The sequence below is a fragment of the Burkholderia sp. 28_3 genome (assembly GCF_003253915.1).
Lineage (GTDB): Bacteria > Pseudomonadota > Gammaproteobacteria > Burkholderiales > Burkholderiaceae > Burkholderia > Burkholderia cenocepacia.
In genome coordinates, this window is record NZ_QKZF01000002.1 from 619,471 (window position 1) to 675,256 (window position 55,786).

General features: G+C 63.4%; 50 protein-coding genes, 2 tRNA genes and 1 pseudogene (1 of these 53 cut by a window edge). 41 read left to right on the plus strand and 12 right to left on the minus strand.

What is annotated here, in order from left to right; translation table 11 throughout:
- The 18 genes from fabD to nagZ form a co-directional block, all read left to right on the plus strand.
- A protein-coding gene (fabD, locus tag DFS13_RS07670) for an ACP S-malonyltransferase (RefSeq protein WP_058902116.1) crosses the window boundary here: on the plus strand, positions 1-770 show its 3' portion. 163 nt of this gene lie to the left of the window's left edge; the window shows 770 of its 933 coding nt (coding positions 164-933); the start codon falls outside the window, past its left edge; it ends in the stop codon at positions 768-770.
- Between the two features lie 36 nt (positions 771-806).
- Positions 807-1,556 carry a 3-oxoacyl-ACP reductase FabG gene (gene fabG, locus DFS13_RS07675; RefSeq protein WP_006476504.1) on the plus strand — a complete coding sequence of 250 codons (750 nt, stop codon included), beginning with the start codon at positions 807-809 and terminating at the stop codon, positions 1,554-1,556.
- 144 nt (positions 1,557-1,700) lie between these two features.
- Positions 1,701-1,940, plus strand: coding sequence for an acyl carrier protein (acpP, locus tag DFS13_RS07680; protein WP_111441537.1), 240 nt, complete (start codon positions 1,701-1,703; stop codon positions 1,938-1,940).
- 164 nt (positions 1,941-2,104) lie between these two features.
- Complete coding sequence (fabF, locus tag DFS13_RS07685; protein WP_111441538.1) at positions 2,105-3,337, plus strand: beta-ketoacyl-ACP synthase II; 1,233 nt, start codon at positions 2,105-2,107, stop codon at positions 3,335-3,337.
- Positions 3,338-3,348: 11 nt separating this feature from the next.
- Entirely contained in the window at positions 3,349-3,813 is a 465-nt protein-coding gene (locus DFS13_RS07690) for a hypothetical protein (RefSeq protein ID WP_077189686.1), read from the plus strand.
- Between the two features lie 91 nt (positions 3,814-3,904).
- Positions 3,905-4,504, plus strand: a complete 600-nt coding sequence (rpoE, locus tag DFS13_RS07695; protein WP_006490873.1) for an RNA polymerase sigma factor RpoE — start codon at positions 3,905-3,907, stop codon at positions 4,502-4,504.
- Between the two features lie 86 nt (positions 4,505-4,590).
- Entirely contained in the window at positions 4,591-5,208 is a 618-nt protein-coding gene (locus DFS13_RS07700) for a sigma-E factor negative regulatory protein (RefSeq protein WP_048986991.1), read from the plus strand.
- Positions 5,209-5,213: 5 nt separating this feature from the next.
- Positions 5,214-6,266, plus strand: a complete 1,053-nt coding sequence (locus tag DFS13_RS07705; RefSeq protein WP_012492434.1) for a MucB/RseB C-terminal domain-containing protein — start codon at positions 5,214-5,216, stop codon at positions 6,264-6,266.
- Between the two features lie 16 nt (positions 6,267-6,282).
- The gene (locus DFS13_RS07710) at positions 6,283-7,779 is read left to right on the plus strand and encodes a DegQ family serine endoprotease (RefSeq protein WP_034200832.1); all 1,497 of its coding nucleotides are present in this window, start codon (positions 6,283-6,285) and stop codon (positions 7,777-7,779) included.
- Between the two features lie 7 nt (positions 7,780-7,786).
- Positions 7,787-8,023 (plus strand): glutaredoxin family protein, encoded by a 237-nt coding sequence (locus DFS13_RS07715; RefSeq protein ID WP_006476497.1) that lies wholly within the window; start codon positions 7,787-7,789, stop codon positions 8,021-8,023.
- A 189-nt stretch (positions 8,024-8,212) separates the two neighbouring features.
- Positions 8,213-10,006 carry a translation elongation factor 4 gene (gene lepA, locus DFS13_RS07720; protein ID WP_006490871.1) on the plus strand — a complete coding sequence of 598 codons (1,794 nt, stop codon included), beginning with the start codon at positions 8,213-8,215 and terminating at the stop codon, positions 10,004-10,006.
- A gap of 16 nt (positions 10,007-10,022) precedes the next feature.
- Positions 10,023-10,916 (plus strand): signal peptidase I, encoded by an 894-nt coding sequence (gene lepB, locus DFS13_RS07725; protein WP_006490870.1) that lies wholly within the window; start codon positions 10,023-10,025, stop codon positions 10,914-10,916.
- Positions 10,917-11,069: 153 nt separating this feature from the next.
- Entirely contained in the window at positions 11,070-12,299 is a 1,230-nt protein-coding gene (rnc, locus tag DFS13_RS07730) for a ribonuclease III (RefSeq protein ID WP_111441539.1), read from the plus strand.
- Between the two features lie 60 nt (positions 12,300-12,359).
- A complete protein-coding gene (era, locus tag DFS13_RS07735) occupies positions 12,360-13,259 on the plus strand; it encodes a GTPase Era (RefSeq protein WP_006485602.1) in 900 nt (299 codons plus the stop codon).
- Positions 13,246-14,082: a DNA repair protein RecO gene (gene recO / locus DFS13_RS07740; RefSeq protein ID WP_006497720.1), complete on the plus strand. Its 837-nt coding sequence runs from the start codon at positions 13,246-13,248 to the stop codon at positions 14,080-14,082. The genes era and recO overlap by 14 nt, the downstream gene beginning before the upstream one ends.
- On the plus strand, positions 14,079-14,855 hold the full coding sequence (gene pdxJ / locus DFS13_RS07745; RefSeq protein ID WP_111441540.1) for a pyridoxine 5'-phosphate synthase: 777 nt from the start codon (positions 14,079-14,081) through the stop codon (positions 14,853-14,855). The genes recO and pdxJ overlap by 4 nt, the downstream gene beginning before the upstream one ends.
- A gap of 81 nt (positions 14,856-14,936) precedes the next feature.
- Entirely contained in the window at positions 14,937-15,371 is a 435-nt protein-coding gene (acpS, locus tag DFS13_RS07750; RefSeq protein WP_006485603.1) for a holo-ACP synthase, read from the plus strand.
- A gap of 16 nt (positions 15,372-15,387) precedes the next feature.
- Positions 15,388-16,416: a beta-N-acetylhexosaminidase gene (nagZ, locus tag DFS13_RS07755; protein ID WP_006485604.1), complete on the plus strand. Its 1,029-nt coding sequence runs from the start codon at positions 15,388-15,390 to the stop codon at positions 16,414-16,416.
- Positions 16,417-16,590: 174 nt separating this feature from the next.
- On the opposite strand, the gene DFS13_RS07760 is transcribed toward nagZ, so the two are convergent.
- The 3 genes from DFS13_RS07760 to earP form a co-directional block, all read right to left on the minus strand.
- Positions 16,591-17,976 (minus strand): sigma-54 dependent transcriptional regulator, encoded by a 1,386-nt coding sequence (locus DFS13_RS07760; RefSeq protein WP_006497719.1) that lies wholly within the window; start codon positions 17,974-17,976, stop codon positions 16,591-16,593.
- A gap of 267 nt (positions 17,977-18,243) precedes the next feature.
- Positions 18,244-18,801, minus strand: coding sequence for an elongation factor P (efp, locus tag DFS13_RS07765; RefSeq protein ID WP_006485608.1), 558 nt, complete (start codon positions 18,799-18,801; stop codon positions 18,244-18,246).
- Between the two features lie 137 nt (positions 18,802-18,938).
- A complete protein-coding gene (gene earP / locus DFS13_RS07770; RefSeq protein ID WP_062884672.1) occupies positions 18,939-20,132 on the minus strand; it encodes an elongation factor P maturation arginine rhamnosyltransferase EarP in 1,194 nt (397 codons plus the stop codon).
- Positions 20,133-20,208: 76 nt separating this feature from the next.
- Between earP and uvrC the strand changes: the two genes are divergently transcribed.
- From uvrC to DFS13_RS07795, 5 genes are all read left to right on the plus strand, one after another.
- Positions 20,209-22,245 (plus strand): excinuclease ABC subunit UvrC, encoded by a 2,037-nt coding sequence (gene uvrC / locus DFS13_RS07775; protein ID WP_062884671.1) that lies wholly within the window; start codon positions 20,209-20,211, stop codon positions 22,243-22,245.
- A gap of 90 nt (positions 22,246-22,335) precedes the next feature.
- Positions 22,336-22,923 carry a CDP-diacylglycerol--glycerol-3-phosphate 3-phosphatidyltransferase gene (pgsA, locus tag DFS13_RS07780; protein WP_006482193.1) on the plus strand — a complete coding sequence of 196 codons (588 nt, stop codon included), beginning with the start codon at positions 22,336-22,338 and terminating at the stop codon, positions 22,921-22,923.
- Positions 22,924-23,064: 141 nt separating this feature from the next.
- Positions 23,065-23,140: transfer RNA gene (locus DFS13_RS07785), tRNA-Gly, on the plus strand.
- A gap of 51 nt (positions 23,141-23,191) precedes the next feature.
- Positions 23,192-23,267 (plus strand) — tRNA-Gly (locus tag DFS13_RS07790).
- 226 nt (positions 23,268-23,493) lie between these two features.
- Positions 23,494-25,437 (plus strand): integrase arm-type DNA-binding domain-containing protein, encoded by a 1,944-nt coding sequence (locus tag DFS13_RS07795; protein ID WP_009459572.1) that lies wholly within the window; start codon positions 23,494-23,496, stop codon positions 25,435-25,437.
- Between the two features lie 37 nt (positions 25,438-25,474).
- On the opposite strand, the gene DFS13_RS07800 is transcribed toward DFS13_RS07795, so the two are convergent.
- Positions 25,475-26,443 carry a Dyp-type peroxidase gene (locus DFS13_RS07800; RefSeq protein ID WP_009459580.1) on the minus strand — a complete coding sequence of 323 codons (969 nt, stop codon included), beginning with the start codon at positions 26,441-26,443 and terminating at the stop codon, positions 25,475-25,477.
- 118 nt (positions 26,444-26,561) lie between these two features.
- On the minus strand, positions 26,562-27,215 hold the full coding sequence (locus tag DFS13_RS07805; protein WP_019726377.1) for a substrate-binding domain-containing protein: 654 nt from the start codon (positions 27,213-27,215) through the stop codon (positions 26,562-26,564).
- A 119-nt stretch (positions 27,216-27,334) separates the two neighbouring features.
- Between DFS13_RS07805 and DFS13_RS07810 the strand changes: the two genes are divergently transcribed.
- Positions 27,335-27,628, plus strand: coding sequence for a helix-turn-helix domain-containing protein (locus DFS13_RS07810; RefSeq protein WP_009459591.1), 294 nt, complete (start codon positions 27,335-27,337; stop codon positions 27,626-27,628).
- Between the two features lie 22 nt (positions 27,629-27,650).
- Here the strand turns inward: DFS13_RS07810 and DFS13_RS07815 are convergent, their stop codons facing one another.
- The 3 genes from DFS13_RS07815 to DFS13_RS07825 form a co-directional block, all read right to left on the minus strand.
- Positions 27,651-28,541 carry a LysR family transcriptional regulator gene (locus DFS13_RS07815; protein ID WP_019726376.1) on the minus strand — a complete coding sequence of 297 codons (891 nt, stop codon included), beginning with the start codon at positions 28,539-28,541 and terminating at the stop codon, positions 27,651-27,653.
- Between the two features lie 503 nt (positions 28,542-29,044).
- On the minus strand, positions 29,045-30,211 hold the full coding sequence (locus DFS13_RS07820; RefSeq protein WP_223656181.1) for a glutathione-independent formaldehyde dehydrogenase: 1,167 nt from the start codon (positions 30,209-30,211) through the stop codon (positions 29,045-29,047).
- A gap of 514 nt (positions 30,212-30,725) precedes the next feature.
- Positions 30,726-31,667 carry a LysR family transcriptional regulator gene (locus DFS13_RS07825; protein WP_009459599.1) on the minus strand — a complete coding sequence of 314 codons (942 nt, stop codon included), beginning with the start codon at positions 31,665-31,667 and terminating at the stop codon, positions 30,726-30,728.
- 492 nt (positions 31,668-32,159) lie between these two features.
- On the opposite strand from DFS13_RS07825, the gene DFS13_RS07830 reads away from it, so the two are divergent.
- Both DFS13_RS07830 and uvrB read left to right on the plus strand, forming a co-directional pair.
- Complete coding sequence (locus DFS13_RS07830) at positions 32,160-32,591, plus strand: DUF488 family protein (RefSeq protein ID WP_009459601.1); 432 nt, start codon at positions 32,160-32,162, stop codon at positions 32,589-32,591.
- Between the two features lie 374 nt (positions 32,592-32,965).
- The gene (gene uvrB, locus DFS13_RS07835) at positions 32,966-34,942 is read left to right on the plus strand and encodes an excinuclease ABC subunit UvrB (RefSeq protein WP_009459603.1); all 1,977 of its coding nucleotides are present in this window, start codon (positions 32,966-32,968) and stop codon (positions 34,940-34,942) included.
- A 150-nt stretch (positions 34,943-35,092) separates the two neighbouring features.
- Here the strand turns inward: uvrB and DFS13_RS07840 are convergent, their stop codons facing one another.
- Positions 35,093-35,998 (minus strand): LysR family transcriptional regulator, encoded by a 906-nt coding sequence (locus DFS13_RS07840; protein ID WP_009459605.1) that lies wholly within the window; start codon positions 35,996-35,998, stop codon positions 35,093-35,095.
- Positions 35,999-36,152: 154 nt separating this feature from the next.
- Between DFS13_RS07840 and DFS13_RS07845 the strand changes: the two genes are divergently transcribed.
- From DFS13_RS07845 to DFS13_RS07900, 12 genes are all read left to right on the plus strand, one after another.
- Positions 36,153-36,560 (plus strand): ketosteroid isomerase-related protein, encoded by a 408-nt coding sequence (locus DFS13_RS07845; RefSeq protein WP_009459611.1) that lies wholly within the window; start codon positions 36,153-36,155, stop codon positions 36,558-36,560.
- 1 nt (position 36,561) lies between these two features.
- Positions 36,562-37,170 carry a GNAT family acetyltransferase gene (locus DFS13_RS07850; RefSeq protein ID WP_009459619.1) on the plus strand — a complete coding sequence of 203 codons (609 nt, stop codon included), beginning with the start codon at positions 36,562-36,564 and terminating at the stop codon, positions 37,168-37,170.
- Positions 37,167-38,057 carry a carbon-nitrogen hydrolase family protein gene (locus tag DFS13_RS07855; RefSeq protein ID WP_009459621.1) on the plus strand — a complete coding sequence of 297 codons (891 nt, stop codon included), beginning with the start codon at positions 37,167-37,169 and terminating at the stop codon, positions 38,055-38,057. The genes DFS13_RS07850 and DFS13_RS07855 overlap by 4 nt, the downstream gene beginning before the upstream one ends.
- 282 nt (positions 38,058-38,339) lie before the next feature.
- Positions 38,340-38,615: a formaldehyde-responsive transcriptional repressor FrmR gene (gene frmR, locus DFS13_RS07860; RefSeq protein ID WP_007182548.1), complete on the plus strand. Its 276-nt coding sequence runs from the start codon at positions 38,340-38,342 to the stop codon at positions 38,613-38,615.
- A 59-nt stretch (positions 38,616-38,674) separates the two neighbouring features.
- Complete coding sequence (locus DFS13_RS07865) at positions 38,675-39,784, plus strand: S-(hydroxymethyl)glutathione dehydrogenase/class III alcohol dehydrogenase (protein WP_011871467.1); 1,110 nt, start codon at positions 38,675-38,677, stop codon at positions 39,782-39,784.
- A 43-nt stretch (positions 39,785-39,827) separates the two neighbouring features.
- Entirely contained in the window at positions 39,828-40,226 is a 399-nt protein-coding gene (locus DFS13_RS07870) for a VOC family protein (RefSeq protein ID WP_009459624.1), read from the plus strand.
- A 182-nt stretch (positions 40,227-40,408) separates the two neighbouring features.
- Positions 40,409-41,743, plus strand: a complete 1,335-nt coding sequence (locus DFS13_RS07875; RefSeq protein ID WP_019726353.1) for a DUF3422 family protein — start codon at positions 40,409-40,411, stop codon at positions 41,741-41,743.
- A gap of 58 nt (positions 41,744-41,801) precedes the next feature.
- Entirely contained in the window at positions 41,802-42,632 is an 831-nt protein-coding gene (gene fghA / locus DFS13_RS07880) for an S-formylglutathione hydrolase (protein WP_007182551.1), read from the plus strand.
- An 18-nt stretch (positions 42,633-42,650) separates the two neighbouring features.
- Positions 42,651-43,958, plus strand: coding sequence for an NAD(P)/FAD-dependent oxidoreductase (locus DFS13_RS07885; protein WP_019726352.1), 1,308 nt, complete (start codon positions 42,651-42,653; stop codon positions 43,956-43,958).
- A gap of 51 nt (positions 43,959-44,009) precedes the next feature.
- Positions 44,010-45,323 (plus strand): replication-associated recombination protein A, encoded by a 1,314-nt coding sequence (locus DFS13_RS07890; RefSeq protein WP_009459628.1) that lies wholly within the window; start codon positions 44,010-44,012, stop codon positions 45,321-45,323.
- A 60-nt stretch (positions 45,324-45,383) separates the two neighbouring features.
- The gene (gene nhaA, locus DFS13_RS07895; RefSeq protein WP_019726351.1) at positions 45,384-47,249 is read left to right on the plus strand and encodes a Na+/H+ antiporter NhaA; all 1,866 of its coding nucleotides are present in this window, start codon (positions 45,384-45,386) and stop codon (positions 47,247-47,249) included.
- A 25-nt stretch (positions 47,250-47,274) separates the two neighbouring features.
- Entirely contained in the window at positions 47,275-49,926 is a 2,652-nt protein-coding gene (locus DFS13_RS07900; RefSeq protein ID WP_019726350.1) for an excinuclease ABC subunit UvrA, read from the plus strand.
- Positions 49,927-50,006: 80 nt separating this feature from the next.
- Here DFS13_RS07900 and mobH read toward each other — a convergent pair whose 3' ends face one another.
- Positions 50,007-51,845 (minus strand): MobH family relaxase, encoded by a 1,839-nt coding sequence (gene mobH, locus DFS13_RS07905; RefSeq protein WP_019726349.1) that lies wholly within the window; start codon positions 51,843-51,845, stop codon positions 50,007-50,009.
- 317 nt (positions 51,846-52,162) lie between these two features.
- Between mobH and DFS13_RS07915 the strand changes: the two genes are divergently transcribed.
- From DFS13_RS07915 to DFS13_RS07925, 3 genes are all read left to right on the plus strand, one after another.
- Positions 52,163-52,789, plus strand: a complete 627-nt coding sequence (locus tag DFS13_RS07915) for a hypothetical protein (RefSeq protein ID WP_009459635.1) — start codon at positions 52,163-52,165, stop codon at positions 52,787-52,789.
- A 12-nt stretch (positions 52,790-52,801) separates the two neighbouring features.
- A complete protein-coding gene (locus tag DFS13_RS07920; RefSeq protein ID WP_009459636.1) occupies positions 52,802-53,434 on the plus strand; it encodes an RES family NAD+ phosphorylase in 633 nt (210 codons plus the stop codon).
- Positions 53,435-53,518: 84 nt separating this feature from the next.
- Positions 53,519-53,884: a DUF3742 family protein gene (locus DFS13_RS07925; protein ID WP_009459638.1), complete on the plus strand. Its 366-nt coding sequence runs from the start codon at positions 53,519-53,521 to the stop codon at positions 53,882-53,884.
- A gap of 11 nt (positions 53,885-53,895) precedes the next feature.
- Here the strand turns inward: DFS13_RS07925 and DFS13_RS07930 are convergent, their stop codons facing one another.
- Together DFS13_RS07930 and DFS13_RS07935 are read right to left on the minus strand one after the other, a co-directional pair.
- Positions 53,896-55,416 carry a conjugal transfer protein TraG N-terminal domain-containing protein gene (locus tag DFS13_RS07930; RefSeq protein WP_019726345.1) on the minus strand — a complete coding sequence of 507 codons (1,521 nt, stop codon included), beginning with the start codon at positions 55,414-55,416 and terminating at the stop codon, positions 53,896-53,898.
- Positions 55,417-55,431: 15 nt separating this feature from the next.
- A pseudogene (locus DFS13_RS07935) lies at positions 55,432-55,689 on the minus strand (hypothetical protein); the annotation flags it as partial.
- Between the last annotated feature and the right edge of the window lie 97 nt (positions 55,690-55,786).

The following is a 55,786-nucleotide window of genomic DNA, read 5'->3' on the forward strand; positions in this document are numbered from 1 at the left end:
ACCTGACCACCAACACGCAGCCCGTGATGCTGACCGCGGCGTACGCGTGCTACCGCGCGTGGCAGCAGGCAGGCGGCCCGGCGCCGTCGATCGTCGCCGGCCACAGCCTCGGTGAATACACGGCGCTCGTCGCGGCCGGCGCACTTGCGTTCAAGGATGCGGTGCCGCTCGTGCGCTTTCGTGCACAGGCGATGCAGACGGCCGTGCCGGTCGGCCAGGGCGGCATGGCCGCGATCCTGGGCCTCGACGACGACACGGTGCGCGCGGTATGCGCGGAAGCCGCGGAGGCGGGCGTCGTCGAAGCGGTGAACTTCAATGCTCCGGCGCAGGTCGTGATCGCGGGCAGCAAGGCCGCGGTCGAAAAGGCATGCGAGATCGCTAAGGCGAAGGGCGCGAAGCGCGCGCTGCCGCTGCCGGTGTCGGCGCCGTTCCATTCGTCGCTGCTCAAGCCGGCGTCGGACCAGCTGCGCGACTACCTCGCGAACGTCGACGTGAAGGCGCCGCAGATTCCGGTCGTCAACAACATCGACGTTGCCGTGGTCAGCGATCCGGCCGCGATCAAGGATGCGCTGGTGCGCCAGGCCGCGGGCCCGGTGCGCTGGGTCGAGTGCGTGCGGCATATCGCCGGCACGGGCGTCACGCACGTGATCGAATGCGGTCCGGGCAAGGTGCTGGCCGGCCTGACGAAGCGCATCGACGGCAACCTGACGGGTGCGTCGGTGTTCGATCCGGCTTCGCTCGACGAAGCGCTCAAGCTCGTGACCGCCTGACGCGGCGCCTTTTCCCAAGCAACGGACATTCGATTCATGGACAAGACTCTCGATAAACAGGTTGCGATCGTGACCGGCGCGTCGCGCGGCATCGGCCGTTCGATCGCGCTCGAACTCGCGCGCCTGGGCGCGACGGTGATCGGCACGGCGACGAGCGAATCGGGCGCCGCCGCGATCACCGCGGCGTTCGCGGAAGCGGGCGTCACGGGCCGCGGCGCGGTGCTGAACGTCAACGACGCGGCAGCCGCCGAGGCACTGATCGATGCGACCGTGAAGGAATTCGGCGCGCTGAACGTGCTCGTCAACAACGCGGGCATCACGCAGGATCAGCTCGCGATGCGGATGAAGGACGAGGACTGGGACGCGGTGATCGACACCAATCTGAAGTCGGTGTTCCGCCTGTCGCGCGCGGTGCTGCGCCCGATGATGAAGGCGCGCGGCGGCCGTATCATCAACATCACGTCGGTGGTCGGCTCGGCCGGCAATCCGGGTCAGGTCAACTACGCGGCCGCGAAGGCCGGCGTCGCGGGCATGACGCGTGCGCTCGCGCGCGAAATCGGCAGCCGCGGCATCACGGTGAACTGCGTGGCGCCGGGCTTCATCGACACCGACATGACGAAGACGCTGCCGGAAGAACAGCAGGCCGCGCTCAAGACCCAGATTCCGCTCGGCCGCCTCGGCAGCCCGGAGGACATCGCCCATGCCGTCGCGTTCCTCGCATCGCCGCAGGCCGGTTACATCACCGGCACGACGCTGCACGTGAACGGCGGCATGTACATGTCGTAACGGTTTTCGTTTACCATCCGCGCCGTATCCCGTTTTTCAGGCGGATCGGCGCTTGATCGACCATCAAGCCAACGCGCGTTTTGGCGTCAGCAAACCTGATAAAATGCGCGCACTTGTAAATCTGAACTTTCCCTCGGAGGGGTAATGGACAACATCGAACAACGTGTCAAGAAGATCGTCGCTGAACAACTGGGCGTCGCGGAAGCCGAGATCAAGAACGAAGCTTCGTTCGTGAACGACCTGGGCGCGGACTCGCTCGACACGGTCGAACTGGTGATGGCTCTCGAAGACGAGTTCGGCATGGAAATCCCGGACGAAGAAGCAGAGAAGATCACGACCGTTCAGCAAGCGATCGACTACGCTCGCACAAACGTCAAGGCGTAAGCGCCTTTCGCGCTTGTCCGCCACGTCGCCGCGATCTTCGCGATTGACGCGCCATCCTGCCGGCTTCGCGCCGGACGGACTAACAGCCACAGGGCTCGCAGGGCTGGTTCCTGTGGCCACTGTGGCTTTTGTTTTTGTCATCCAATAATGGAAAAGAGGTTACCGTGAGCCGCCGTCGTGTTGTCGTTACAGGCCTGGGGCTGATTTCGCCTGTTGGCAATAATGTTGCCGACGGCTGGGCCAATCTCGTCGCCGGCAAGTCCGGTATCGCCACCGTCACGAAGTTCGATGCGTCGAACCTCGCCTGCCATTTCGCGGGCGAAGTGAAGGGCTTCAGCGCCGAGGAGTACATCCCGGCGAAGGAAGCCCGGAACATGGATACGTTCATCCATTACGGCATCGCCGCCGGCGTCCAGGCCATCAAGGACAGCGGGCTGGAAGTGACCGAAGCCAACGCGGAGCGCATCGGCGTGCTGGTCGGTTCCGGCATCGGCGGCCTGCCGATGATCGAAGACACGCACCAGACCTACGTCGATCGTGGCGCGCGCCGGATTTCGCCGTTCTTCGTGCCGGGCTCGATCATCAACATGATCTCGGGTCACCTGAGCATCATGTTCGGCCTGAAGGGCCCGAACCTCGCGGCCGTCACGGCCTGCACGACCGGCCTGCACAGCATCGGCCTCGCCGCGCGCCTGATCCAGGCCGGCGACGCCGACGTGATGGTCGCGGGCGGCGCCGAATCGACGGTGTCGCCGCTCGGCATCGGCGGGTTCGCCGCCGCGCGCGCGCTGTCGACCCGCAACGACGATCCGGCCACCGCGTCGCGTCCGTGGGACAAGGACCGCGACGGCTTCGTGCTGGGCGAGGGCTCGGGCGTGATGGTGCTCGAGGAGTACGAGGCGGCGAAGGCGCGCGGCGCGAAGATCTACGCGGAAGTCGTGGGCTTCGGCATGACGGGTGACGCGTACCACATGACCGCGCCGAACATGGACGGCCCGCGCCGCTGCATGGTCGCGGCGCTGCGCGACGCCGGCCTGAATGCCGACGAGGTGCAGTACCTGAACGCGCATGGCACGTCGACGCCGCTGGGCGACAAGAACGAGTCCGACGCGGTGAAGGCGGCCTTCGGCGAGCACGCGTACAAGATGGTGGTCAACTCGACGAAGTCGATGACGGGCCACCTGCTGGGTGGCGCGGGCGGCCTCGAATCGGTGTTCACGGTGCTGGCACTGCACAACAACGTGTCGCCGCCGACCATCAACATCTTCAACCAGGACCCCGAGTGCGATCTCGATTACTGCGCGAACACCGCGCGTGACATGACGATCGACGTTGCCGTGAAGAACAACTTCGGCTTCGGCGGGACCAACGGCACGCTGGTGTTCAAGCGCGTCTGACGTCGAATCGCTTGACGAGTCCATTCGATGCTCCGGCCGGGCGTCCGCAGCGCTTTGCGTTGCGGGCCTCGGCCGTGTCGTATCTCGTGCTGGCCGCGTTCGTCGCATCGGCTGCCGCGTCGGCGTACCTGTTCTGCGCGCCGCGCGCGGGCGCTGTCGCCGGCGCCGGCGTGTCGGCCGCGACGGCGGCACTGCTGGCCGTATGGGCGGCGCGGGCCAGCGCCCGCCGGCTGCCGGCCGAGCTGCGGATCGATGCGTTCGGGGAGATTGCGGCGTTTGGCCGCACCGGGCGATTGCTGGCCCGCGGTCGCGTGACCGGCCATGCGCACTGGAGCAGCCTGCTGCTGGTGCTGTCGATCGGGCAGGGCGCCCGGCGCGCGCGGCCGCTGCTGATTCCGGCCGACGCGCTCGACGCCGCGTCGTTCAGCGCGCTATCGGTGCTGGCGAGAACGGCTGGGGCGGCGGGGCAGGCATGACGGCGGCGCGGTTACCGACCGTAACCAGCGGCCGGCGCCGGAACGCTACAATAACGCTCCGCGTTGCATCCCTAGTTAACGGATTTGTCAGGTGAGTGAAAAAGAAATCGATCAGGCTCTGGTCGAGCGCGTACAGAAGGGCGACAAGGCGGCGTTCGAACTCCTGGTCTCCAAATACCACCGCAAGATCATCCGGCTGATCTCGCGCCTCGTGCGGGATCCCGCCGAGGTCGAGGATGTGGCCCAGGACGCGTTCATCAAGGCGTATCGTGCGCTGCCGCAATTCCGCGGCGAATCGGCGTTCTATACGTGGTTGTACCGAATTGCCGTCAACACGGCGAAGAACTACCTTGCGACGCAAGGCCGCCGGGCGCCGACCTCGACCGAGGCCGATGCGGAGGAAGCGGAAACTTTCTCGGACGCAGACCAACTAAGGGATATCAACACGCCTGAGTCGATGTTGATGAGCAAGCAGATTGCCGAGACGGTCAACGCTGCGATGGCTCTGCTGCCCGAAGAACTGCGCCAGGCAATCACACTGCGCGAGATCGAGGGCCTGAGCTACGAAGAGATCGCGGAAATGATGGGCTGTCCGATCGGGACGGTCCGCTCGCGGATCTTCCGTGCGCGCGAGGCAATCGCTGCCAAATTGCGTCCGCTGCTCGATACGCCCGAAGGCAAGCGCTGGTAAGCGCGACGGGCGGAACGACGCGGGTCGGGGTCTAGTTACGGATAGAGTCGTGAAGTCACGACGGGGTGTGCAAGATGGGGAGCATCATGGGGTCGGTCAATACGCAATCGCAAGCGTGCTCGCGCGGCGAGCGCCTTTCCGCGCTGGTCGACGGCGAAATGTTCGATGGCCCGGATCACGGGCAGTTTCTGGCTGAGCTCGACCGCGCGGATCGCGCTGCGTGGGCCCATTACCACCTGATCGGCGATGCGCTGCGCTCGGACGAGCTCGCGCTGCCGCCCGCGCTGAGCGTCGCGTTTACCGCACGCATGTCGGCCGCGCTCGAAAGCGAGCCGCACCTGCTGGCTCCGGCGGCCGCGCCGGCCGCGCGCAAGCTGCTGTCGCTGCGTCGGCGCGTCGTGCCCGCGTTCGCGGTGGCCGCCGCGGCGGCCACGCTGACCTGGGTCGTCGTCCCGCAAATGCAGACGGCCGGTACGCCGGGCGCCGTCCAGGTCGCCTCGGTCGGCGCGCAGCAGGGCGGCAACCTGCAGCGCGTGACGGTTGCGCAGGCATCGGCCCAGCCCGGCCTGCAGGACGTCAACATCATTCGCGACGCCAGCCTCGACCAATACCTTGAAGCGCACCAGCAATTCGCCCAGCAGCCCGTCGTCACGGGTTCGATGCCGCTGATCCGCGCTGCCGTGACCACCACGCCAGGCCAATAAACCCGATGCGGACATTGCAGTTGAATCACGCCATCTCCGGATGGAAGCGGCTGCCGGCCCTCCTGCTTTGCGCAGCCGCCCTGTTGTCCGTTCAATCCCTTCCCGCCAGTGCCCAGCAACCGGACGATCCCGTCGCGACCCGCAAGGGCGCCGCGGACTGGCTCGACCGCGTCCAGCAGGCGGCGCAGCAGCAGAGCTACGAAGGTACGTTCGTCTACCAGCGCGGCGGGTACGTGCAGTCGTCGCGCATCGCGCACGTCGCGTCCCGCGACGGCGAGTTCGAACGGATCGAGACGCTCGACGGCAAGCCGCGCAAGCTGCTGCGGCACAACGACGAGCTGTACACGTTCGTGCCCGAGCGCAAGCTGTGCGTGGTCGAGCGCCGTCAGACGCGCGACTCGTTTCCCGCGCTGCTCGGCGCGAGCGGCGAACACGTGATGTCCGTCTACGATGCGAAGTCGCTCGGCAAGGACCGCGTGGCCGGGATCGACGCGCAGGTCGTCGAGCTCGTGCCGAAGGATGCGTACCGTTTCACGTACAAGCTGTGGGCCGACGCGCGCACCGGGCTGCTGCTGCGTTCGCAGACGCTCGACGCGAACGATCACGTGCTCGAGCAGATCGCGTTCTCGCAATTGCAGACGGGCGGCGCAAGCGGCGACAAGGCCGCGATCGCAGCCGGCATGCGCAACCTGAGCGGCTGGACGGTCGTGCGCCCGCCGGTCGCGACGGTCGACATGGAAGCGCAGGGCTGGCAGCTCGCGCCGAGCGTCGCCGGCTTCCAGAAGATTCGTGAAGTGCGCCGGCCGATGGCCGCGCGCGATGCCGGCGATCCGCCGATCCCGGTCGATCAGGCGGTCTTCACGGACGGCCTCGCGACGATCTCGGTTTTCATCGAGCCGGCCGAAAAGAATACGCGCAAGGAAGGCGCGGGCAGCACCGGGGCGACGCACGTTCTCGTGAAGCGCCGCGGCGACTACTGGATCACCGTGCTCGGCGAAGTGCCGCCGGCGACGTTGCAGCAGTTCGCGTCTGCCATAGAATACAAGGCTTCCAAGTAACGCTACGGCTTCCGACATGACGAAACTCACGCTGCGCAAAGTGCTCGCGGCGGCGGCGCTGTGTGCCTGCCTGCCGCTCGTCCCGCAAACCGCGGTCGCGGTCACGCCTCCCGCCGCAAGCCTGCCCGACTTTGCCGATCTGGTCGAAAAGGTCGGGCCGGCCGTCGTGAACATCCGGACCACCGCCAACGTGCCGACGAGCGGCCCGCGCGGCATGCTCCCGCCCGGCTTCGACAACGGCGACATGTCGGAATTCTTCCGGCGCTTCTTCGGCATCCCGCTGCCGCAGGCGCCCGGCAACGGTGGCGGCAGCGGCAGCAACCCGAAGAACGCGCCGGCGCCGGACAATCCGCCCGATACCGAGCAGAACCGCGGCGTCGGCTCGGGCTTCATCGTGTCGGCCGACGGTTACGTGATGACCAATGCGCACGTCGTCGACGATGCGGACACCATCTACGTGACGCTGACCGACAAGCGCGAATTCAAGGCGAAGCTGATCGGCGTCGACGACCGCACGGACGTCGCGGTCGTCAAGATCCAGGCGTCGAACCTGCCGGTCGTCGCGATCGGCGATTCGAACAAGGTGCGCGTCGGCGAGTGGGTCGTCGCGATCGGTTCGCCGTTCGGCCTCGACAACACGGTCACGGCCGGCATCGTCAGCTCGAAGAGCCGCAACACGGGCGACTACCTGCCGTTCATCCAGACCGACGTGGCCGTGAACCCTGGCAACTCGGGCGGCCCGCTGATCAACATGCAGGGCGAGGTGATCGGCATCAACTCGCAGATCTACAGCCGCACCGGCGGCTTCATGGGCATTTCGTTCGCGATTCCGATCGACGAGGCGATGCGCGTGGCCGACCAGCTGAAGGCGACCGGCAAGGTCACGCGCGGCCGGATAGCGGTGGCGATCGGCGAGGTGACGAAGGACGTGGCCGATTCGATCGGGCTGCCGAAGGCCGAAGGCGCGCTCGTCAGCAGCGTCGAGCCGGGCGGCCCGGCCGACAAGGCAGGCATCCAGCCGGGCGACATTATCCTGAAGTTCAATGGCCGTCCGGTCGATGCGGCGTCGGACCTGCCGCGCATGGTCGGCGACACGAAGCCCGGCACGAAGGCGACGGTCAGCGTATGGCGCAAGGGTCAGGCACGCGATCTGCCGATCACGATCGCCGAGACGCCGGCCGAGTCGACGGCGAAGGCCGAGCAGCGCAAGAACGCGCCGCAGAAGCCGCGCCAGACCAATTCGCTCGGGCTGACGGTCAGCGACCTGACAGCGGAGCAGATGAAGACGCTGAAGCTGAAGAACGGCGTGCAGATCGACGGCGTCGACGGCCCGGCCGCCCGGGCGGGCCTGCAGCGCGGCGACATCGTGCTGCGTGTCGGCGACACCGACATCACGAGCGCGAAGCAGTTCGCCGACGTGACCGCGCAGCTCGATCCGCAGAAGGCGGTCGCGGTGCTCGTGCGGCGTGGCGACAACACGCAGTTCGTGCCCGTGCGGCCGCGCCAGAAGTAACGCGTCGATGTTCACGCTCTACGGCCGCGGCTGGTGCCACCTGTGCGACGACATGCGCGACGCACTGGCGCCGGTGGCGGCCGAATTCGGTGTCGCGGTCGACTACATCGACATCGACACCGATGCAGCGCTGGTCGCGCGTTACGACGAGGACGTGCCCGTGCTGCTGCTGGACGGCGCGGAAGTGTGCCGCCACCGGTTCGACGACGCGCGGGTGCGCGACGCGCTGGCGGCCCGGCGCTGAATCCGGCCCGCCGCCGGCCGACGCCGTTTTCGCACGGGGTTCGATCCGGCGGGCGCCCGCCCCGCGTGGCAGGGCGTCCGAAATCCCGCCCGGCAAAAGCCTTTTCGGCTAAAATAAGCCGTTTTTTCACCGACTTACAAGGCGTGCTCCGCAGTCGTGAGCGCGCCTTTTTCGCTTGATCGGCACTGAATGGATCATATTCGCAATTTCTCGATCATCGCCCACATCGACCATGGCAAGTCGACACTCGCGGATCGCATCATCCAGGTATGCGGCGGCCTCGCCGACCGTGAAATGGAAGCGCAGGTGCTCGACTCGATGGACATCGAGCGCGAGCGCGGCATCACGATCAAGGCGCAAACAGCCGCGCTGACCTATCGCGCACGCGACGGCAAGGTCTACAACCTGAACCTGATCGACACGCCGGGGCACGTCGACTTCTCGTACGAGGTCAGCCGTTCGCTGTCCGCGTGCGAAGGCGCGCTGCTGGTCGTCGACGCCAGCCAGGGCGTCGAGGCGCAGACGGTCGCGAACTGCTACACGGCGATCGAGCTCGGCGTCGAGGTCGTGCCCGTGCTGAACAAGATCGACCTGCCGGCCGCGAACCCCGAGAACGCGATCGAGGAGATCGAGGACGTGATCGGCATCGACGCGACCGACGCGACGCGCTGCAGCGCGAAGACCGGCCTCGGCGTCGAAGACGTGCTCGAGTCGCTGATCGCGAAGGTGCCGCCGCCGAAGGGCGATCCGACCGCGCCGCTGCAGGCGCTGATCATCGATTCGTGGTTCGACAACTACGTCGGCGTCGTGATGCTCGTGCGTATCGTCAACGGCACGCTGCGCCCGAAGGACAAGATCAAGATGATGGCGACCGGCGCGCAGTATCCGGTCGAGCACGTCGGCGTGTTCACGCCGAAGTCGCGCAATCTCGAGTCGCTGTCGGCCGGGCAGGTGGGCTTCATCATCGCCGGCATCAAGGAACTGACGGCCGCGAAGGTCGGCGATACCGTCACGCACGCGGCCAAGGCCGCTGCCGAGCCGCTGCCGGGCTTCAAGGAAGTGAAGCCGCAGGTGTTCGCGGGGCTGTATCCGGTCGAGGCGAACCAGTACGACGCGCTGCGCGAATCGCTCGAGAAGCTGAAGCTGAACGACGCATCGCTGCAGTACGAGCCGGAAGTGTCGCAGGCGCTCGGCTTCGGTTTCCGCTGCGGCTTCCTCGGGCTGCTGCACATGGAAATCGTGCAGGAGCGGCTCGAGCGCGAATTCGACATGGATCTCATCACGACCGCGCCGACGGTCGTCTACGAGGTCGTGCAGAGCGACGGCTCGACGATCATGGTCGAGAACCCGGCGAAGATGCCGGAGCCCGGCCGCATCGCCGAAGTCCGCGAACCGATCGTCACCGTGAACCTGTACATGCCGCAGGATTACGTCGGCTCGGTGATCACGCTGTGCGAGCAGAAGCGCGGCTCGCAGATCAACATGCAGTATCACGGCCGCCAGGTGCAGCTCACGTACGAGATCCCGATGGCCGAGATCGTGCTCGACTTCTTCGATCGCCTGAAGTCGGTGTCGCGCGGCTATGCGTCGATGGACTACGAGTTCAAGGAATACCGTTCGTCGGACGTCGTGAAGGTCGACATGCTGATCAACGGCGACAAGGTCGATGCGCTGTCGATCATCGTGCACCGGTCGCAGTCGCAATACCGCGGCCGCGAAGTCGCCGCGAAGATGCGCGAGATCATTCCGCGCCAGATGTACGACGTGGCGATCCAGGCCGCGATCGGCGCGCACATCGTCGCGCGCGAGAACATCAAGGCGCTGCGCAAGAACGTGCTCGCGAAGTGCTACGGCGGCGACATCACGCGAAAGAAGAAGCTGCTCGAGAAGCAGAAAGAAGGTAAGAAACGCATGAAGCAGGTGGGTTCGGTCGAGATCCCGCAGGAGGCGTTCCTCGCGATCTTGCGCGTCGAAGACAAATAACAGGACTGATCCTTTTATGAATTTTGCGCTGATTCTTTTTGTGCTCGTCGTCGTGACGGGCGTAGCGTGGGTGCTGGACAAACTGGTGTTCCTGCCGCGGCGTCGCAAGGCGGCCGACTCGGCGATCGAGGAGTTCGATCGCCAGCAGTCGCGCATCGACAAGCGTTTCGCGGACGAAAACGCCGCGCAGACGCGTTCGAAGCTGCGTGACGAAAAGCTGCGCCAGCCGTGGTGGCTCGAGTACACCGCGAGCTTCTTCCCGGTGATCCTGGCCGTGTTCGTCGTGCGTTCGTTCGTCGTCGAGCCGTTCAAGATTCCGTCGGGCTCGATGGTGCCGACGCTGCTCGTCGGCGACTTCATCCTCGTCAACAAGTTCGAGTACGGGCTGCGCCTGCCGGTCACCAACACGAAGATCACGCAGGGCAGCCCGCTGTCGCGCGGCGACGTCGTCGTGTTCCGCTATCCGAAGGACGAGTCGGTCGACTACATCAAGCGCGTGATCGGCCTGCCGGGCGACACGGTCGCGTACCAGGACAAGCAGCTCACGATCAACGGCCAGCCGGTGCCCGAAACGCCGCTGCCCGATTTCTTCGACGACGAGCGCCAGAATTACGCGAAGCAGTTCGAGGAAACGATCGGCAACAAGAAGAACGCGATCCTCAACAACCCGGCCGTGCCGCCGTTCGTGATGGGCGCATACGACTATCCGTATCGAGACAACTGCACGTACAACAGCCGCGGCGTGATCTGCAAGGTGCCGCCCGGCCACTACTTCATGATGGGCGACAACCGCGACAACAGCGCGGACAGCCGCTACTGGGGTTTCGTGCCGGACCAGAACATCGTCGGCCGCGCGTTCTTCATCTGGATGAACTTCAGCGACCTGAAGCGCATCGGTTCCTTCAACTGATCGCATTCGATTCACACGCAATACGCGACGCACGGGCCGCGTCGCGTATTGCCGAACTACTTTAAGAACCGGCGGTAACACCGCCTCGTCACGCCTTTTCGGGTCCGGCCGTGCCGTTTCGGCCCGACCGGCGCCCGCGTTATACTCCTGCACATGCCCCTATCCCAGTTGGAAAGCCGGCTGCGCTACGAATTTCGCAATGCGGAATTGCTGCGCCAGGCTTTGACCCATCGCAGTCACAGTGCCACGCACAACGAACGGCTCGAGTTTCTCGGCGATTCCGTTCTGAATTGCGCGGTGGCCGCTCTTTTGTTCCAGCGTTTCGGCAAGCTGGACGAAGGTGACCTGTCGCGCGTACGCGCCAACCTCGTCAAACAGCAGTCGCTGTACGAAATTGCTCAGGCCCTGAATATCTCGGACGGCCTGCGGCTGGGCGAGGGCGAACTGCGCAGCGGCGGGTTCCGTCGCCCGTCGATCCTCGCGGACGCGTTCGAAGCCATCATCGGGGCCGTGTTCCTCGATGGGGGCTTCGAAGCCGCCCAAGGGGTCATCAAGCGGCTCTATATCCCGATTCTCGACCACATCGATCCGCGCACGCTCGGCAAGGACGCGAAGACGCTGCTGCAGGAATACCTGCAGGGGCACAAGATCGCGCTGCCGACCTATACGGTCGTCGCGACCCATGGTGCGGCGCACAATCAGCAGTTCGAGGTCGAGTGCACGGTGCCGAAGCTCGACGTGAAGGTATCGGGCTCCGGCGCGAGCAGGCGCGCGGCCGAGCAGGCCGCCGCGAAGAAGGCGCTCGACGAGGTGATGGCGGCCGCACCGATGCTGGCCGCGAAGCCGAAGCGCTCGAAAAACGCGCGCGGCTCCAAGCATGTCGAACCCGAGATCGTGCCGGGCGTGAAGGGCGTGCAGGAAGCGCTCGACCTGCGCTCGCCCGAGCGGAAGGAACGTGCGGCGGCGCGCGAGGCCAGGGCGGCCGGCGCGGCGCCGGGGGCCGCCGCGGCGGCTGCAGCGGCGGGCGCTGAGCCGGCCGTCGCGCCGATGGCCGCGATCCGGGCCGCGCACGTCGAGCCGGCGGCGGACAAGGGCGAACGGGCGGCGAAGCCGGCGACCGACAAGGTGGCCGACAAACCGGCCGAGCGGCCCGACAAGGCCGCGGAAAAGTCCGCCGAGGCCGCGCCGCGCGCAGCCGACAAGCCGGCCGGCCAGGCAACCGATCCGGCGCCCTCGTCGGCCGACAAGCCCTCCGCGAGTGCCGATTCCGCCGCGCGCACGCCCGCGCGCGCACGCGATGCCGCGGCGCCCGACGCCGATACGCCGCTCGGCGGCGCGAGTCTTGCTGCCGCGCAGGCGCGCGTGGCCGATGCCGACCACTGAATTGCCCAGCGATCGTGCCGCGCGCCGCGCGGCCGTTTCCGAACCTGTCTCCCAAACGATATGAACACTCCCGCTCCTACCGGTTTCCGTTGCGGCATGATCGCGATCGTGGGCCGCCCGAACGTCGGCAAGTCGACGTTGATGAACGCACTCGTCGGCCAGAAGATCAGCATCACGTCGCGCAAGGCGCAGACGACCCGCCACCGCATCACCGGCATCAACACGTTCGACGACGCGCAATTCGTATTCGTCGACACGCCGGGCTTTCAGACCCGTCACAGCACCGCGCTGAACCGTTCGCTGAACCGCGCGGTCACGTCGACGCTGACGTCGGTCGACGTGATCCTGTTCGTGATCGAGGCCGGCCGCTTCGGCCCCGACGACCAGAAGGTGCTCGACCTGATCCCGCCCGGCATGCCGACGCTGCTGATCGCGAACAAGATCGATCGCGTGAACGACAAGGCGTCGCTGTTCCCGTTCATGCAGAAGGTGAGCGAACTGCGCGAATTCACCGAGCTCGTGCCGCTGTCGGCGCAGAAGCCGGAAGACATCAAGCGCCTGCTGGACACGATCAAGCCGTACCTGCCGGAAGGCGAGCCGATCTACGGCGAGGACGAGCTGACCGACCGCAGCTCGCGTTTTCTCGCGGCCGAAATCCTGCGCGAGAAGGTGTTCCGCTGGACCGGCGACGAGCTGCCGTACACGAGCACCGTGCTGATCGACAAGTTCGAGGAGGAGGGGCGCCTGAAGCGCATCTTCGCGACGATCCTCGTCGAGCGCGATTCGCACAAGGCGATGGTGATCGGCAAGAAGGGCGAGAAGCTCAAGCAGATCAGCACCGAGGCGCGGATGGACATGGAAAAGCTGTTCGACGGCCCCGTATACCTCGAGACCTTCGTGAAGGTGAAGAGCGGCTGGGCCGACAACGAGGCGGGGCTGCGTGCCTATGGGTACGAATGACGCGCTGACGTCGACCGAAGACGCGGTGGCGGCCGGCGCGAACGACGCGCCGTTGCCGGCACCGCCCGAACCGCCGCGCAAGGCGCGGCGCGCGACGTCTCGCACGTCCGATTTCCGCGTCGCCGAGCAGCCGGCGTTCGTGCTGCACAGCTATCCGTATCGGGAAACGAGCCTGATCGTCGACGTGCTGACACGTGACCACGGCCGGCTCGCGCTCGTCGCGAAGGGCGCGAAGCGCCCGCACTCCGCGTTGCGCGGCGTGTTGCAGACGTTCCAGCCGCTGCTGCTGTCCTGGTCCGGCAAATCCGAGGTGCGCACGCTGACGGGCGCCGAGTGGGTCGGCGGGATGCTGCCGCTCGGCGGCGACGGCCTGTTGTGCGGTTTCTACGCGAACGAGCTGCTCGTGAAATTCTGCGCCCGCGAGGATCCGCAGCCGCCGCTGTTCAATCATTACGTGCTGACCCTCACGCGTCTCGCGCACGGCGAGCCCGCGGTGCAGGTGCTGCGCTCGTTCGAACGCGTGCTGCTGCGCGAGACCGGCTATGCGATGGCGCTGAACCGCACGGTCGCCCGTCGCGCGGTCGAACCCGAGCGCCGCTACGTGTTCGATCCGGAGCGTGGCGTACGCAATGCGGACGACGACGTGCCGTCGCACTGGCCGGTCATCACCGGCCAGACGTTGCTCGACATGGAGCAGGACGATTACCATCGAGCCCAGACGGTTGCGCAGAGCAAGACGCTGATGCGCTTCCTGCTGAACACCTATCTCGGCGGTACGCCGCTCGCCACGCGTCAGATCCTGATCGACCTGCAAAACCTATGAGCTTCTTCCTGACAACGCCCACCGCCATCGACCTCGGCGTGAACATCGACCACGTCGCGACGCTGCGCAATGCGCGCGGCACGCGCTATCCCGATCCGATCCGCGCGGCGCTCGCCGCCGAAGAGGCGGGCGCGGACGCGATCACGCTGCACCTGCGCGAGGATCGCCGTCACATCGTCGACGCGGACGTGCGCCAGTTGCGCCCGCTGCTGAAGACGCGCATGAACCTCGAATGCGCGGTGACGGCCGAGATGCTCGACATCGCTTGCGAAGTGCGTCCGCACGACGCATGCCTCGTGCCGGAGAAGCGCGAGGAACTGACGACTGAAGGCGGTCTCGACGTGGCCGGCCACTTCGAGGCGGTGCGCGCCGCATGCAAGCAGCTCGCCGACGAGGGCGTGCGCGTGTCGCTGTTCATCGACCCGGACGACACGCAGATCCGCGCTGCGCACGAAGCGGGCGCGCCGGTGATCGAGCTGCATACGGGCCGCTACGCGGAAGCGCACGACGAAGCGGAGCAGCAGCGCGAATACGAGCGTATCGTCGCGGGCGTGCAGGCCGGCGCGCAGCTTGGCCTGAAGGTCAATGCGGGCCATGGGCTGCACTACACGAACGTGCAGCAGATCGCCGCGATCGACGGCATCGTCGAGCTGAACATCGGCCACGCGATCGTCGCGCACGCGATCTTCGCGGGCTGGGACAACGCGGTGCGCGAGATGAAGGCGATCATGGTCGCCGTACGCGTCGCCGCGCTGCATGGCGGCGCGCGCTGACGATGCGAGGCCGCCGCGCCCCGCACGCCGTTGGCGACGCGTTTGACCCGGCCTCGCCGGGCCACCCCGGCGGAGACTGACATGGCGATCTACGGCATCGGTACCGACATCGCGCAGGTGAGCCGCGTCGCGGCTGTGCTCGAACGCACGGGCGGCCGGTTTGCCGAGAAGGTGCTCGGCCCCGACGAACTGCGCGTGTTCCACGCCCGGCGCGCCCGCTCCGAGGCGCGCGGCATCGCGTTTCTCGCGACGCGCTTCTCCGCGAAGGAAGCGTTCTCGAAGGCGATCGGGCTCGGCATGCATTGGCCGATGACGTGGCGCGCGCTGCAGACGCTCAATCATCCAAGCGGCGAGCCGTACGTGGTCGCATCCGGCGAGCTGGCCGAATGGCTGGCCGCGCGCGGCATCACGGCACGTGTGACGGTCAGCGACGAACGCGACTACGCGGTGTCGTTCGTGGTCGCCGAAACGGACGCCGCGCCTGGCACTGCACCTGTTTCCCGAACTTCTTCCTGACGGAATTCACGATTCGATGAAAACGACTCCCGGCCCGGTCATGCTCGACGTCGTCGGCACGACCCTGTCGCGCGACGATGCGCGGCGCCTCGCGCATCCGAATACCGGCGGCGTGATCCTGTTCGCGCGGCACTTCCAGAATCGTGCGCAACTGACCGCGCTGACCGATTCGATCCGCGCGGTGCGCGAAGACATCCTGATCGCCGTCGATCACGAAGGCGGGCGCGTGCAGCGGTTCCGCACCGACGGTTTCACGGTGCTGCCCGCGATGCGTCGCCTCGGCGAGCTGTGGGATCGCGACGTGCTGCTCGCGACGAAGGTCGCGACCGCCGTCGGTTACATCCTGGCCGCCGAGCTGCGCGCTTGCGGGATCGACATGAGCTTCACGCCCGTCCTCGATCTCGACTACGGGCACTCGAAGGTGATCGGCGATCGTGCGTTCCATCGTGATCCGCGCGTCGTCACGCTGCTGGCGAAGAGCCTGAACCACGGCCTGTCGCTTGCCGGCATGGCAAACTGCGGCAAGCATTTTCCCGGGCACGGCTTCGCGGAGGCCGATTCGCACGTCGCGCTGCCGACCGACGACCGCACGCTCGACGCGATCCTCGAGCAGGACGTCGCGCCGTACGACTGGCTCGGGCTGTCGCTGGCCGCGGTGATCCCGGCGCACGTGATCTACACGCAGGTCGACAAGCGGCCGGCGGGCTTTTCGCGCGTGTGGCTGCAGGACATCCTGCGCGGCAAGCTCGGCTTCACGGGTGCGATCTTCAGCGACGACCTGTCGATGGAGGCTGCCCGCGAAGGCGGCACGCTCACGCAGGCCGCCGACGCCGCGCTCGCCGCCGGTTGCGACATGGTGCTCGTCTGCAATCAGCCGGATGCAGCCGAAGTCGTGCTGAACGGACTGAAGGCGCGGGCCTCGGCCGAGTCGGTGCGGCGCATCAAGCGGATGCGTGCGCGCGGCAAGGCGCTCAAGTGGGACAAGCTGATCGCGCAGCCCGAGTATCTGCAGGCACAGGCGCTGTTGAGCAGCGCGCTGGCGTAAGCGGGCAGGGTGGGCGCGGATCGTGTCGTTCCGGTCCCTCCAAACGAAAAAGCCGCGCAATCGCGCGGCTTTTTTTACGGGTGGCGACAGCCTGATTCGAACAGTCGCCGGCACGGATTTGAACGCAACTAACGGTCAGATCGAGCCAGCGCCCGTATCCAGGGCGCCGTTCGCTCAGTTCACCTTCATCCGCTGCAGCTTGTTGTACAGCGTCTTCGGGCTGATGCCGAGCAGCGTTGCGGCGCGGTGGCGCGTACCGCCGACCGCGTCGAGCGTCGCGCGGATCAGCAGATCCTCGACGTCGGACAGCGGCGTGCCGACCTTGATCTGCACGCTGCTGCCGTTCAGCGCGGCGCCGGCGGAGAAGCTGGCCTCGCCCGCGCGCAGCGTCTCGATGAAGTCGCCCGATGCGTCGTACGCGAAGCGCACGCGCTCCTGCAGCTCGCGCACGTTGCCCGGCCATTCGTACGACAGGCATTCGCGCACGAAGCCTGGCGCCGCGCGCTTGTCGGTCGTGCTGCGGCCGGTTGCGCGCGCTTCGCGGTTCAGTTCGTCGATCTGCGCATCCGCGATCGCGAGTGCGTCGCCGTCGCGCTCGCGCAGCGGGGGCATCGTGATCGATGCCGCATCGAGGCGCAGCCACAGATCCTCCCGCAGCGTGCCGTTTGCCACCGCTTCACGCGCCGGGCGGCGCGTGGCCGCGATCAGCCGGAAATCGCTGGTGATCGAGCTCGTACCGCCGATCCGCATGAAGTTCTGCGAATCGAGCGCGTGCAGCAGCGCTTCCTGCAGCACGAGCGGCAGTGCGGTGATTTCGTCGAGGAACAGCGTGCCGCCGCCGGCTTGCTCGAACAGGCCGGACTCGCGGCGCTCCGCGCCGTCGAAGGCGCCGCGCTCGTGGCCGAACAGCACGCTGTCGAGCGACGCGCCATGCCGGCCGGCCTGCGCGAGCATCCGGCAGTCGAACGACACGAACGGCCCCTTGCGGCGCCGGCTCAGCTCGTGCAGCGTGCGCGCGGCCAGCTTCTTGCCGGTGCCGGCTTCGCCCGAGAACAGCACGGCCGTCTCGGTGCGGGCGTTGTGCTCGATCATGTCGTACACGTGCTGCATCGCGTCGCTGCGGCCGACCAGCGCGCCGAAGCGGCCCAGATGGCGCAGCGATGCCCGCAGCGACTGCACTTCGTCGATCAGTTCGTACGGGCGGGGAATCCGCGCGAGCAGGCTGCGCAGGCGCGGAATGTTGATCGGCTTGAGCAGGTAGTCCCAGATGCCGTGGCGCAAACCCTCGATGGCGCTCTCGACCGTCGCGTTGCCCGTCAGCACGATCACGGGCAGCGAGCCGTTCGGCTGTTGCTGCGGCAGGTGCTGGAGCAGGTCGAAGCCGCTGCCGTCCGGCAGGTTCAGGTCGACGAGCACGACGTCGGGAATCGAGCGGCCGAGCGCCGTGCGCGCTTCGGCGAGCGACGTGGCCGTGTCGACCGAGAAGCCGTCTGCGGCGAGCAGCGCGGTGAGGCCTGACAGGCTGTTGGGATCGTCTTCGACAATCAGGGCGTGTGGCATGGTGGACGCGAGTCGAGTCAAGAGAGGCGGGCTGTCGGCCAGCGGGCCGCAGCCGCATGTCGGATTAAAGACTGATTTTATGCCCCGCCGAACGCGTCACGCGCATTATTTCTCCGGCGCTATAAAACAGTTACCGATGATACAAATTGAATATCTTTACCGGTGGATTTTGTGCTGCTTATGGCGCCGGCTTGTGGCAGCTGTTGACGCCAGGCAAACAAAAAGCGCCCCGAAGGGCGCTTTGTTCGATGCGGATATCGCAGACGATTACGCGCGGCTGCGGTATTCGTTCGTGCGCGTATCGATTTCGATCTTGTCGCCGGTGTTGCAGAACAGCGGCACCTGCAGTTCGAAGCCGGTCGCCAGCTTCGCGTTCTTCAGCACCTTGCCCGACGACGTGTCGCCCTTGACGGCCGGTTCCGTGTAGGTGATTTCGCGAACGAGGATCGTCGGCAGTTCGACCGAGATGGCCTTCTCGTTGTAGAACACGACTTCGCAAGCCATGCCGTCTTCGAGGTAGTTCAGCGCTTCGCCCATCATTTCGGCTTCGACTTCGTACTGGTTGTAGTCGGCGTCCATGAACACGTACATCGGGTCGGCGAAGTACGAGTACGTCACTTCCTTGCGGTCGAGCACGACGACGTCGAACTTGTCGTCGGCCTTGTAGACCGATTCCTGACCTGCGTTCGACAGCAGGTTCTTCATCTTCATCTTGACGACGGCGGCGTTACGGCCCGACTTGTTGTATTCCGTCTTTGCGATGACCCAGGCGTCGCTGCCGATCTGCACGACGTTGCCTACGCGGAGTTCCTGTGCGGTTTTCATAAAAACACTGTCCTGATCAAATCAAATAAATAGGTGCCTGAGCGGTGCACAACGGGTGAGGCGCCAAGCAGATGCGTTCCGGTGGGCGCCCAAAGCTCAAACGCGAGCGCTTGCGTGGTCAGCCGTCGGATAACCGCTTATTTTAACTGAGATTTTGCGTATTCCGCCAGCTTTCCGGCGAGATCGCCGACGGCCGCGAGCGCGTCGGCCCAGCGGATCGCATTGGCGTCCAGCGCGGCGCGGTGTTGCCAGAAATCGGCCCAGTCGGGCGTGCCGGCGCCGTTCCACGCATGCCAGAACCGCTCGAGCGCCGCGCGCGGCGCATCGGGGAGGCCGGCCGACAGGTGCGCGAGCGCGGCATCGAGCTTCGGCAGGTGCACGTCGTCGGCCTGCGGGTAGATGTGCCACACGAACGGCTTGCGCGCCCATTGCGCGCGGACGAACGAATCCTCACCGCGCACGAAGTTGAGGTCGGCGACCCACAGCAGCGCGTCGTAGTCGGGCTGCGGAACGAACGCGAGCCCGTGGGCGGTCAGGTTGCCGCTGCGCGCGTGCGCGCCCGGCGCGAATGATTCGACCCCGAAAAAGCGCGCGACGGCCGGCGACACGCGCCCGGCGGGTACGAGCGCGATGACCGGCGACGGCCCGTCGCGCCACTGCGCGAGCAGCGCGTCGACGGCCGGGTTCTCGTAGGCGAACAGGCTGACGACCGTCGTGCCGGGCGCCGGCGGCGCGCCGCCGGTCGCGTGCCGCCACCACGCGGCGCGCGCTGCCGGGTCGGCGTCGAAGGCCGCGCGGCGTGCGTCGAGGTCGCGCTCCTTCGGCACGCCGCCGGTGCCGGCCGACAGGCCCGGAAAGAAGAACGTCTTCAGCAGCGGGTAGCGCGGATGCGGCGACGGCCGCAAATGGAAATCGGCGACCCAGTCCTCGGCGCTCAGGTATTCGAGGTTGATCCACACGGGGCGGCGCGCGCGTCGCGCCATCGCCGCGAGATACGGGCCGGGCAGCTCGCACGCGAACGCCTCGATCACGACATCGGCGATGTCCAGCGCGTCGCCGACTTCCGCATGCCAGTGCTCGATCACGATCGCGTCGACCGTCTGCCGGGTCGCGTCGGGGTCGACTTCCGGCAGCAGGCGCGCGAACGTGTGCAGGTCGTCGACGAACAGGCGAACCTGCCAGCCGTGCTCGTGCGCGAGCTGACGCGCGACGCGCCAGCACACGCCGATGTCGCCGAAATTGTCGATCACCGTGCAGAACAGGTCGCAGGCGATCGGTTCGCCCGGCGCGAGCGGCGCGGAAGAGAGTGGGGCAGCGGTGGTGCGTGGCATCGAAGCGGGCCGGTGAATGCTCTAAACTGGCGATTCTAATGGACCCGTTCCGCGTTACAAGGCGCCCGGATCACGCATGACATCCCCAGAAGCTTCCGATACTCCGTTCGAACCGAAGAAGATCCTTGCGCAGTTGCCGCACATGCCGGGTGTCTATCGCTATTACGACACGGCGGGCGCCGTCCTCTACGTCGGCAAGGCGCGCGACCTGAAAAAGCGCGTGTCGAGCTATTTCACGAAGACGCAACTGTCGCCGCGCATCGCGATGATGGTCACGCGCATCGCGCGCATCGAAACGACCGTCACGCGCTCGGAAGCCGAAGCGCTGCTGCTCGAGAACAACCTGATCAAGGCGCTCGCGCCGCGTTACAACATCCTGTTTCGCGACGACAAATCGTATCCGTACCTGAAGCTGACCGCGCACCGCTTTCCGCGGATGGCCTACTACCGCGGCTCAGTCGACAAGCAGAACCAGTATTTCGGGCCGTTCCCGAGTGCGTGGGCCGTGCGCGAGAGCATCCAGATCCTGCAGCGCGTGTTCCAGTTGCGCACCTGCGAGGATTCGGTCTTCAACAACCGCACGCGGCCGTGCCTGTTGCACCAGATCGGGCGGTGCACGGCGCCGTGCGTCGGCGCGATCTCCGACGAGGATTACGCGGTCGACGTGTCGAACGCCGCGCGGTTCCTGCTCGGCCGGCAGTCCGAAGTGATGAAGGAGCTCGAGCAGAAAATGCACGCGTTCGCGGCCGAACTGAAATTCGAGCAGGCGGCGGCCGTGCGCAACCAGATGAGCTCGCTCGCGACGGTGCTGCACCAGCAGGCGATCGAGGTCGGCAGCGACAGCGACGTCGACGTCCTGGCCGTCGTCGCGCAGGGCGGGCGCGTGTGCGTGAACCTCGCGATGGTGCGCGGCGGCCGGCACCTCGGCGACAAGGCCTATTTCCCGACGCACGTCGAAAGCGCACTGACGCTCGCCGAGGGCGGTCTCGGCGAAGAGGCCGAGCCGGCGGAGGCGGTCGATGCGACGGCCGACGCGGTGCCCGATCTGCCCGCGGAAGAGGCCGGCAGCGCGCGCGGCACGGCGGCCGCGGCGTCGGTCGAGGCCGAGGTGCTCGACGCGTTCATCGCGCAGCACTATCTCGGCAATCGCGTGCCGCCCGTGCTCGTCGTCAGCCATGCACCGGCGAGCCGCGACCTGCTGGATCTGCTGTCCGAGCAGGCCGGCCACAAGGTGTCGCTGGTGCGGCAGCCGCAGGGGCAGCGGCGCGCGTGGCTGTCGATGGCCGAGCAGAACGCGCGCCTCGCGCTCGCGCGGCTGCTGTCCGAGCAGGGCTCGCAGCAGGCGCGTACGCGCGCGCTGGCGGACGCGCTCAGCTACGACAGCGACGATCTCGCGACGCTGCGGATCGAATGCTTCGACATCAGCCATACGATGGGCGAGGCGACGCAGGCGTCGTGCGTCGTCTATCACCATCACAAGATGCAGTCGGGCGAATACCGCCGCTACAACATCACGGGCATCACGCCGGGCGACGATTACGCGGCGATGCGGCAGGTGCTCACGCGCCGCTACGAGAAGATGGTCGAGCAGGCCGCGCAGGCGGCGGCCGTCGACGAAGCGGCCGGCATCGACGGCGAGTCGACGCGCCAGGCCGAGGCGTCGAGCCTGCTGCCGAACATCGTGCTGATCGACGGCGGCAAGGGCCAGGTCGAGATCGCGCGGCAGGTATTCACCGAGCTCGGCCTCGATACGTCGATGCTGGTCGGCGTCGCGAAAGGCGAGGGGCGCAAGGTCGGCCTCGAAACGCTGGTGTTTGCGGACGGCCGCACGCCGCTCGAACTCGGCAAGGAGAGCGCCGCGCTGATGCTCGTCGCGCAGATCCGCGACGAGGCGCACCGTTTCGCGATCACCGGCATGCGGGCGAAGCGGGCGAAGGCGCGCCAGACGTCGCGACTCGAGGAACTCGAGGGCGTCGGCGCGAAGCGCCGGCAGCGGCTGCTCGCGCGCTTCGGCGGGTTGCGCGGCGTGGTGGCCGCGAGTGTCGAGGAACTGGCGAGCGTCGAGGGCATTTCGCACGCGCTCGCCGAGCAGATCTACAAGCAGCTTCACTGACGCGGCCGTGCGGCCGGCGGCGTTGCCAGCGTTCTTGTGGCAGGCCGGTCGACACGGCACAATTGCGAATCCTTTACTGTCCCGCATGCCATGCCGTTCAATTTCCCGATTTTCCTGACGTGGGTACGGATCGTGCTGATTCCGCTCGTCGTCGGCGTGTTCTATCTGCCGGACACGGTGATGGGCGGCGCGCACCGCAATCTCGCGGCGGCGGCGATCTTCATCCTCGCCGCGCTGACCGACTGGTTCGACGGCTTCCTCGCGCGCAAGTGGAACCAGACGTCGTCGTTCGGCGCGTTCCTCGACCCGGTCGCGGACAAGCTGATGGTGACGGCCGCGCTGCTGATCCTCGTGCAGATTTCGCGGGTCGACGCGGCGATCGCGCTGGTGATCGTCGGTCGCGAGATCGCGATTTCGGCGCTGCGCGAGTGGATGGCCCAGATCGGCGCGTCGAAGAGCGTGGCGGTGAACCAGCTCGGCAAGTTCAAGACCGCGTGCCAGATGGTCGCGATTCCGATGCTGCTGTTCTACGGGCCGCTGCCGCTGGGGATCGTGACGATCGACACGCGCGTGTGGGGCGAGTGGCTGATGTATCTGGCCGCGGTGTTGACCATCTGGTCGATGCTGTACTACATGAAACTCGCATGGCCGCAGATTCGCGAGCGTGGCGGCGCCTGACCCGCATCGCCTGTGCGGCGGCGGTTTTTGTAAAAAGGGCTGGAAAAGCCCTTGACACACGAATGTGCCTTCGACATAATCTCGCTTCTCCGCTGCACGACGAAGTAAGTGTGTGACGGGGAAGCAGGAGCGTAGCAATACGCGGGAGTAGCTCAGTTGGTAGAGCGCAACCTTGCCAAGGTTGAGGTCGCGAGTTCGAGACTCGTCTCCCGCTCCAGATTTTTTCTGGCAGCGCGTGGTACGGCAAAGCGCTGCAGGGCAGGACAATGCGGGAGTAGCTCAGTTGGTAGAGCGCAACCTTGCCAAGGTTGAGGTCGCGAGTTCGAGACTCGTCTCCCGCTCCAAATTTTGATCCACAGACTTCTACTGGGGTCTGTAGGTCATTGAAAAAAGGAGCTTCGGCTCCTTTTTTCATTCCAGCGAGTGCCACGGAAATCCACCCACAGCTACCGTTTTTGAGTGACCAAATAAGGCACAAGAATACGGGTGGGGCGGCTACCGGATAGTTGCTGGGGCTGAGCGGGAACCATGACGAGCATAGGGCCTAAGTCATTACTTAGGAGTCTCGAAATGGCGCTCTCTGATCTGACCGTCCGGCAGGCGAAGACCACCGGAAAACGCTACACCCTCTCCGACAACGACTGCCTGGGCCTGATGGTCTCAGCCGCAGGCGGCAAGTCATGGCAATTCCGCTACTACTGGCTGGGCAAGCAAAAGCGCCTGTGCCTGGGCGGCTATCCTGCCCTCAGCCTGCGTGAAGCCCGGACCGAGCGAGACAAGGCCCAGGCCCTGCTTGCCAGGGGGATCGATCCCCAGGTCGAGCGCGACCAGAAACGGCACGCGGCCAAGCTGGCGGGCGAATACACCTTCAAGACCGTCTTCGATGCTTGGGTCGAGCATCGCCGTAAGGAACTCAAGGAAGGCCGTCAGAGCACGCTTTCCCAGATCCTGCGCATCTTTAACAAAGACGTGCTGCCCACTCTGGGGAAGATGTCGATCTATGACATTCGCCGCCCTCAGCTTCTGGGCGTCCTGGCGGCGATCGAGAAGCGCAAGGCGTTCACTACTGCGGAAAAGGTCCGCACCTGGTTCAACCAGATGTTCCGTTATGCCCTGGTCATCGCCGAGGGGCTGGAGGTCAACCCGGCCGCAGACCTGGACGTGGTAGCCGAACCCAAGCCCCCGGTAGCCCACAACCCCTACTTGCACCTGCCCGAGATGCCCGAGTTCCTCCAGAAGCTCCGGCTCTACAACCCCCGTGGCTGGCAGACCCAGCTTGGCGTCCGGCTGCTGTTCCTGACCGGGGTGCGCACCGGCGAACTGCGGTTGGCCGAACCCGAACAGTTCGACCTCGACAGGGGCTTGTGGATCATCCCGCCGCAGATCGTCAAGCAGCTCCAGGATGAAATGCGCAAGGCAGGGAAGCGGCCGCAGGATGTGCCCCCCTATATCGTGCCGCTATCCCTGCAGGCCATCGAGATCGTGCGCTATCTTCTGGGGGTGATGCGGCCGGCGCAGAGGTACCTGCTGTCACACCGCAGCGAACTCAAGAAGCGCATCAGCGAGAACACCCTCAACAAGGCCGTGCAGCTCATGGGCTATGAGGGGCGCCTGACCGGCCACGGCATCCGCGGCACCATCTCGACGGCGCTCAACGAGATTGGCTACCCGAAGATTTGGGTGGACGCGCAGCTTTCCCATTCCGACCCCAATAAGGTGAGTTCGTCCTACAACCACGCCAAGTACGTTGAGCCGCGCCGTCGGATGATGCAGGACTGGGCCGATCGGCTCGACCTGCTCGAACAGGGCGAAGTGGAAGCCGCGAGCGCGCACCTGACCATCCGTATCGACGGGGTGCCGGCAATGGCAGAAGTGGAGGAAACGATGGATGCGACCCTCACGATGGCCGAGCCCACTCCTCCCGGCGTCCCGCCCGTCGTGGCCACGCCTATTGTCGTAACCCCGAGCAGCGGCGGGATCACGTTCCAGCGGCTGTCTCAGGTGCCGCCGCCTCCGACGCATGCCCCAGAGCCGGAAGTGTCCGCGATCCAGCGCGAGCGCGAGGAAATGCTGACCATCTACGAGTCTCCAAGCAGCTTGCCGGTCCCGCTGTTCGGCAAGCTGGCTGGAAAGTCCAAGGACCAGATCAACCGCGAACTGAAAGCGGGCAAGTTGCTGTCCATCAGTTTGGGTAATCGGGGGCAGCGTGTTCCCGATTGGCAACTGGTGCCGCTCAAGCACAAGCTGGCCCAGGTGCTCATGAACCAGTGCCTGCACGCGGATTCGTGGGATCTGTACCGCATGCTGACCCAGCCGCACCCTGACCTGGGGGACCGCGCGGCCATTGATGCGGTCACGCCGACCAACGTGCCGGCGATCATCCGGGTCATCATGGGCGACTACCAGCACCATGCGGATATGCCCGAGGCCATTGCCCCTTACCCCATCCCCGAGGATGTGCGGCAAAGCGTTCGTCGGCTGGTGGATAGCGCAGTAGTTCTAGACGGAGCATAGGGCTCTCAAACCTTGCAGGGGCCTTGTGGCCCCTGCATTACGCTTGCACCGCCTCCACGAGTTCGCTCAGCGTGCGCGGTGCGGGAGCGAAGAACACGGCGCCGGTGTGCGCCGTCGAGAAATCGAGCAGGCGGTCGTGCATGCCTGGCGGATCGCCGAGGAACATGCGCTCCAGCATCTTCTGCGTCACCCACAGATGCCTGGAGTAGCCGATGAAGTAGGTGCCATATTCGCCCTGGCCGGGGCGGCCGAAGGGCATGTTGTCGCGCAGGATGTCGTGCTCGGTGCCGTCGTCGTCCACGATTGTGGCGAGGGTCTTGTGCGATTTCTGGCCGCTCGTCGCGTCGGGCAATTCGACATTGCTGACGATCTCCCGGCCGATGATCCGCTCTTGCTCGTCCTTGGCGAGCCGAGCCCACGGCTGCATTTGGTGCAGATACTTCTGCACCACCAAGTAGCTACCGCCGGCGAACGCCTGATCTTCACTGCCGACCAGCGTCGAGGCGCCGATGTCGTGCCCGGTCGGGTTGGCCGTGCCATCGACAAAGCCAAGCAGGTCGCGGGAGTCGAAGTAGCGAAAACCGACCACCTCGTCGGCCACCGTCACGCTGCTGCCCAGTTGGTCCAGCAGCAGGCGCTCGAATTCAAAACAGAGATCCTCACGTTCGGCACGGATGTGAAAGAACAGGTCGCCGGGCGTGGCAGGCGCGGTGTGCTTGGCACCCTCGATGGGCACGAAGGGCCGTAGTTCCTTCGGGCGCTTCCCGGTCTGGAAACGGTCCCATAGCGCCGATCCCAGCGCAGTGATGCACGACAGCCGGCCGTTGAGATCGCGGAAGCCCACCGTTTTGATCAGGTCGTCCAGCCCGTCCAAGATGCCGGCGACCGCCTGAAGGGCCTCGTGGCCCTCGGCGACCGTCAACGTGAGAAACACCGCCGCGCGCGACAGCGGCGCATCGATGCTTTGCGAGTCAATTGGTACTCGGTCCCAACCACTTCCAACCATTCGTGCCTCCAAAGACCATGTTAATTCATCATATTGCCAAAGATGGAAGCGCTATCACTGGCGCGCTAACAGGTGCGTGCCGCGGTAATTACCCGAACGCAGCCTCGGCGAGAGCGGGCTATGGGATATTCGAGCAAGCCGCCCTATCCCTGGCAACCAGCATTGCCCTGTGCTCGAACCGCTCAGAAACAGCATTGGCTCGTCCGTGGGGCCGCTGCAGGTATGTCACGATCTCGTAGGGGCCGTCTGAAAGCGGTCGCATAGTGATCCCCCACGCATGGGCACGCTCCATGCGCGATTGCGCCGAGAGCCCCACACCGTAGCCAGCGGTGACCCAAAGCGCCATCATCTCGAACGAAGTCACATGCTGCACGCTCTGTTGGCTCAACGGAAGGGAAGACAGTCGCTGATCGAGCAGTAGGCATGCCTCCGCCGGCCAGCGAAACACCGGATAGTCCAGAAGCTCGGCAAGCGTGATCTTCGCCTGGGCAAGTAAGGGGGACCCCAGCGGCATTGCAACGGCCACGTTCTCGACCCAGAGCGGCTGGCTTTTCACGGCTGGAGCACCAGCGTTCCGAAGCGAGATTCCGGCGTCGTAGCGGCCTTCCTCAAGGCCCGTCATCAGGTCGTCGCCCGAGGTCTCAAAGAACGCGATGGTGACTTCAGGCTCCTCTGCGCGCTGAAGGGCAAGAAGCGTTATGAGGCAAGAGGATGGCACTCCAGGTGCGATAGCAAGCCTGAAATGGGAAAACTGGCTGGTGGCGTCATGCATGAGGGCCCCCAATAAGCGATCTGTCCAGAAAGGCAAACCAGCGTCGCAGTAAAGAGTGAAGTTTAACGTCGTTATCTTTAACGTGGTTAATTGTGGCAGATTGTTTGACGCTTCTGCTAATGCAGAAATCAACAATTCAGCCAGGCCGTCCTTCTGGCACATCGACGTATGAATCCGAGTCGGCGTTAGCCTTCGGACAGGCCGTGCGCGCTGCGCGCGTCGCTCAAGGAGTCGCGCAAGACGAGTTCGCATCTCGGGCAAGCATTTCGCGTTCTCACATGGGTAAGATCGAGCGTGGTGAGCACGTGCCCACGCTTCCGCTCATACTGAAAATTTCTACGGCACTCGGAATAAGCGCGGCTGACCTGATGACGGCGACCGAACGCAATCTGCGTGCCGACACCGATCCCTGAGTGTCTGGCTTGCCAGGCTCCGTCAACCGTCCGATGAGTCGCGTAGGCGAACGACAAATCGCTCTACCGAAGCCGATAAATTGCTGCCGTCGGGCCGAAGCAGGTAGGTCGTGATCACGGCAGAATCCATCGCCAAGGGGCGGATCACCACATCCGGCCGTTGAGAGATGGGAATCTTGGTCGCCGTCATGAAGCCGATGCCGTAGCCGGCGCCGACCAAGGTGAGCATCATGTCCAGTGAGGATACTTCCTCGACAACATTCAGCTTGTGCTCCAACGTGTTGAGCAGCCGCTTGAGTTCGCGGCAATAACCCTCGCATACCTGCGGGTCGCACAGGACAAGTGGATGGCCTTGGAGTTCTTGAAGTGGCACCTCCTTGTAGGTGAGCAATGAGTGCCGAGCTGGCACAGCAATCACCAGCGGGTCGTGCCAGATTGCCTCGGCAGCGATACCGTCGCCGACATCGGCCGTGTGCGCGAACCCGATCATGAAGTCGCCCGAGCGCAAACCGCGCACTTGCTCTGCCAGAGGCACTTCTGACAAGCGTATTTCGATCTCCGGCTCCTCGGCGCGACAACGAGCCAGAAATGCCGACAGTCGTGGATCGATAGCTCCATCTGATACTGCGATGCGCAGGCTACCGCGCAAGCCCGATGCCACAGCCTTGGCATTTTCACGAGCCTGTTCCAGCACAGTGAATAGACGGCGTACATCTTGCAAGAAGACCGCACCCGCCGCCGTCAGAACTGTTCCTCGTCGGTTTCGGTCGAAGAGCACTACGCCCAACTCGTCCTCAAGTTCCTTGATGGCTCGTGATAGCGGTGGTTGTTCGATATGCAAGCGCTCAGCCGCCCGCGTGAAATGTAGCTCCTCAGCAAGAACTACGAAGCAGCGAAGATGGCGCAGCTCCATAGGCCACCCTCCCGTTCCGACTTATCCAACACTGTGCTATCTCCCTATAGAAGTGACTGCCATTTCGGCGGCGGCGAGTTCGGCCACGTCTTTGGAAACTTCTGGCTAAATGAGCCAGGGCTGGGCTGATCGTGCGATGGCCCGAGGCCGGCACAACACCAGGCGAGACTGATCAAGTCCGTGGGGTGGTCAGGATCAGGCGAAGGCTATGTTCAGCCACGCACATCAATGGATGCCGCGCATCTTCTCCGTCCGACCCTTGACCGATTGCGAACCAGGCGCTCGAACACGCCTGCGGTTGATCATCACCTGCGGATTGCTGAGGTTCTGCTCCTGGCCCGAGCCAAGGCAAGCACCCCGTCAAAATCACAACGCCTTGGGGCAGCAGACAAATGCCGGCGAAAATATTCGCCGGCTTCAGTTGCTGGCCGGAGACTAGAGGAGCCAGAATGTCTCTCACCAGAAAGTGTGAGACATCCTGATGCGTAGCCCGCGCCGGATACTTACTGCCGCACTGAACCATGCGGGTCGATGACGTACTTGTATGCAGAACCCGCGTCGAACTCTTTGTACGCGGCGGGCGCGTCTTCGAGCTTGATGAACTTAGTGTTCATCATCGGCGAAAGGTAAGGCATGCGATCGTTCAGTATCGCCCGCATTAACGCGTGGTTGTAATTGGCCGTCGGGGATTGACCAGCCGACATTCGCGGCGACTTGATCCAGGCGTTGGACCATTCCAGATCCATATGGCCTTTCTTGGCTTTCGGGTCTTTCGAGATCGGGTTTGCGCAGTACACACCGACCGTGCTGGTCATTCCGCCGAAGCGGACATATTTGAGCATTGCGTTGGTAACAGCGCTCTCCACGATCTTGTCAGCCTCCGCGCCAAACCCGCGGCAGTCCACACCAACATAGTCGATGACGCGATCCACCTCCCTGTGCCCGGTAATGCGTTCGAGATGTTCCTCGATCGGCACGCCGTCGGAAAGGTTGATGGTTTCCACGCCGTGTGGCTTGAGAAGGTCCAGCCGCTCTTGAATGTAATCGGCAACGATGATGGCGCCTGCACCCAGAAGTCTGGCGCAGGCGGCACCCGCTCTGCCGACCGGCCCGGCACCGAAGATCAGGATGTTTTCGCCGACGACGTAGGCCGGTGCGGCTGGCCAATCAGGGCCAGCGAACCCATGGAAAGCTGTGGGTAGTACGTCAGAGAGAAGGGTCAGGTCGCGGATCTTTTCCATGGCGGCATCCTTGTCAGGAAAGCGCAGGAGATTGAAATCCGCATACGGTACGAAGAGATAATCACCTTGGCCCCCCGTCCAGCCACCGAGGTTGAACCCGTAGGCTCCGCAGTCGATTTCGGGGTTGGTGTTCTCGCATACATCGGAGCGCATATGCTTGCAGTTGTAGCAACGCCCACAACCCACATTGAAGGGGACGGAAACGATGTCGCCCTTCTTCACGACTTCGACGTCTGATCCCACTTCGATCACTTCGCCGGTCATTTCATGGCCCATGGTCATTCCCTTGGGAACAGCAAACGAACCGCGATAAATGTGAAGGTCGCTGCCACAGATATTTGTGGTAACTATTTTGAGGATAGCGCCGTGGGGTGCACTTTTCCCTTGAGGGGTTATCAGCTCTGGAAATTTGAAGGTGTTGACCTTCATTTCCAAGGGCTTCTCGAAAGTCACGATTCGGTTACCGGTCGGAGTCATTTCGTCACCTCTGTGCGTTAATGTTTCCATCTTCTAAATCGAAGTGGGAAACGAGACTTACCGCTGTCAAGAAGAACGATCGTGGTACTGCCTAGCCGTTGGCCGCGTCTCCTTCTGCGGTCTTGACAGCATCGGATCAAGCTCAGAAGTGGTCAAACTGGAATAATCTATGTGCAGATAGACACGATCTATCTACACGGGCTCGTCGAGCCGTGCTCGTCTCCTAGCTGGGAGAGGACAACGATCATCACTACATCGCGCCTCCTAGCTTGATCTAGGAATAGTCAGCTTGACCCAGCGAGACATGAGGAGGCCGCATGCAGCAGGTACTCCTGTCGCCCGTGTTGCCCCTAGACCTGGTGGCCTTCGATGGGTTGCTCAGCACGTGGCGCCTGTTAGCGGCGCACACGGCGTGCCTGCCATCTTTGCCTGGTTGAAGCAATACAGCGTTGCTCTTCGAGACTCGCTATTTCAAGGGGCTTTGGGATGAGTCTGCTTTGGGCTGGAACCGACGATGGATCGATATAACGGATTGAAGAGCGGCGGCCAGTTCTGGGGTGTGCACCATTTCGAGCAATGCGTGCGATGACGGTGCCTCGAACGCATTTTTCCCAGCAACGAATCCGACATTTGAGTGTGACATTGGTCCACTGATACCGATTGCGTGGAGATTCGGAATGTGTGCGAGTTGGCCGGCGAGAGATTGCGGAAGAACTGCCGAATATTTTCCTGTCGCCACGTGTGCCGATAGCACGTCAATTGAATCAGTGCGAATAGTCTGTGCGGTACATTGCGTCAGTCTATCTTGAATGGATTCAGGTACTGCCGAGTTCAGCAGGCACAGTTGTCTATTAAGAACATGGTCCCACGTTGTGCTTCGGGGTTGCTGTGTTCTAGCGGCGTGAAAAAGGAAAATGCGTTCACGGTACAGAAGGTGAGTATCGAAGTCTTCCCCTGGAATATCCTCCAAATGCATGAGTGCGATATCCAGATTGTTTTCTCGAATCGCCTGCAGCAGGGAAGAAGCGCCGGAGACCAGAATTGATTGTTGAAGTAAAGGTGTTTTTTCGGCAAGGGCGATGCTTAATGTGGGTGCTACGCCGGCAGTTCCTGGGAGTATCCCTAGCCGGAATTTCCCCTCTATACCCCGCCGTAGTGCGGAGATTTCTCGCTCCAGTCCTTTGCAGTCGTCATACATCTGCTGAGCCCAAGACAGTACGCGCATTCCTTCAGAAGTGAGCCCGTCGTAGCGTCGGCCATGACGCACGATCTCGACACCCATGTCTTCCTCCAATTGCTTGATGCCCGCGGAGAGTGTCGGCTGAGAAACATTGCAGCTTTTTGCCGCGTTGCCAAAATGGCCTTCACGGTGCAAAGCAAGCAAGTATTCAAAGTTTCTTACGATCATAGATTTTCTTCTGATAGAGTTGATTGAATTTTATACTTTTATGAAAAAACCTGTGCACGCTTCGATCTGCGTTCAACCTTGATCACGCAGGTGGCACGCATGAAAGGCTGTTGTGCGCAGTGCCCATTCAGTAGGCTCGGCTCGTCATCGGCGGCCAGCACCACAACGCACGGGACAGCCAATAGCGCGAACACAGGTGCTTCGCGCTGTAGGGCGAGTCGTCCTCATGTAGCTTAGCAGTTGGCGCGTTCTGGAAGGGAAGAAGCGGGAGTGGTGAAGCACGCAACCGCAAAAGGCGGTGCTAAGCTCTTGAGCTGCTCGGGTCGTGGCCGCGAGTCGTTGAAGCGGCCAGAGAATGGAGCCTGCCGTGGCCGTTGTGGAGTAGCTAGTACGCCATGCCCCCGGCGTTTCCTTGGCTGCGATTGACGGGCGTACCTGGCGGCAGATCAATAACAGCCATTTATGGATGAAGGAACGAGTGGAGTAAGGCAGATGAAGATATTCACGATTGGATTCACTAAGACCTCCGCGCGATCCTTCTTCACCAAATTAGGTGATTCTGGTGCCAAACGCCTAGTCGATGTTCGTCTGAATAATGTTTCGCAATTGGCCGGCTTCGCAAAGCGCGAGGATCTTCGGTATTTTTCCGAGGCGTTGTGTGGGATGGAATATGAGCACCTGCCAGCACTTGCTCCAACCAAGGACATGTTCGAGGCATATAAAATAAAAGGGGGAGATTGGGATATCTACGCGAGGAAGTTTCTGGATTTAATGTCGTCCCGAAAGATTGAGTCAATCGATAAAGAAAAGATTGATAACAGTTGCCTGCTTTGCAGCGAAGACAAGCCCCATCACTGCCATCGGAGGCTAGTGGCCGAGTACCTTGCAGGCAAATGGCCGAATGTTGAGATCGTGCATCTTTAGCAGGTGACGTAGCTCCACGCCTCCGGCGTCTCGTCTTGATGGCTGAGAGAGGCAAAGGCGCGCATCGGCGGGAGCCGCCGCCACACATGGGGCGTACAGAGCAATCTCGCCCGCCACGACTCGATGTCGGCGCTGAACGAGGCGAGTAGCTCCAGGTGCATTGGCAGACGGGCCGCTGGCTGACGTCGTGGCGCTCGGCGGATATGCACTGGGAAGCCCGCCCGTGTGTTGGGCTATCATGTTGGCGACGCCTACGCCCAGGTGGGGCGTGGCAGGATCGCCGTCATTTACACCCCAGTTTGGTACTGCTATAGGTCTTCCGAAATAGCCGATACATCAGGACAAATTGAAGTAGCTCAATTAGGAGATATCTAATGTCAACCGGTACGTTCATTCTGCACTCCAGCTATACGCCGGCGGGGGACCAGCCAGAGGCGATAGCGCGCCTGCTATCGGACATAGAAGAAGGTGCGACACACCAGACGCTGAAGGGTATCACCGGCTCTGGTAAGACCTTTACGATGGCCAATGTGATTCATCGTCTGAAGCGGCCCACGTTGATCTTGGCTCCTAACAAGACATTGACCGCGCAGCTTTATGGTGAAATGAAGCACTTCTTTCCTGAGAATGCTGTCGAGTACTTCGTTTCCTACTACGATTATTTTCAGCCCGAGATTTATATGCCGGGCACCGATCGTTTCATTCCAAAGGACTCGGCCATCAACGATCACCTTGAGCGCCTACGCCTGTCCACGACCAAATCCTTGATTGAGCGCCGCGATGTGATCGTCGTCGCTTCGGTGTCTTCAATCTACGGCCTGGGTGACCCGGAGGCGTACCGAGCGTTGCAGATCGCTCTGTCCCCTGGGGTCAAACTAAACCAGAGAGAGCTGATTCGTCGTTTGGCTCTGCTGCAATATGATCGCACTGAGCGCACTCTCAAACGTGCAACGTTTCGCGCTCAAGGTGATGTGATCGATATCTTTCCTGCTGATTCCGAGCATAGGGCAGTTCGGGTGGAACTGCTGGATGACTCTGTTGCGTCTGTTCAATGGCTAGACCCTGTTACAGGTAAAACGCTTGGGGCAATTGACCATTACTTGGTTTCGCCAAAGACGCTTTTTGCACCGCCCACGAATAAAATAGATTCCGCGTCCAAGAAGATACTCGCTGATATGGAAGAGCGGGTTGCCGAGCTGAACAGGAATAATCGCTTGGTCGAGGCAAACAGGCTGTACGAGCGGATCACGCATGACGTGGAGATGATGCGCGAGGTAGGCTATTGTTCGGGCATGGAAAATTATTCCTGCTACTTCAGCGAACGGGACCCGGCCTCGCCTCCGATCACATTGCTGGATTACCTGCCGAAAGATGGGCTTCTGTTCGTCGATGAATCCCACGTCATGGTGCCACAGATATCCGCAATGTACCGGGGGGATCAGGCGCGCAAGGAGACGTTGATAGATTACGGGTTCCGCTTGCCTTCGTCTAAGAACAATCGCCCGTTGAACTTTGGTGAATTTGAGAAGGTCAAGCCTCAGACCATCTTTGTTTCCGCTACTCCGGGAGACTACGAGCTGAGGGTGTCGAAAGACAGGGTTGTCGAACAAGTTATCAGACCAACGGGACTGCTTGATCCCAAGGTTGAGGTGCGGAAAGCGGACGGATACATAGATGACCTGCTTGCCGAAATATCGAAGTGCGTGAAGAAGAAAAATCGCGTGCTCGTGACTACGCTGACGAAGGTCAGTGCAGAAGAGCTAACGGATTTCTTGACGGACAACGGGATTCGAGCGCGCTACATGCATTCGGACATAAAAGCGGAGGATCGTGTTGAGATCATCAATGGCCTGCGCGCAGGAGAGTTCGATGTTTTGATTGGGATTAGTCTTTTGCGCGAAGGGCTGGATATTCCAGAGGCATCATTGGTTGCTATTCTCGATGCAGACCGTGCAGGATTCTTGCGTTCGGCCCATGCTCTCATTCAGATGATAGGTCGAGTCGCTCGGAATGAAAACGGCAAGGCGATCTTGTACGCCGACGCGGTGACTCCGGCGATGAAACAGGCGATCGATGAAACCAATAGGCGCAGGCAGCTTCAAATTGCCTTTAACGAGGAAAATGGGATTTCTCCGGCCTCGTCTGTGCGAAAACTAGCAGGAGAAGAGACGAATACGGAGGAGCCCACCGTTCACTCCGAGGCTTTCTGCGAGAATTTGTCCGACCTTTGCGATCAGATCACTGCCAAGGAACAGCAGCTACTCGAATTTACCGATACCGGTGACGAGCAGCGCGTCGAAGATATTCGTCGTCAGTTGGATGGTTTGTACCGGCAATTCATTTACATCTAATCGTTTGCCGGCATAGGGTTGCATGGCCGACCGATCTGCACCTGGCGCAAGCGGGCAGACGGTCGGCTCATCATTCAACCGGAGGGGCGAGCCGCCAAGGCTCAGTGCCCCGCTTTCCAGGGCGTGTGCCTTTCAGTGTCTTGCGACGTGTCAGCGCAAAGCTGGCAACGATCCAACGGCGACCAGCATTTCATCAAATACCGCTCGAACCCTTCCCGGAATGGGGCCACGCTGAGGCCGATAGACGTACAACCCCCATGCCGGAGGTTCTTCGCTCTCCAACACTCGCACGAGCTTCCCGCTGGCAATGTAGGGGGCGGCCATGTAGTCCGCCAGTTGCGCGAACGCGATCCCGGCCAGCGCCGCTCCCATTTCCATGTCGGCATTGTCGGCGACGAGAGTGGGTGCGGCAGGTGTCCACTGGCGTCCCGCCTTGAAGTGCCAAGGCCAGGGACGGCCGGTATTGATATCCAAGGCCACGGTAGCTGGCAGGCTGCTTAGCGCATCGATGTTTTCAGGTACGCCCACTTTCTTGATCAGGCGCGGAGCGGCAACGATCGGAAGTTTCATGTCGGCTGCCTTGCGTGCGACGAAGCGGCTATCACGCATGAATCCGACCCTGATTCCGACGTCAATCCCTTCGTCAACCGTATTGCTGATGCGATCGGACAGGCGCACATCCAGCGTGATGTCGGGATGACGCGCGGCCACGCGCTCCAGTGCCGGCAGCACCGCTCTGGTGCCCAAGCTGTGCGGTGCGGTGATGCGAACCGTACCGGACAGGGATGCCTGCTGGTCGGAGCCAGGCGTTCGCCACAGATCCTCGAACCGCTCCAATGCCGGGCGCACCTGGTCTAACAGCCCTTCGCCGAAGGCGGTGATGCGCACCTGGCGCGTGCTTCGATGAAACAACACCTCGCCGTAGTGTTGCTCCAGTTGCTGGATGGCACGGGTGACACCTTGCGGAGAAGTCCCCAGCCGGACGGCTGCATCGCGAAAACTGCTGCTTTCGGCCGCCACCCGAAAGATGCGCAGTAGTTCCATTTCCTTGTTCATGACGCACGCCTCATGGTCGGTTTCGCCGCTCGTTAATTGTTCCAGATGGTGGAATTATAAAATCGCAACAATTCCATATACAAGGGAGGCGCGGTTGCCCAGACTGACAGCACCCCGGAATGCTCCGCTCCGAACAACCCAACAAGGAACGCGAATGAACGCTGCGACTCTCATCACTGCCTACTACGACGCCTTCAACCGCGGTGACCGCGAGGCCATGCTGTCAATGTTGACCGATGACGTCGCGCACGATTTGAACCAGGGCGCTCGTGAGGTCGGTCGCGAAGCCTTCCGCGCCTTCCTGCAGCGCATGGACCGCTGCTATGGCGAGCAACTCCGCGGGATCGTGGTGATGGTCAGCGCCGACGGCCTGCGCGCAGGCGCGGAGTACGTGGTGCATGGCGAATACAAGGTGACGGACGACGGGCTGCCGGACGCCCAGGGCCAGCGCTACGTGCTGCCGGGTGGCGCGTTCTTCGAGATCCGCGATGGCAAGATCGCTCGTGTCACCAACTACTACAACCTCGGCGACTGGATCGCACAGGTCGGAGGGGACGCCTGAAATGACCAGCGACGTGCAGGTGCTGGTTCGTCGTGGGCCGGACATTGCCGAATGGTTCGACACCGTGGCACATCTGCGGGCGAAGGTCTTCCGCAGCTTTCCATACCTGTACGAGGGCGACATCGAATACGAGAAGCACTACCTTTCCATGTACGCCCGTTCGGCAGACAGCCTGTTGGTGCTCGTGCTCGCTGATGACGTGGTTGTGGGTGCGTCCACGGGGTTGCCGCTCGGCGATACGGAGCCGGCCTTCCAGGTACCGTTCGCCGATCGAGGAATCCCGATGGAGGCAGTGTTTTACTGCGGCGAATCAGTCCTGCTCCCAGCCTTTCGGGGCCTTGGCCTGGGCCATCGCTTCTTTGACGAACGCGAAGCGCATGCCCGTTCGTTGGGCGGCATGCAGTGGACATCGTTCGCGTCGGTGGATCGAGCAGACGACGATCCCCGGCGTCCTTCCAACTACCGCAGTAATGATGCCTTCTGGACCCGTCGTGGCTACGTGCGACAGTCGGACATGAAGGTTACGCTGCCCTGGAAGGAGGTGGGTGAGCCGACCGAAACCGAGCAGACGCTCACGATGTGGCTGCACTCTCTGGAGAACGCGAAGTGAAAGTAGCAGTTGCGAAATATGCAGTGGGTAAGCCGACGGACTTCGAGGCATTTGCTGCGCGGCAGCGACTGGTTCTGGAGGAGGCGCGCCGTGGCGGAGCGGAACTGGCCGTGTTGCCCGAGTATCTATCCCTCGAACTGGCTGCAACGTTCAAGCCTAGCATCCGCCGTGATTTCAACGCCTCTCTGGCCGCGCTGCAGGCCTTGCAGCCTGCTTGGCTGGCACTGTATGCCGACCTGTCGCGCGAGTTGTGCATGACCATTCAGGCCGGTACGTTTTTGACCCAGGTTGGTTTGGACCGCTACCGCAACCGAGCTTGGTGGTTTGCGCCTGACGGTACACGCGACTACCAGGACAAACTGCAGTTGACGGGGTTCGAGAAGGACACCGGCGTCATCGAAGGTGGCGACGAACTCAAGGTGTTCGACCTGAACGGTGTGCGTGCCGGCATCGCTGTTTGCTATGACAGTGAGTTTCCATTGCCCGTGCGAGCCCAGAGAGAGGCGGGAGTGCGCCTGCTGCTGGTCCCGAGCTGTACCGACACCCAAGCAGGTGCAACCCGGGTCCGTGTGGGCTGCATGGCGCGGGCGCTGGAGAACCGAATGTTCATCGCGCAGGCCGTGACGACCGGAGCTGCTGACTGGAGTCCGGCGTTGGACACGAACACTGGCGAGGCCACGATCTATGCACCAATGGATCGTGGATTCCCGGATGATGGCATTCTCGCGACGACTTGCGGCACGCAGACATGGGCGATCGGTGATCTTGACGTTGAAGCACTCGAACGAAACCAGGAACAGGCCCAGGTTGCGGTCGATCGTGACTGGGACGGCCAGATGTTGCCTGCACTGCGGAAGGCTCGGTATTCGGGTCGTCAGGTCGCCTAGCCGGTCTCATCTTGTTAGCTTCAGTTCGATGAGTCGGCTTAGATAGGCCACGTCTATCTGCGCATAGATTTTTCCAGTTTGACCAGTTTTGAACTTGCCCCGATGCTGTCGATACATGCAAGAAATATTCATTAATTTGAATGTTTTGCGCTTCTTGGGAACAAATCTGTACTAGCCTGTAAGCGTGCTCGAAGAGCACAGATTTTGTGGCGAAGTTCGGCCGCATATACTATGGGGGAGTATTGTATAATGCGGCGGTGTACCCAAGTAGAGAGGTGTTCGATGCCACACAGCCCGGAAGAAAAGAAGCAAGCACTGACGCGCATCAGGCGCATCAAAGGTCAGGTAGCGACTCTTGAGCAAGCGCTTGATGCAGGTGCGGAATGTCCTGCAATTCTTCAGCAGCTTGCGGCCGTTCGTGGGGCAGTCAACGGATTGATGGCAACGGTTCTGGAGAGCTATCTGCGGGAAGAGTTTCCCAGTAGCGAAATCAGGAGCGATTCGCAGAACAAGTCCATTGACGAGACCATCTCTATCGTCCGCTCCTATCTGCGGTAGAGGCACCAGGGTGCCCTCGGTGAGGGCAAATTTAGTTAGCTAGTAAAGGAAGCGACATCATGAAATCACGTGCAGCAGTTGCCTTCGGGCCAGGAAAGCCGCTGGAAATCGTCGAGATCGACGTCGAGCCGCCGCGCAAGGGCGAGGTGCTCATCAAGATCACGAACACCGGCGTTTGCCATACCGACGCCTTCACCCTGTCGGGCGACGACCCCGAAGGTCTCTTCCCGGTCGTGCTGGGTCATGAAGGTGCGGGTATCGTCGTGGAGGTGGGTGAAGGTGTGACCAGCGTGAAGCCTGGCGATCACGTCATTCCCCTCTATACCGCCGAGTGCGGCGAGTGCCTGTTCTGCAAGTCCGGCAAGACCAACCTGTGTGTCGCGGTTCGTGCAACCCAGGGTAAGGGGCTGATGCCCGATGGTACGACTCGCTTCTCGTACAACGGTCAGCCGCTTTACCACTACATGGGCTGCTCGACCTTCAGCGAATACACGGTCGTCGCCGAAGTCTCGCTGGCCAAGATCAACCCGGACGCCAATCCCGAGCACGTCTGCCTGCTGGGCTGCGGCGTGACCACCGGCATCGGCGCCGTGCACAACACGGCCAAAGTGCAGCCGGGCGACTCGGTGGCCATCTTCGGCCTCGGCGGCATCGGTCTCGCCGCGATTCAGGGTGCACGCCAGGCCAAAGCGGGCCGCATCATCGCCATCGATACCAATCCGGCGAAGTTCGAGCTGGCTCGTACCTTCGGCGCGACCGAATGCCTCAATCCGAAGGACTTCGACAAGCCGATTCACGAGGTTCTCATCGAGATGACCGGCTGGGGTGTCGATCACACCTTCGAGTGCATCGGCAACGTCAACGTGATGCGTTCGGCTCTGGAAGCTGCCCATCGTGGCTGGGGCCAGTCGATCGTCATCGGTGTCGCCGGTGCCGGCAAGGAAATCTCGACCCGTCCGTTCCAGTTGGTCACCGGCCGGACTTGGAAGGGCTCTGCTTTCGGCGGGGTCAAGGGGCGTACCCAACTTCCGGGCATGGTGGAAGACGCAATGAAAGGCGAGATCGATCTCGCCCCGTTCGTCACCCACACCATGGGTCTCGACGAGATCAACCACGCCTTCGACCTGATGCATGAAGGCAAGTCGATTCGCACGGTGATCCACTACTGATCACCCACTATCCATTCAACACCAACCATCAAGGAAACTAACCATGTCCACTCCTGTCATTTCCGGCGACGGCATCTTCTCGCACGTCTTCATCGGCGCCGCCGACGTCCAGAAGTCGGCCGCGTTCTACGACGCCGCCCTGGGTGCTCTCGGCATCAAGAACCTCGGTCCTTTCGGCAACGGATGGGTGCTTTTCGGTCGCGAAAAGCCGGCTTTCATCATCGCCCGTCCGGGCAATGGTGAAGCGCCTTCGAGCAACGGCGTGACGGTCGGCTTTGCGGCCGCCACTCCCGCCGAAGTGGATGCCTTCCACGCCGCCGGCCTTGCCGCAGGCGGCACCGACGAGGGCCAGCCTGGCCCGCGTGGCCACCTGCCGGGTGCCTATGCGGCCTACCTGCGTGATCCGGCGGGCAACAAGGTCTGCTCGTACACCTTCGTCTGAAAGCTAGGAAGCTGAGGGCGTTCTGAAAGGGCCAGCACAAGCCTCTACACGGCGAGCCTATTAGACGGACCGTGTAGAGCGGTGTCTGCTCATGAAGATCGGCCCGCAGCCATGTGCGAAACGCATGGCTGCGGGCATTTGCTTTGAAGCGTGTTTTTCAACCAAGAAGAAATGAGGTCGTTATGAAAGAGCCGGCCAACATAAATACGACGACCGTACAACCCACCCCGACCGCCACCGTGTACGGCATGCCGGCCTACACCGATCGTGCTGCCGCCGTGGGTGAAGTGCATGCGCGCCCGCATCTGTTGATTCAGGCCCCGCGCGGCATATTGCAGCTCGCTTTCATGACCGAAGGCGACCAGGCCAAGGATCAGATGGCGATGAGCGAGTTGTCTCATCGCTTCGGCGTTGCCGAACCCGACCATGCTACGCCGCTTCACGGCGTGACATGGGACGAAGGAGACCTGCACTGTGAAAAGCACACCGAGTTCTCGACGTATCTCTGGTGCGCTTCGCTGGATTCCGAGACGGGAGAGCCGTGCGGCGAAAACCCGTTCAGGCATGGATTTGTGCCTCCCGGCCCGGTCGTATCCGGCATCCGTTTGAGACTTCTTCCGTGGACGCCGGAAACGGAGAAGGAGGCCGATCGCTTCGATCCTGCCAGCCTGTGCTACTCGCTGGTGGAGAACGGCTCTGCCGCCATTCTGACCGACTTCCGACAGGATGAGGATGGCCTGACGCAGATCCTCGTCCTGGCCCGCGATTTGACCCCGGCGCGGGCGGGTGCGCTGGCTCAACGTCTGCTGGAGATCGAGACCTACCGTACCTTGGCGTTGCTGTCCCTGCCGTTGACACGATCGATGACGTCGGAGCTGCGACGCATGGAGTCGCGCCTTGCGGCGATCACCGACGAGATGTGTACGAGCTTGGTGGAACGGCGCGACAGCGACGTGCTGCTGTCCGAATTGACCGGCCTGGCTGCCGAGCTGGAAGCTGGAGTTGCGGCGAATCTCTATCGCTTCGGTGCCAGCCGTGCCTACTACGAGATCGTCGAGGAAAGGCTGGCAGCGCTTTCGGAAGAGGCCGTATCCGGGTACTGCACCTGGGCGGATTTCCTGCAGCGCCGCATCGCTCCAGCCATGCGGACATGCCAATCCGTAAAGGAGCGCCAGGCCAAGCTCTCAGACAAGCTGACCCGGGCCATCGCGTTGCTGCGTTCCTGGATCGACGTTGAGCTTGAACGCCAGAACCGCGATCTGCTGGCGTCGATGAACAACCGGGCCAAGATGCAATTGCGCCTTCAGCAGACCGTCGAAGGCCTGTCGGTCGCGGCAATTTCTTATTACGTCGTGAGTCTTCTCGGCTACTTGCTCAAGGGCATTCCGATGGTTCACGACAGCGTGGCGCCGGTGATGGCGGTTCTGGTGCCTGCGGTGATGCTGACGATCTGGTGGATCGTGCGCAGGATCAGGCATGCCCACGGCGACACGGTGGCGGAAGAGAAATCTTCCTGACGAGCTGCCGTCTTGGCGCGCGAGAGCTGCGCCGTTCCTTTGAACATAGGAGAACTACATGGAACGCATCGAACATCACGCCAGCTTTGATGGTTGGCAGGACGTTTATCAGCATGAATCGACGACGCTCGGTTGCACGATGAAGGTCGGCGTCTATCTGCCTCCGCAGGCGCAGCACGGCAAAGTGCCGGTGCTGTACTGGCTTTCGGGCCTGACCTGCACCGAGCAGAACTTCATCACCAAGTCCGCCGTCCAGCGCTACGCGGCCGAACATGGCATTGCCGTCGTCGCGCCCGATAGCAGCGCTCGCGGCGAAGGCGTTGCCGACGATCCTGCCTATGACCTCGGACAGGGCGCGGGGTTCTACGTCAATGCCACACAGGAACCCTGGGCTGCGAATCATCGGATGTACGACTACGTCGTGCAGGAACTGCCGGCGCTGATCGAGGCCCACTTTCCCGTGACAGCGGAGCGGAGCATCAGCGGCCATTCCATGGGAGGACACGGTGCTCTGGTCATCGCCCTGCGCAACCCGGGCCGTTATCGAAGCGTCTCGGCCTTCTCGCCCATCGTCGCCCCCACCCAGGTTCCCTGGGGGCACAAGGCCTTCGAGGCGTACCTGGGCAGCGATCGGGAGGTGTGGAAACAGTACGACACCGTGGAGCTGATTCGCACCGTGCAGGAGCGTTTGCCGTTGCTGGTGGACCAGGGCTTGGGCGACGAGTTCCTGGAGAGCCAGCTTCAGCCCGACCTGCTGCGCAAGGCCTGCGACGAGACGGGGCACCCGCTCACGTTGAATCTGCGCCCAGGCTACGACCACAGCTACTACTTCATTGCCAGTTTCATTGGCGAGCATATGGCACACCACGCATCGGCGCTGAAACGCTGAGAGAGAGGAGATCAGGTCATGACAAAGACCTCCAAAAACCGACATCACGTCGTCATTATCGGAGCGGGCTTCGGCGGGATCGAGGTTGCCAACCAGCTTGCTGGTGCCGAGGTCGATGTGACGATCATCGATCGGCGCAATCATCACCTGTTCCAACCCTTGCTTTACCAGGTTGCAGGGGCGTCACTTTCGACATCCGAGATCGCCTGGCCTATTCGCTATCTCTTCCGAAATCGCCCGGAAGTGAACACCTTGATGGCGGAAGTGGAAGGTATCGACCAGGACGCGCGTCAGGTCATTCTCAACAATGGATTGCGGCAAACCTACGACACGCTCGTGCTCGCGACAGGCGCTACCCATGCCTACTTCGGACACGACGAATGGGGGGCTTTCGCGCCGGGGTTGAAGACGCTGGAAGATGCCACGACCATTCGGGGCCGAATCCTCGCGGCTTTCGAGGAGGCTGAGCGCACGAGCGATCCTCAGCAGCGTGCCGCGCTGCAGACGTTCGTCATCATCGGTGGTGGTCCCACCGGGGTTGAATTGGCCGGAACCATCGCCGAGCTTGCACGAGACACGCTGGCGCGTGACTTTCGCTCGATCGACCCGAGCACGTCGCGGGTTGTACTGATCGAGGCTGGCCCGCGTCTGTTGTCCGTCTTTCCAGAGGATCTTTCGGCCTATACGCGCCAGGCGCTCGAAAAGCTCGGCGTCGAGGTCGTGCTGGGTACGCCGGTCACCGAATGCTCGGCCGATGGCGTGGTGTACGGTGGCAAGCCCCTTTCGGCCAAGACCATCGTCTGGGCCGCCGGAGTCCAGGCGTCTCCCGCGGCTCGCTGGCTGGGCGCTGCGTCTGATCGTGCGGGTCGGGTGGTCGTTGGCCCTGACCTGACGGTGGCCGGTCGGCCGGAGGTCTTCGCCATCGGCGATACAGCCTCGTGCACCATGGCCGATGGGAAGCCCGTGCCGGGCATCGCCCCGGCCGCCAAACAGCAAGGGAAGTACGTCGCCAACCTCATTGGACGGCGTTTGAAGGGCAAGCCCGCTGACGGACCTTTCAAATACCGGCATCAGGGGAACCTGGCCACCATCGGCCGCAGCCTGGCGGTGATTGACATGGGGCGGGTGAAGCTGCGTGGTGCCTTTGCGTGGTGGATCTGGAAGCTGGCGCACATCTACTTTCTGATCGGTACGCGAAATCGTCTCAGCGTCGCTTTGAGCTGGGTATGGAACCACAGCATCGGCTACCGCGGCTCTCGCATCATCATGCATGCGATTAGCGACAAAGAGCCCGCGGCGTTGGACAAATCCGGCTCCCTGGATTGAGGTGCCAACGTTATCGGAACGTCAACTATCAGAAATGCCAGGGAGAGGAACTTGACCGATCTATTCACGACAAAGCCCAAGCCTCCCTTGGCCGAACTCCTGCGGCCCAAGACGCTGGATGAATTCGTCGGGCAACGGCACTTGCTCGGCCCCGGCAAGCCGCTTCGTCTCGCGTTCGAGGCGGGCAAGTTGCACTCGTTCATCCTCTGGGGGCCGCCAGGCGTGGGCAAGACCACCCTGGGGCGCCTGGCCGCCAGTGCGACCGACAGCCGATTCATCGCCATCTCGGCCGTGCTTGCCGGGGTGAAGGACATCCGGCAAGCCATCGACGAGGCCCAGGCAGAACTGGACAACCATGGTCGATCGACGGTGCTTTTCGTCGATGAGATCCATCGCTTCAACAAGGCGCAGCAGGATGCCCTACTGCCCCATGTCGAGTCGGGGCTCCTGACCCTGGTGGGGGGGACGACCGAGCATCCGGGGCTGGCGGTCAATTCCGCGCTGCTCTCGCGCGCGCAGGTCTATACCCTCGAACCGCTGTCCGGCGACGAACTGAACCAGCTCTACGAACGCGCACTGCCGCATCTCCAGGGCGTCACGTTGGACGCGGACGCGCTGGATCTGCTCAAGGGCTTTGCCGATGGCGATGGCAGGCGCTTCCTCAATCTGCTTGAGCAGGTGACGAATGCTGCGTCGGGCGCGGGCAAGGCCGTGGTCGATGGCGAGTTTGCCAAACTGTCCACCAGCCCATCACTGCGCAGGTTCGACAAGGGCGGCGACGAGTTCTACTGGCAGCTCTCCGCCTTCCACAAGTCGCTGCGGGGCTCCGACCCCGACGCGGCCCTGTACTGGCTGGCCCGCATCCTCGACGGCAGCGGCGACGTCAGCCAGGTGACGCGCCGCATGATCGTGGTGGCCAGCGAAGACATCGGCAATGCCGACCCGCAGGCGCTGCAACTGGCGCTCAATGCCGCGCTGGCTTATGAGAGGCTGGGTTCCCCCGAAGGCGAAATACCGATTGCCCACGCGGCGACCTACCTTGCTGCCGCCCCCAAGTCGAACGCTGCCTATGCCGCCTGGAACAAGGCGAAGGCCTTCGTCAAGAACAACGGCTCCCTGCCTGTGCCTCTCCATCTTCGCAATGCGCCGACGAAGCTGATGCAGCAGATGGGGTATCACGAAGGCTACCGCTACGCCCATGACGAGCCCAACGGCTATGCCGCTGGGCAAAGCTACTTTCCCGAGGGCGTGGCGCGGCCGGGCTGGTATCAGCCAACGGACAGAGGTGTTGAGCGCAGGCTGGGAGAAAGGCTTACTTGGCTGCGCTCGCTGGATGATGGGACGCTGCCAGAGGCGGACGCCTGACTGGTCGTCTCCGAAACCGGCTCATCGCGACTTCACGAACTACAGGAACAGGATAAGAACATGTCAGCCACTTCTTTCGGTGCATCCTCGGCGAAGATCAGCCGGGGACGCGTTGCCCGCTATCTGCGCACGGAGTCTGGTGCTGCGGTGCTGCTGGTGATCGTCACGGTCGTGGCGCTGGCGTGGGCGAACTCGCCGCTATCCGATGCCTATTTCGAGTTGTGGCACCTGGACGTCGGGTTTGACTTCGGGCCGCTGGGCCTGCACATGGACCTGCATCACTGGGTCAACGACGGCCTGATGGTGGTCTTCTTCTTCCTGATCGGCCTGGAGGTGCGTCAGGAGTTCGCCCACGGATCGCTCCGGGATCGCAGCCGTGCCCGTCTCGCTCTGATCGCGGGGGTCGCGGGTGTCGTGCTTCCCGCGCTGGTGTATGTCCTGATCGTGGGGCTGGCCGGAAGTGAGGGCCTGCACGGGTGGGGGGCGGTGGTCGGCACCGATACGGCATTCATGCTGGGCACCCTGGCGATCGTCGGCCCGCGGCTATCCGGTCAGTTGCGCGTGTTCCTGCTCACCCTGACCGTGGTCGATGACTTCCTCGCCGTGTCCATCATCGGCATCGTCTATAGCGATGAGATTCGGATCGTCCCGTTGTTGATCGCCCTCGCCAGTCTCGTTGCGTTGTGGCGGCTAGGGCGCACCCGCCAGTGGCGGGCAATGCCGTATGTGCTGATCGTGATCGTGCTGTGGCTCGCAACCGTGTACTCCGGCATCCATGCCTCTCTCGCCGGGATGGCCGCGGGGCTGCTGATCCCCGCCTACGCGACGCAACGTCACAAGGTCGTCGCGGCAAAACAACTGTTCCGCGACTTCTGGCAGTCTCCGAGTGCCGCATCGGCCCGCGCGGTGGACTGCGGGCTGTCCCGGGGTATCTCGGTGAACGAGCGATTGCACGAGTTCCTGCGGCTGCCGACGGCGCTGCTGATCGTGCCGGTGTTCGCCTTGGCGAACGCCGGAGTGGACGTGCGTGGCGGGCTGCTCGCCGAGGCCTTCGGCTCGCCAGTCACGTGGGGCGTCATCGCAGGGCTCGTGCTCGGCAAGCTCCTGGGCATCGGGCTCATCACTCTCATCGCCGTCCGTCTCGGCCTGGGCCGGCTGCCCGAGGGCGTCGGGGTGGGCAGCGTGTTCGGTGGTGCGGCACTGTCCGGGATCGGGTTCACCGTGTCGCTGCTGATCATCGGGCTCGCGTTCGGCACGACCTCCGACTTGGGCCGCCAGGCGACGGTCGGCGTGCTCGTGTCGATGGTGTTCGCCACGTTGCTCGGGTGGCTGATCTTCAAGGTCGCCGCCCAGCGGTGGGGTGAGAAGACCGCTGACCTGCCGATGGTGCTTGAGCCACCGGTCGATCCGGAGATCGATCACATCCGCGGGCCGGAGGACGCCCAGCTCACACTCGTCGAGTACGTGGACTTCGAGTGCGCGTACTGTGCGCACGCCACCGGTTCGTGGGACGATCTGCGCGCCCACTTCGGGGACGACCTGCGGTATGTGGTGCGCCATCTGCCGCACCACCCGCACGGGCCGATTGCCGCGCGGGCGTCCGAGGCAGCGGCGAACCAGGGGATGTTCTGGCCGTGGCTGGACTTCGTGTTCACCCGTCAGCATGCGCTGGAGCGCGAGCATCTGATCGGCTACGCCGCCGAGCTTGGGCTCGACGTCGAACGGTTCATCGCGGATCTCGACAGCACCGCGGTGATCGAGCGTGTCGAGCGCGACCTCGCCAGTGCCGTCGCCAGCGGTGCGCACGCCACGCCGACGTTCTTCGTCGAGGGTCGTCGTCTGCGCGGCAGCTACGACGCCCGCACTGTCACCGCGGCGCTCGAAGCCAGTCGCCGCGGCCCCCGAACTCAGGAAGTCCCGTCCTGAGCGGGACGAACTACAGGATAAGAACATGCCAAACAATTCTTTCGGTGAATCCTCTTGTACCGCTGCGGCCAGCGGCATGGTGGAAGTGCGCGGCGCGCGCGAGAACAACCTCAAAGAGGTGGACGTTTCCATCCCGCGTAACGCGCTGGTGGTGTTCTCCGGCGTTTCCGGCTCCGGCAAGTCCTCGCTGGCCTTCGGCACCATCTACGCCGAGGCGCAGCGGCGCTACTTCGAGTCGGTGGCCCCCTATGCGCGGCGCCTGATCGACCAGGCCGGCGTGCCGGACGTCGATGCGATCGACGGCCTGCCGCCGGCGGTGGCGTTGCAACAGCAGCGGGGCTCCAGCAACGCGCGTTCCTCCGTGGGCAGTGTGACCACCCTGTCCAGCCTGGTGCGGATGATGTATTCGCGCGCCGGCGCCTACCCAGCCAACCAGCCGATGCTGTACGCCGAGGATTTTTCGCCCAACACGCCGCAGGGAGCGTGCCCGACCTGCCACGGCCTGGGCCATGTGTACGAGGTGACCGAGGCCATCATGGTGCCCGATCCCTCCCTGAGCATCCGCGAGCGGGCGATCGCCTCCTGGCCCCCCGCCTGGCAAGGCCAGAACCTGCGCGACATCCTGGTCAGCATGGGCTACGACGTTGACCGACCGTGGAAGGACCTGCCGAAGAAGGACCGCGACTGGATTCTGTTCACCGAGGAAACACCGACAGTGCCGGTGTACGCCGGCTTCACGCCCGCCGAGACCCGCACGGCGCTCAAGCGCAAGATGGAGCCGAGCTACATGGGCACCTTCACCGGCGCCCGGCGGTATGTGCTGCACACCTTTGCCAATACCCAAAGCGCACTGATGAGAAAGCGCGTGTCCCGGTTCATGGAGGGCAAGCCGTGCCCCACCTGCCACGGCAAGCGGCTCAAGCCCGAGGCGCTGTCGGTCACCTTCGCCGGCGTGGACATCGGCGCGTTCATGCAGATGCCGCTGGACCAGTTGGCGGCCTTGCTCGAACCCATTGCCCAGGGCGATTTCCGCGCCCATGCAGCGGGGGCGGCTACGGACAAGGAAGCGACCCGACGCGACCGTGCCGAACGCGCGGCCTCCGGCCGTGCCGTCCATGCGGTATCGCCCGACGTGCGCCGCACCTCCGCGCTGTCGGAAGAAAAGCGCCTCGCCGCGCAGCGCCTGGCCGGCGGTGTGATGGCGCGCCTGCGTCAACTGCGTGGGCTGGGCCTGGGTTACCTGACGCTGGACCGGGCCACGCCGACGCTTTCGGCCGGCGAGTTGCAGCGCCTGCGGCTGGCCACGCAATTGAGTTCCCTGCTGTTCGGTGTTGTGTACGTGCTCGACGAGCCCTCGGCGGGGTTGCACCCCTCCGACAGCCAGGCGCTGTACGACGCGCTCGACCGGCTGCGTGACGCGGGCAACTCGGTGTTCGTGGTCGAGCACGACCTGGACCTGATGCGCCGCGCGCAATGGCTGGTGGATGTGGGGCCGGATGCCGGGGAGCGTGGCGGCCGCGTGCTCTACAGCGGCGAGCCGGACGGCCTGCGCAAGATTGCCGAATCGCGCACCGCCCGCTATCTGTTCGACGAAATCGCCGCGCCGGGAAGCCGGGCACGCGAAGCGACCGGCTGGCTGGAGCTGCAGGGCATCCATCGTCACAACCTGCATGGCGTGGACGCACGCATTCCGCTGGGCGTGCTGACGGCCGTCACCGGCATCTCCGGCTCGGGCAAGTCCAGCCTCGTCGCGCAGGCGCTGCCGGAGCTGGTGCTACTGCACCTGGGCCACGAGCCCGAGGACGACGCGGCCGAAAGCGCCACCAGCGAAGGGCCGGCAGTGATCGAAGCGACTGGCGGTCATCTGGCGGGCGACGTGGACGCCATACAGCGCCTGGTGCAGGTGGACCAGAAGCCGATCGGGCGCACGCCCCGGTCCAACCTGGCCACCTACACCGGCCTGTTCGACCACGTGCGCAAGCTGTTCGCCGCCACGCCCGATGCGCGACGCCGCCGCTATGACGCCGGGCGCTTCTCGTTCAACGTGGCTAAGGGGCGTTGCGAGACCTGCGAGGGCGAGGGCTTCGTCAGTGTGGAGTTGCTGTTCATGCCCAGCGTGTACGCCCCGTGTCCGACGTGCCATGGCGCACGCTACAACGAGGCCACGCTGAAGGTGCAATGGAACGGGCGCAACATCGCCGAGGTGCTGCAGATGACCGTGGACGAAGCCAGCGAATTCTTTGCGGGTGAAGACGCCGTGGCCCGGCCCCTGCAATTGCTGCGCGATATCGGATTGGGCTATCTGCGCCTGGGGCAACCGGCCACGGAACTTTCCGGTGGCGAGGCGCAGCGCATCAAGCTGGCGACCGAGCTTCAGCGCAGCCAGCGCGGCCGAAGCCTGTACGTGCTCGACGAGCCAACCACCGGGCTGCATGCGTCCGATGCCGACCGGCTGCTGGTGCAGTTGCAGCGCCTGGTCGATGCCGGCAACACCGTGGTGATGATCGAGCACGATATGCGCGCGGTGGCTCAGGCCGATTGGGTGATCGACGTGGGGCCTGGTGCAGGCGCTGCCGGCGGCAGCATCGTGGTGGCGGGCTCCCCTCAGCAGGTGGCCCGAACGTCTGGCAGCCGAACCGCTCCGTTCCTTGCGCAGGAGTTGGCGCGGGCCGAGTAGCTCAGTTCGCCAAATGTTGCCAGCTTTCGCGGGGTATTGATCGTCGCCAAACGACGGTGGCGATCAATGCCCGAATCGCGTCATCCTTCCTGAGTCAGAGCAAGATAGGGATTGTTGGGCGGTATTTCGGGGAATGCCAAGGACCCATCTTCAAGGAGGTAGCCATGCAGTCGGCGGGACTTCCTCGGGCCCGTGACTTCACAGGTCCAAATGTTCAGGCCATTGGGGTGCTTGCGATGTAGCTGCAGCTTCTCGAAGCGCTTCTGCACCCACTGCCAATCCTGTTGATTCTCCTGCTTGGCGAGCGCGGCCACTTCGGGATGCTCCTGCGCATAGCGTTGGAACACACCCGGGCTGACCAGGTAGGCCGTGTCATTCACCGTATGCACGAGCGCCTTCGCGTCGTTGATGATGAGCCGTCGTGAGGTGATTCCCTGCTTCAGCCAAACCATGAACTGTTCCGTGGATGGCTTCGTTGCCGATGACCCAGGCGTAGGCGCGGGTACAGGTGATGGAATGGACGTCGCGGCTGTTGCTGGCGCGGGAGGGTGGAGGAACTCTTCGGCATCCTGTCCAACGCCGGCCGACTCACCTAAGCCCACCATCGCGAGCAAGTCCTCCATGACGTCGGGCACGGGCTGGGCCGCGGGCGGTGAAACGATGGTGGTGCTGTCGTCCTCCCAAATTGGAGGCTCTTGACCTCCCTGCGCTGGGTTCACCGAGACGGTTGGCACGGGAGCCGACATGCTGGCGTCGTTTTCTGCGGGCGTCGCGTCGATCTCTACCGTGCCTGCGAAAGGTGCTGGTCGCTCGCCAGACTCCCAGATCAGCGCGGGAGCGAGACGCAACAGGGTGAACGAATGGGACCAGCCGGTCGTGCTGGTGACGGTCGCGCGCCAGACCGCTTTGCCGTCCGAGGTGGGCTGGAGCATGCCGTGGTCCTGCAGCACGTTGAACACGGCGGTGTTGTTCGCAGGAATGCCATCGATCCCCTGAGACAGGAGGTGTGCGCGCAGTTTGTCCGAGACCGTCTTGCTCACCAGCCACAAACCATCCTCGGTGAGCCAGCCATCGGAGGCTTCCGGCTGGTTCAGCTTCAACTGTTCCTTGAGCAGGTAGCGCAACCCGTCCAGCAGCTTGCGTTGCAGTGCGTGCTTAGGCGCGGCCATGGCGCGCGCCGGATCGCCGCCCAGCTCCTGGGCCACCGACGCCCGGTCTGCTTGCACGACGAGTTCCCCCAGTACACCGGCATGTTCGTACTGACCGGCCAGCACATAGAGCAGCGGTGCCCAGAGAGCCGGATAGTCGCTGAGCCAGTCCAGGACGTGGCGGTCGAGCAGTTGGCGATAGAGCAAGCCTGTTGCGGCGCTGTGCAGGCGGTATTCGCGGTCGTCACGGTAGCGAAATCGGTACGCCTGGTGCAGCGGGCCATGCCACGGATGCCAAGTACTGCCGTCGGCCAGTTCGACGTGTAGATCGACGGCGATCTTGCCAATATCGTGGAGCAGCGCAGCATAGGCGACGGCGGCGGTCCAGGCTTCGGACTGCGCCGCCTGGTCTTCGGGACTGGCACCGATGGGCAGCAGATGGGACTGCCGCAGTTTCAGGCTGTAGGCCACGATCTCCAGGCCGTGGTCGAGCATGCCGCCCGGATAGGCATGGTGATGCGCTTCGGAGGCCGGAAAGGCTTGGACCAGTTCGGCGTAGCGTTCCAGGGGCGTGCGGTACAGGGTGACGAATTGCCGGTGTGAGAGCGACGTGCGCTGCCAGATGTGCTCCAGCAGCTTCTGCCGGCGTGGGGTGGCCAGCAGCGATGCGGCCGACTCAGGACGCAGCAGCCCTTTCGGGAGGTCGGTGACGGGTGATGGCGTCGGTGCGGCAGCGACCGGGGGCCGTTTTCGCTGGAACAGGGAGAGCATGTGAGGTGTCCTAATGACGGGCCGACCGGGAGGCCTTTTGGCCTTTTCGAGGTAGGGCCTTTCCCCTTGCACCCCATTCCCTTGCCATTTCGACCCTTTGGCCTTTAACCGTTTCGGTATAGCGGGGCCTGGATCGCGGCTCCACCGTCAATGTGGAACCCGCTCGAATGCATTGGACGGCGACCAGGCGCTGGCCTCGGTCTATGCTGCGAAGGCGCTGCTTCCGCCGGGTAGGTTGCTTTCTAGGCGTCAAAGTTGACAAACGCGACAAAGGCGACTAGAGTGAAACCTGTCTCAAACCTACTTGGGAGATGACCATGCCCACTGCCATTGAATTCATTGCCGACCGTCTGCCGCGCGTCACGGTGGAAGATGTACGCCGCTTCGCGGATACCGTCGAAATCCGGGATGCCACGGCTTTCGCGGCCGAGTTGCAGGCGTTCGTCCACGAGCGCGTGGAAGCGGTAACACTGCCCGCCAACTTGCAGGGGGAGACCGTTGGGCAGGCCCTTGCACGCAAGGCGGCCGCGCTGCGCGCCGACACGCGCTGGGCACCGAATGAAACCGACGTCCAGCGAGGCCGTGCGGTGCTACTGGAAACCTTCAACCAGCCGCACAACCTGCCGCCCGCGGAGTTCGCCAAGCTGGCGGACAAGTCGCGCCAGCAGATCTACAAGGACATCCTCGCGCGTCGGCTGCTGGCGCTGAACGTGGGGCCGCGCGGTCAGAAGCTGCCCGACTGGCAGCTCGACCCGGTAAAGCAGCAGTTGACCCAAACCGTGCTTCAGGAGGTCGAGGGTATCGATCACTGGACGATCTACCGCGCACTGTCCGAACCGCTCGAAGGCTTGGGCGGTCGCTCGCCGGTGGATGCGGTGACGCATGGCACGATCGACGCCGTGGCCGAGGCCGTGTTTAACGTGCTGGGCGTTCAGGTGCATTGAAGCGAGACTGCCATGAACCACGAGCTGCCTTCTTTTCTGATCGATGCCGGTGAACTGCTCCAGCATGTGAGCCGCGTCGTCTATCGGGGCAGCCCGCTGTACTATGGTCGCAGCAGCACCAATCGCTACGACGACCCGGCCCGAGCCTACGGCGTGCTCTACCTGGGGCGCGACCTGCCCACGGCGTTGATGGAGTCGGTGTTTCACAAGCATCAGTGGCTTGATGACGCGAAGCGCTCGATCGCATTGAAAGAAGTCCAGGGCAGGATGGTGCGCGCTGTAGGGGTGGTGGCCGACGTGCTTCTGGCCGATCTCACGGCACCGAGCGTCATGGCGGGCTACTTTGGCCTGAACCTGGAGCAGTTGGCCAGCCGCGACTACACGCACACGCAGCAGGTGTCCGCTCAGGTGCATGCGATGGTCGGCGACGACGGCCAACCTCTGTTCGACGGAGTGCTCTATCCGTCGCGCAACAACTATCCCGCCAAGAGCATCGCCCTGTTCGAGCGTGCGGGAGCGAAGGTCAGCGTCATCGAGGACATCGATCTGGTTGACCATGTGGATTGGCCGCGTTTCGTTGCCACCTACCGCATCGGCGTGGAACCCGACCCGGGCCCGGTGGAACCGGATGACGAAGCGTCCTGAAGCAGCGAGAAAACACATTGAAGCCTGAAACGGAATGAAGTGGAGCACCCTGGAATAGACATCCCTCAGTAGCAGGAGACGACCATGAACACCACAACTCGTACCAGCACCGCAGAACGTATCGGCCGCGCATTTGGCCGTGTATGGCGTGCCTATGCGCGTGGCGAACGGCGGGTATCGAATTGGTTGATGGTCAAAGGGGTGCCTTCGGTTGGTGCCACAGTGCTGCTGTGGGCGGTCAAGCTGGCTGTGCTGGGCGCGCTGCTCTACGTCGCCTTCTGGTTCGCACTCGTGTTGTTGGGAGTCGTGGTGGCGGGATGGGCTGCTGCTGCCAATACCTCGGATGAAGACGAGTGGCCTTTCACCGACCTCACCGAACTGCGCAAGACGCCGGGCTACGATCCCAACCTGTACAACGATACGTCGCACGAGTTGTACACCGACGACTGACCGGCGCCGCGCTACTTCAGCTTACCTCCGGTAAGGGCCCCAGCGCCCTTACCGCCTGCTTGGCCGGCACTCTTGCTGCCATCCGAAAGCCCTTGGATGACGTGTCCAGCCCGAATCCCAACCCAAGTAAGGCTCGCAAGCCAAAAACCCGGCAAGACCAGGAACATCGTGCCCATGACGAACATCAGGAGCAGGTCGCCAAAGGCATTGTTCAACCCCACCAGCGGATCGAAGTTAGTGTGCGGCCGGTTCCAGCCGAAGCCCCACCCATAGAGCGCATCGAGGATGGTGCTGTCGATCCAGCGAGCGAGTTGGAACCAGAAATCGGTGAAGAACAGCGCGAACTGCACGACGCTGACGGTGACGACCGTCTTCAGGTCATAGGTGCCGACGACCAGCACGAGCGGGATGCAGATGACCAGCGCCATCTTGAGCAAGGCAAGCACCATGGGCAGCGCCTGGCGCACCACGTCCATGGCAGGGAATGCGGCAAGTGCCCCGACCGCCATTCCTACGTCCCCCGTGGCCCGCGTCACGATGTTCGGCAGGGTCTTGTCGATCTGGCCGCCGTAGTCGGTATAGACCGAACCCTGGTTGAGCTTCTGCTGTCGCGGTGACGCGATGGTACGGACCACCGAATCGTCCACCTCGGTACGGCTGAGGAACCCGGCCCAGCCCGCCAAGCGATTCAACAGGCTGGGGTCCACCTGGCTCAGCAGCCGTGCTCGCAGGCCGTTGCTGCCATCGGCCCACCACTGCCTGCAAGTCGGGTAGCCGCCGCCACTGGCCACCTGCGCAAGCCCTGCGTCGCGAGTGTCGTCATAGGGCCATGACTCGCGCGCCGTGCTGGAGCGGTAGCTGTCGTAGTAGCCGCCGGTGTCCGTGAAAAACCTCGAACCGATCCATGTCACGTCGTTCATTTGAGCTTCGTCCAGCTCCGGTCGCGCCATGAACAATTTAGCGCGTGCTGGCCCGTAGCAGTCGTGTGTGAAATCGGCCACTTCCTGAGCCAGCACCGGGTCGTTGATGCGGGTAGCGTCGATCTCCATGCGCATCTGTCGCAGGTCTGTTCCGCACGGGATCGCTGCCACCGAGGCACTGGTGACGGCGCGCGAGAGCGCGTGCATGAATGCCCACCAGACCGGCACCTTGGCACTCTGGTTGTTGATGGTGCTGAAGGACTGGGACCAGCCGGTATCCGTGGGCTGCGGCACGCTGACCTGGCATTGAGCCGAGCGCGAGCTGTCGTACTGAATGGTGTTGAGGTCCACGTCGATGAAGGGGATGCCGGCGAACATCACGACCACGATGGCGACGAACACCCGGTTCTCAATGCGTGCGGCCGAGAGCACGCCCTTATTGCCTTCGTCTGCACCCTCCCCACGGGCCTTGAGCCATTCCTGCACGATGATCGCCACGAAGGGCAGTGCGAATACCCCGCTGGATACCAGTACCGCCCAGATGCCGTTGTTGACGATCCAGGAAACCAGGGTCAGGTAGTACTCCAGGTAGTCGGTCGCGAAAAGCGTCATGGCTCGGATCTCCCCTCAGCCCTGCATCAACAGGCTGGCTTCAAGCGCCACGATGGCAACGACGCCGGCGATCTCGCTGCGCACCAGGCGGCGCCGCGCTTGCGCGTCGTCCTCGCGCGCCAGCAGTCGGCGACGCATCCAGACCCAGCCGTAGGCCGTCGCGCCGTACAGGCACAGCCGCCAGACCAGGAAGTAGCCCGCTGCTGCCGCCAGCCAACGCTCCCAGCCTGCGACGCTTCCGACGAGGTAGATGCCAACGATGTTGGCGCACACGGTGCGTATTCCGGCGAACGTGATCACGCATTTCGGCGGATCGTGATCATGGATTCCGAATGATCGTGATCACCCGTTTCGGTTGATCGTGATCGCT

Coding starts and splice junctions, on each gene's coding strand:
- mobH (WP_019726349.1), bottom strand. CDS start 51,845: ATGCTCTCCCTGTTCCAGCGAAAACGGCCCCCGGTCGCTGCCGCACCG.
- DFS13_RS07925 (WP_009459638.1), top strand. CDS start 53,519: ATGAACACCACAACTCGTACCAGCACCGCAGAACGTATCGGCCGCGCA.
- DFS13_RS07810 (WP_009459591.1), top strand. CDS start 27,335: ATGCAGAAATCAACAATTCAGCCAGGCCGTCCTTCTGGCACATCGACG.
- frmR (WP_007182548.1), top strand. CDS start 38,340: ATGCCACACAGCCCGGAAGAAAAGAAGCAAGCACTGACGCGCATCAGG.
- recO (WP_006497720.1), top strand. CDS start 13,246: ATGGGTACGAATGACGCGCTGACGTCGACCGAAGACGCGGTGGCGGCC.
- era (WP_006485602.1), top strand. CDS start 12,360: ATGAACACTCCCGCTCCTACCGGTTTCCGTTGCGGCATGATCGCGATC.
- fghA (WP_007182551.1), top strand. CDS start 41,802: ATGGAACGCATCGAACATCACGCCAGCTTTGATGGTTGGCAGGACGTT.
- DFS13_RS07830 (WP_009459601.1), top strand. CDS start 32,160: ATGAAGATATTCACGATTGGATTCACTAAGACCTCCGCGCGATCCTTC.
- nhaA (WP_019726351.1), top strand. CDS start 45,384: ATGTCAGCCACTTCTTTCGGTGCATCCTCGGCGAAGATCAGCCGGGGA.
- DFS13_RS07705 (WP_012492434.1), top strand. CDS start 5,214: ATGCGGACATTGCAGTTGAATCACGCCATCTCCGGATGGAAGCGGCTG.
- earP (WP_062884672.1), bottom strand. CDS start 20,132: ATGCCACGCACCACCGCTGCCCCACTCTCTTCCGCGCCGCTCGCGCCG.
- DFS13_RS07800 (WP_009459580.1), bottom strand. CDS start 26,443: ATGGTTGGAAGTGGTTGGGACCGAGTACCAATTGACTCGCAAAGCATC.
- uvrB (WP_009459603.1), top strand. CDS start 32,966: ATGTCAACCGGTACGTTCATTCTGCACTCCAGCTATACGCCGGCGGGG.
- DFS13_RS07850 (WP_009459619.1), top strand. CDS start 36,562: ATGACCAGCGACGTGCAGGTGCTGGTTCGTCGTGGGCCGGACATTGCC.
- DFS13_RS07760 (WP_006497719.1), bottom strand. CDS start 17,976: ATGCCACACGCCCTGATTGTCGAAGACGATCCCAACAGCCTGTCAGGC.
- pgsA (WP_006482193.1), top strand. CDS start 22,336: ATGCCGTTCAATTTCCCGATTTTCCTGACGTGGGTACGGATCGTGCTG.
- DFS13_RS07875 (WP_019726353.1), top strand. CDS start 40,409: ATGAAAGAGCCGGCCAACATAAATACGACGACCGTACAACCCACCCCG.
- nagZ (WP_006485604.1), top strand. CDS start 15,388: ATGAAAACGACTCCCGGCCCGGTCATGCTCGACGTCGTCGGCACGACC.
- DFS13_RS07885 (WP_019726352.1), top strand. CDS start 42,651: ATGACAAAGACCTCCAAAAACCGACATCACGTCGTCATTATCGGAGCG.
- pdxJ (WP_111441540.1), top strand. CDS start 14,079: ATGAGCTTCTTCCTGACAACGCCCACCGCCATCGACCTCGGCGTGAAC.
- DFS13_RS07715 (WP_006476497.1), top strand. CDS start 7,787: ATGTTCACGCTCTACGGCCGCGGCTGGTGCCACCTGTGCGACGACATG.
- DFS13_RS07920 (WP_009459636.1), top strand. CDS start 52,802: ATGAACCACGAGCTGCCTTCTTTTCTGATCGATGCCGGTGAACTGCTC.
- DFS13_RS07820 (WP_223656181.1), bottom strand. CDS start 30,211: ATGAAGGTCAACACCTTCAAATTTCCAGAGCTGATAACCCCTCAAGGG.
- acpS (WP_006485603.1), top strand. CDS start 14,937: ATGGCGATCTACGGCATCGGTACCGACATCGCGCAGGTGAGCCGCGTC.
- DFS13_RS07840 (WP_009459605.1), bottom strand. CDS start 35,998: ATGAACAAGGAAATGGAACTACTGCGCATCTTTCGGGTGGCGGCCGAA.
- DFS13_RS07930 (WP_019726345.1), bottom strand. CDS start 55,416: ATGACGCTTTTCGCGACCGACTACCTGGAGTACTACCTGACCCTGGTT.
- DFS13_RS07900 (WP_019726350.1), top strand. CDS start 47,275: ATGCCAAACAATTCTTTCGGTGAATCCTCTTGTACCGCTGCGGCCAGC.
- DFS13_RS07915 (WP_009459635.1), top strand. CDS start 52,163: ATGCCCACTGCCATTGAATTCATTGCCGACCGTCTGCCGCGCGTCACG.
- DFS13_RS07870 (WP_009459624.1), top strand. CDS start 39,828: ATGTCCACTCCTGTCATTTCCGGCGACGGCATCTTCTCGCACGTCTTC.
- lepA (WP_006490871.1), top strand. CDS start 8,213: ATGGATCATATTCGCAATTTCTCGATCATCGCCCACATCGACCATGGC.
- DFS13_RS07700 (WP_048986991.1), top strand. CDS start 4,591: ATGGGGTCGGTCAATACGCAATCGCAAGCGTGCTCGCGCGGCGAGCGC.
- fabG (WP_006476504.1), top strand. CDS start 807: ATGGACAAGACTCTCGATAAACAGGTTGCGATCGTGACCGGCGCGTCG.
- DFS13_RS07865 (WP_011871467.1), top strand. CDS start 38,675: ATGAAATCACGTGCAGCAGTTGCCTTCGGGCCAGGAAAGCCGCTGGAA.
- uvrC (WP_062884671.1), top strand. CDS start 20,209: ATGACATCCCCAGAAGCTTCCGATACTCCGTTCGAACCGAAGAAGATC.
- rnc (WP_111441539.1), top strand. CDS start 11,070: ATGCCCCTATCCCAGTTGGAAAGCCGGCTGCGCTACGAATTTCGCAAT.
- DFS13_RS07805 (WP_019726377.1), bottom strand. CDS start 27,215: ATGCATGACGCCACCAGCCAGTTTTCCCATTTCAGGCTTGCTATCGCA.
- efp (WP_006485608.1), bottom strand. CDS start 18,801: ATGAAAACCGCACAGGAACTCCGCGTAGGCAACGTCGTGCAGATCGGC.
- DFS13_RS07815 (WP_019726376.1), bottom strand. CDS start 28,541: ATGGAGCTGCGCCATCTTCGCTGCTTCGTAGTTCTTGCTGAGGAGCTA.
- DFS13_RS07710 (WP_034200832.1), top strand. CDS start 6,283: ATGACGAAACTCACGCTGCGCAAAGTGCTCGCGGCGGCGGCGCTGTGT.
- DFS13_RS07825 (WP_009459599.1), bottom strand. CDS start 31,667: ATGATCGTAAGAAACTTTGAATACTTGCTTGCTTTGCACCGTGAAGGC.
- DFS13_RS07795 (WP_009459572.1), top strand. CDS start 23,494: ATGGCGCTCTCTGATCTGACCGTCCGGCAGGCGAAGACCACCGGAAAA.
- DFS13_RS07845 (WP_009459611.1), top strand. CDS start 36,153: ATGAACGCTGCGACTCTCATCACTGCCTACTACGACGCCTTCAACCGC.
- acpP (WP_111441537.1), top strand. CDS start 1,701: ATGGACAACATCGAACAACGTGTCAAGAAGATCGTCGCTGAACAACTG.
- lepB (WP_006490870.1), top strand. CDS start 10,023: ATGAATTTTGCGCTGATTCTTTTTGTGCTCGTCGTCGTGACGGGCGTA.